Genomic DNA, 57,671 nt, shown 5'->3' with positions numbered 1-57,671 from the left:
TCCTATGCAGATCTTTACAACGAAGTTCCCGATCAGAAGTATGACGGAACCTGGGGCCGTCTTGAGGACTACGGCGCATATAACAACTCCGATGATGATCCATGGGCATACGGCTGGTATGCATATTCCAACCAGAGCATCGATTACAAGCTGCCTCTGGAAGCCGGCGACTACACCCTGACCTTTGGCTTCAAGGAGTGGTGGAACCAGTCAAGACCTATGGCAATCTACGCAGTTACAGATGAAGCCGAGACCCTCATTGGCAAGACCAACGCCAAGAACGGCAAGAACAACTGGAACACACCCGTATACAGCTTCAGCCTTGAAAATGCAGCTGATGTAACCTTCTCAGTAAGAAAAGACGGAGGTCCCGACCCTGTTCTTTCATTCATAAGAGTTCAGAAGAAGCTTAACCTTGATCTGCTCAAGGCAGCACTTGTAAAAGCACAAAGCATCGACACAACAGGCTACGCACAGACCAAGAAGGACAGACTTCACAGCCTCCTTGAGAAGGCGCAGAGTGTAATACTCCATGCAAGAACAACTCAGAGCGATGTAGATGAGATGGTAACCGAGCTCTCAGAGTTCGTGGATGCCGATGGCAATCTTTTTACAGAAAAAGAGATCGCGGCTAACGACTATCTCCTGTACCTGGTAGACTGCGGAAGCTCCGATCCCACAACTGTTCCCGATGACTACAAGCTGGGACTCTACCAGTCAGTTACAGAGCAGGAACTGTCCGTAGATGGCGGCACAGGCCTTAAGTGGGGCTATGATGCAAACAGCGACTACGGTGTAAGAGTAGCGGGCGGCTCAGCTAACGGCACTCTTACCGGCAATTACATCTACATGTCAGACCAGGGCTGGACCTACAAGAAGGGTGTCAGCGGACTCTATTACAGCTTCGAGCTTCCTGACAGAGCAAGCAACGAATACCTGGTAACCATCGGAGTCAAGAGCCCTTGGAGCGCAAGAGATATCAGCTACAGCCTTGAGGGATCAGAAGTTGAGTCAGGCCTTAACCTCGGACAGAGCACCCTCGTAGAGAGAACCTATAACGTAGAAGTAACAGACGGCGAGCTTAATCTGTATGCATACGCAACCAACAGAACAAGCTCCTATGTTGACCCGCTTCTTAGCTACATTATTGTAAGAGCGGTTCCCGAGTACACCACAGACATCCTTGCCAAGGCCCTTGAGGAATACGCTGAGAAGATGGAAGGTAAGACCTACTCAGAAATGACCCTTGCAGCCTACAACGAAGCAGCAACCGCAGCGCAGGAGCTCATAGACAATGCATCAACAGATTCAGCAGCGATCAAAGAGGCATATAACAATTTGAAGGCAGCATTTGAGGCTCTTGCAGAGATCATCACCTACACCTCAATTACAGGTGTGGAGGGCGCTCCTATCTATGACAACAACGGAGTGCAGGTTCAGGCCCACGGCGGTCAGATACAGCAGTTCACAATAGACGGAGTAACCAAGTACTACTGGTACGGCGAGGATAAGACCTATGATTATCAGCCTGTTGTAGGTGTTCACCTCTACACCTCCACAGACCTCTACAACTGGACAGACGAAGGAGTTCCTTTCAGAGCAATACCTATTGCTGATGAGGACTATGGTAAGTTCAAGGAGGAAGGCTACAAGGCAGACCTGTCCGTTTTTGACACCGACGAGTATTTCAGCACGCTCTATGCAGACTACAAGGGACAGGCAGCAGACGATGCCCGGTACGACAACAAGCTTGAGGAGATCTACTGGAATATCGCAGCAGACAGAACCGTTATGGAGAGGCCTAAGGTCCTCTATAACGACAAGACCGGCAAATACGTAATGTGGTGGCACTGCGACGGAGTTACCAAGTCCAATCCCACAGGCTCCAATTACGGCAAAGCCAAGGCAGGAGTTGCTATATCCGATACTCCTTACGGACCTTTCAAATTCCTTGGTGCCTACAAGCTTAACTACGACGAAAACGCAGACCACAGCTGGGATGAGGCCGAAGATGCCTGGGGCTCCGTTCGTGATATGAACGTATTCAAGGATGATGACGGAACTGCTTACGTCATCTATTCTTCAGACGGAAACACCAACATGTATGTGGCCAAGCTCAATGATGAGTACACATACCTTGCACAAGATCAGAAACACGCAGTACTAGGCAAAGACTTTACACTCAATTTTGCAGGTGCATCAAGAGAAGCGCCCGCAATGTTCAAGTACAACGGAACCTACTACATGGTAACTTCCGGCTGTACAGGATGGGATCCCAACCCTGCAAGCTATGCTTACGCAGACAGCCCGATGGGACCCTGGACAACAGTTAACAATCCTTGTACAGACGATGGCAAAAACACCTCCTACAGAACCCAGCCTACCTGCGTATTCCCCGTGGATGCGGCAGCAGGTAAGTTCATCTACATGGGCGACAGATGGAATTCCGGAGACCTCTCCGAATCCCGCTACGTATGGCTCCCTGTAGAGTTTCTTGCAGGAAATAAGATAGCTCTTAGAAGCTACAGCAACTGGACACTGGAGGAGCTTGAGAACAAGGGCGTATTTAGCGTTTCCACAGAGCTTCCCGCCTATGCTTATTCACCAGAAGATCTTGAGGAGAAGCTCCCTAAGACCCTGGAACTTGTCCTTTCAGACGGACAGCACGCAGTAAAGGGCGTAACCTGGAGCCTTACAAATGTTCCGGCAGTTGGAGAATATGAAGTAACAGGAACCATCGCAGACTATAACAGAACCATCACCCACACAGTAAGCATGATCCCTGACAAAATGATCTACTTCTACGACTGCGGATCCGCTGAAGTTCTGGGAGATGAGCAGGCAAGCTACCTCGTAACCGCAAGAAGCGTTCTGAAGAAGCAGATAAGAAATGCCGCAGCCGACGAAGACTATGCGGTATCAGGCGTGGCAGGCTTTACCGGAGTCAAGAACACCGTGCTTTCTTCAGGCTACGATGTTGGAATCAAGAATTCCGGCAGCGACATCTACGGACACGGCTACTGGGCAGGCGCAAATAAGACCATTGACTACGCATTTACTCTGGAAGCCGGTGAGTACACAGTTTCCACAGGCTATCAGGAGTGGTGGAACACTTCAAGACCTACGCAGATCACAGTGACAGACGAAGAGGGAGCAGTACTCGGCACAAGGAACTTCACCCTTTCCTCCTCAGACAGTGCAAGACTTGAGAGCGTATCTTTCACACTTGAAAAAGACAGCGTTGTAACCGTAAGTGTTAAGAAGACCGGAAATCCCGACCCTGTAATGAGCTTCATCGCAGTGGTTAAGGACTCTATGGACAAGGAAAAAGAGAACCTTGGCTACACAGACGGCCGCTGGTACACCAAGTGGGGCGGATCCTACTATGAGACCAAGGACGGTGTTAATCTCACCGGAGTGCAGAAGATTGACGGCAGTTACTATCTCTTCAACCAAAAAGGCACACTTCAGAGGAGCCTGTTCTATGAAGAGGCAGGAAACACCTATTACTTCGGCTCTGACGGTAAGCTTATAACAGGTTGGTTCACCAAGTGGATGTCAGTATACTATGCCAATGAGGACGGCGTGATTCAGAAAGGTTTCGTAACCTTCGATGAGGGAATCTGCTACTTTAACGAAAAAGGTCACCAGGTTAAGAACGGCTGGGTAACAGTAGACGGCAAGAAGTACTTCATCAAGGGTAACGGCTATAGAGCACAGTCAGAGACCATCACAAAGTGGGGTAAGAAGTATTCCTTCGATGAGAACGGAGTGCTGATACCTTAATATATTCCTACTTACAAGCGGAGCACCTGCCATATGCAGGTGCTTCGTTTAATTAATTAGCCCGCTTTCCTGTCTGAAAACACGTTAAATAGTCTGACACTATGGAAAGTTTTCTAATAAAATGATAAAATATTTATTGCCTACCGTTATCGTCATTTCAATTTCGAACAGGGTATCAAATATGCCAAGGAAGCAGAGCCTAAGCGCAACCTACGTACCTAAAAATCTCCAGAAAGTATTGAAACAGATTCCCGAGAGCGCATTGACAACCGTCGTTGCGCCTATGGGCTATGGAAAAACCACGATCATCAATCATTTTCTTGCAGAAAAATCCAAAAAACAGGACACAGTCATCATCAGAATCAGCATATATTCCGATAACCTTGCCGTATTCTGGAAAAGTGTTCAGGATGCCTTCAGATATGAAGGATATACATTCCTTGACAAATATCCCTGCCCGACAGATCTTATCAGCGGCAATATGGTGGTTGATGCCGCCTGCCGCCATCTGACCGGCGAAAAGGAGATCTATATTTTCGCGGATGATTTTCATCTTCTGACCTCGGTAAGACTTCCGGGGTTCATGTCCAGGGTCGCAGGCCGCATTCCTTCCAACGTACATGTAATATTTGCAAGCCGTCGGGCTGTCATAAGTGACACTGAGGCTGTGCAATTGGGGCGCAAAGTCTGCATAATTACAGCCGATGACCTAAGACTTGAGAGAGAGGATATCGCGGCTTATGTGCATCGCTGCGGCTTCGATATGCGGCAGGAGCAGATAGATGAGCTGTATTATGCCACAGAGGGGTGGTTCTCCGCCGTTTATCTGGCACTTCGAACCTATATGTCCTCAGAGACTATCCCAAGCCGTGGCTCAGATATATACGCAGTGTTTATTAAGGCTATGATTGACTCTGTTCCCAAGGATATCAGGCTCTTCCTTATAGTTATGGGCCTTGCGGATGAGTTTAATGCCGAAATGGCAAGGTTCATCACAGGATACATGAACAGTGCGGAGATCCTAAAGAGACTGTCCAAACAAAATGCCTTTGTGAAAAAACTTCCCGACAGCGAGAACTTCAGATTCCATCATATGATGAAGGAGTGCGCAGAAAAGCTTTTTGAAGAGCTTGATAAACAGGCAAGGGATTATTACAGAAACAGGTACGGCGAATGGTATGAACAGCACGATCAGTTCATACATGCCATTACTTCATATACTTACAGCGGCAACTACGATGCTATTTTGCAGGTGGTTCAGGCAGATGCGGGAATCCTTCTGTCCTGCTGGGGACCGGCGCAGATCCTGCAGCTTCTTGATAATTGTCCTGTGGAGACGCTGACCAGGTATCCTTTTACGATACTGGTCCTTATGCGATGCATGTTTAACTTCAGGCAGATACCCAAGATGCTGGAACTAAGGGATCTGCTGTCCAATATCATAGAGAACGATCCCTCGTTGTCTTCACAGGAGCGAGGCAACCTCCAGGGAGAGAGCGATCTTATCATGAGTTTTCTCATGTTCAATGACGTTAGTGCCATGTCAAGGCTCCATAGAAGCGCCAGTGAGCAGATGACAAGACCTGCCATCAGTATTACCAACAAGGGCGGCTGGACCTTTGGCTCCCCATCGGTTCTTATGATGTTCTACAGACAGCCCGGGGAATTGGCCAAAGAGCTGGCTGAAATGGACGAGTGTATGCCCCACTACTACAGTGTTACCAACTACCACGGCTACGGCGCTGAGAAAATAATGAGAGCTGAAGCGCAGTACATGCAGGGGAACTTCGTGGACGCCGCCATAACCCTGGGAAAAGCCTATATTCAGCCCGCCAAATGCGACCAGGACAATATGAAGCTCTGCTGCGACTTCCTGGACATGAGACTGTCTCTTTTTGCCGACCATGAACTTACCCAGAAGCCTGAGGAGAGGAAAAAGAGTATTGAGAAGAACCACAATGCAGGACTTATCAATATCTGGAATGCCTCCTGCGCATATTATTATGCGATTATGGGAGATCCGGAGAAGATACCGAGAGTCTTCAGAGAACACCTCCTTGAGAGAGTCAATATTCTTGAGCCCGGAAGACCCATGACGGAAATGATAGAGAATCAGGTGTACATTGTTCAGGAGGAGTACACCAGGATCCTGGGACAGATAGACCGGCAGATAGCTGTGTGCGACAAGATGAACTACTGCCTGGTTAAGATATATCTCCTTATTCAGAAAGCTGTATGCCTGAATGCGGTTCATAAGATCCCGGCAGCGGATAAGGTCCTGCTACAGGCATTGGAACTGGCTGAGCCTGACAATCTCCTGATGCCCTTCGCCGAGAACTACGCAGGGCTTGAGTCGTTATTTGATGAGCAGTCCTGCCAAGGCAGACACGGAGCCTTCATAGGCAGGATAAAAGAGCTAGCGGGCAATTGCGCCAAAGAGCTCAACAAAAATGCGGGAGTCCTGGAGGTTACGGTATTCTCCAAACTCACTGCAAGAGAAGGGGAGGTGGCAGCCCTTATGGCCAAGCGCCTTACCAATCACGAGATCGCGGAAAAGCTGTTTTTATCAGAGGGAAGTGTAAAACAGTACAGCAATCAGATCTATTACAAACTTCATATCGAGGGAGACACCAGAACCAAGAGAAAACGCCTGTTAGAGCTCCTTGGAGGGGGTACCGACTAAATACTAACTAATGGTTAAGTGTTAAATTTATTACGGCCACTGTAAAATTTTTTTGCAGTGGCTTTTAGTATGTCTGAAACTGTTTTTCTATGAGAAAGGTGGGAAACTATGAGTAAAAAGTTATTGGCAAGATTATTGGCACTAACTATGTGCGCAGGGCTTGTACTTCAGCCCATGACGGCATACGCAGAGGAACCTTTGGCGGATGCAGTCATAGATGAAGCCACAGAAGAAGTACCGGAATTGGAAGAAATACCTGAATTAGAGGAAGCGCCCGAATTAGAAATGTTACCGGAGGCTGAATTACTGGATGATGGAGAGGAACCCCCTTTTGCAAAGGTAAGGTGGATCAGAGAAGACTCCATCAGTATCAGGATGGCAGACTACTATAAAGTTGGCGATATCTGTCCGAACCTGAGTATTGAGACTAGTAGTCCTATTCTTGATTACTATTTCGCGGGCTGGCAGGAGGATGGAAAGGCCGGATGGGCAGATTATCCTGACGAGCATTTCTTTGCCGGAAGATATAGAGCTATTGTAGTGGTATCTGTCAAAGAGGAGTGCAAGTCTTTATGGAGATTAGATAATGATTTCCAGCTGACTGTTAATGATGAGCAGTGGAATGTGTACACAGCTCATTATGACGAAAATTTTGAGCTCAAGGCTTTGGAATTTGCCTCGCCTGCTGTTACGGTAGTAGAAACGCCGACCCCAGGTAAGCAGATTAATATCGAAAAAGTCATAGCTACAAGCAATATTGAGGAGCTTACCATTGAAAAAGCACCTATCGGGGAGCCGACTTTTAACATAACAGAAGGAGATGTGGTTGTTTTTTCCGGCACATGGATGCATAAGGTCGATGAGGGCGAATGGGAGGTAGCACAAGGAAGATTTACTCCCGGTATATACCAGTATGATGTGGAAGTAGACGTTGCCGATGAATACAAGGTTACCCATGTGCTTGATAATAATTTGAAGCTGGAAGTTAACGGCATACAATGGAAGCGCATTTTTAGCATTGGCGGTTCTTCAGGCTATGAATTTGTATCACCGGAATATATGGTAGAGGGGACACTTATTGAAGAGCTTCCGGAGATTACAGGGGTGTATATATCTGATAACCAGCTGTATTGGGATAAGCTCGGAGACTGGGGCTTCTATCGTATTGAAATTGGTGATACAAGAGAAGTTGTTAAGTACTTTATGCCCTTCGATCTTGTGGAGTTCTGCGAGTTCTACGATGTGCCCTATGGTTCATATACGGTTAAGATTACGGCGGTAGACTTCATGGATATTGGGGGCTTTGAGCATTCCAAGACAGCAGAAGTACCATGGGTATATGGAAAGCCGGCTCCTGCCCAGAAGACTAAAATTACAAGTATAACAGCCACCAGTAATATGGCTGATATCATCAAATTTGGTGCACCTTTGACAACTCCTACTTTCACAATTGAGGGAGACCAAGGCGTTGTAGTTACAGGCGGCAGATGGCTCAAGTATGCAAATGGCGGGCAAAAAGTAGAAGCCACTGAGGACGCCTTTAGTGGCGGCGGCTGGTACTATGAGGTGACTCTGGATATTGACGATGAACATAAGGACCTCTATGAGTTTGACCAATATATGAAGCTGGTCGTAGACGGATTACGATGGAATGCAACAGATGATGGAGTTTTCGTTTCCAGGGGAGATACTGTAATCGATGAGGAAAACAGAGTTGTTATTGAGAAAATCAATGCAACCGGCAATATCTCCGAGATTTTTGTAAAAGGTGCTACTTACAGGGCTCCAACAATTACCGATAATGACGGATTAGTATATTTTTCTACAATGGATGCGCTGAAGAAGGATGGAGACACCTGGACTAACCTGTATGCCTTTGGCGATACCCTAGGCGAAGGAGAATATTGTTTCAGATTCGTAGTGAGCTTGCAGAATGATTACGTATATTCTCATCGAATCACAGAAGAAACAAAAGTTATTATCGACGGACTGGAATGTACAATGGTCTCCCCCGGAACCACGGTGGGGGAAGGATTGATCCAGGCAATATACCAAACAGGAGTAATCGAGATAAAGGCTGACAAGCCTGAAGATCCCGAGGAGATTCAGGGCACCTGGACCACCAAGTGGGGTGCAACCTATTTTGCAAAAGAAAATGGTGAGAAGGCTACCGGTATTCAGAAGATAGACGGAGCTTACTATCTCTTTAGCAAAAATGGCACACTTCAGAAGAATACTTTCTATGAAGAGGATGGCAAGAAGTATTACTTCGGAGCTGACGGAACCAGAGTTACAGGGTTGCTTACCAAGTGGACATGCACCTACTATTTTGATGAGGACGGAGTGATGAAGACAGGTTTTGTTGATATTGACGGGGCAACCTACTACTTCAATGAGAAGGGACATGAGCAAAGGAACTCATGGATCACTGTAGGTGCAGACAAATACTATGTTAAAGCTGATGGAACTTTGGCAAAGTCAGAGACCATCAAGAAGTGGGGCAAGAAGTACAGCTTTGATGCAGACGGAGTATTGATTCCATGATTGGAGCACTTCACAGGTGATTTACACCGGAAAGGCGAATGTTATGAGCAATAAATTACTGATGAGAGTAATGGCTATAGCAGTTAGTGCAGGTATGATATTGCAGCCTGTAGCTTCTTTTGCTGCAGAAGACTTTTTTGATGATGAAGAAGTGGTCCTTCTTGAGGAGGAAGATGCAGGACTGTTCGAAGAATTTACTGCTGCAGAGCTTTCTTTCGATGAAGAAGCGGAGCTTGAAGATGCTTATGATGATCTGCCGCCTATTGAGAATGGGCATCTTGATGGAAACATCGTAAGCTGGGATGCTTTTGACGGTGCTGCCTGCTATATTGTATGGCTTGGAGGCAACACCACTATGACTGATGAGACTTCGGCAGATCTTCAGGAATTGGGAAAGGGCTTTGGCCTTGAAGATGGAGTTAATTATCTGGTTCACATTGTTGCGATGAATGCTGATGGAGAGATTATATCATCACCTTATGCGTTTGATTATGTATACTATGAACCGGAACCTCAGCCTGAATTTTTCACGACTGTTGAAGTGACATCGGATATGGATGAGGTCCTTGTATTAGGCGAAAGTAGGCAGAACCTTACATTTGACGGACCAAAGCAGCTTCAGATCGTTGGTTATATGTGGGAGTCTCTTAACTGGGGGACATTCAATACGTTTTCCAAGGAATCTTTTATTCCGGGGTTGTATAAGTATGACGTTGCGATCAATGTCTATACAGAGTACGAGGACACATACAAAATGGATGAAGACTTCAAGCTCATCGTAGACGGAGCAGAATGGGAGCGCACACAGATACATCATAAGAAAAATGGCGATGTTCTGGGCATGGTCTTCAGATCTCCTGAAAGATGGATAGGTGAGCTTCCTTCACTTACCAATGTGAAGAAAGACGGCGATATTCTGACCTGGGATGCGCCTGAAGAAGCAAGGGGCTATGCAATAACGGTTGGAGGCAAAAGAGGGCTTGTCAGGACTAATATGCTGAATTTTGCCGATGCTGTAAAGGGATTTGGACTTGAGCCGGGCGAATATGAGGTCGAGGTCGCTGCATGTGACTATTACGGAGATTTGATTACCGAATTCTATAAAACCAAAATGCCCGGTAATGCTGAAGAACCGGAAGAGCCTGAGGAGCCTGAAGAACCTGAGGATCCTGAGAATATCGAAGGTGGCACCTGGGTAACAAAGTGGGGCTCAACCTGCTATTATACAAAGGACGGCGAGAAGGTCACCGGTATGCACAAGGTTGAGGGGGAATACCGACTCTTTAGTAAGAATGGTACACTTCAGAAGAGTACTTTCTACGAGGAAGATGGCAAGAAGTATTACTTCGGAGCAGACAGCATCAGAGTGACAGGATGGCTCAGCAAGTGGACCTGCACCTACTATTTTGACGAGAATGGAGTAATGCAGACAGGTTTTGTTGATATTGACGGGGCAACCTACTACTTCAATGAGAAGGGACATCAGGTTAAGAATGACTGGGTAACAGTGGACGGAAACAAATACTATGTAAAAGGTGACGGAACATTGGCAAGATCCGAGACTATCACGAAGTGGGGCAAGAAGCATAGCTTCGATGCTGACGGAGTGCTGATTCCATAAAATAATCGTTCTTGAGTGATTCAATAGGGACGGTTCAAATGAGTCAATGGGGACGGTTCTTTGTGACTCACGAAGCGAGTCACAAAGAACCGCCCCCTTTGACTCATAGCTCAGCTTTTCCCATATACTTGCTCAATATATTCATCTATATCTCTGAAATCAATCTTAAGCTTGCCATCATAAATACCTACCGGCACTTGCTTGTCAAAACCATATATTGCGATGTCGTCATCATTCCCCTTAGCATCAAAGATATAGACCAGTACATTCTTTTTCCAGGGGTCTACGAGCCAGTATTCACGGACTCCTGCGTCCTTATATTTCCTGGTCTTAATGTAGCGATCCTTTCTGGAGGTGGAGGGTGACAAGACCTCAATGATAAAGTCGGGATTGCCAAACAGGTTCTTCTCAGTTAGTTTGTCAGGATTACACAATATAAATATATCAGGCTGTACAATGGTTTTGTTATCGCAATCAAGCTGTACGTCGGTGGGAGCCATAAAGGGGATGCATTTGCCCTTATTGTCTCTGATATAATTGCTGATAGCTCTGAACAGTTCGCCGACAAAGAGTTGATGCCTGGTCATTGACGCAGTCATGTAATAGAAATAGCCATCTATAAGTTCAACTCTTACATCATTGGGAAGAGCATAGTAATCCTCTATGGTATACTCTCCCTGAACTTTGCCGCCAAAGTGCTCAAGGTCGATAGTACGTCCATTGCCATTATAAACAGCGGGCTCTTCCATGACACCACCGGGTGAAAGGAGCTCTGCATCAATGTACTTAAGATAGCTGGCGGGTTTGGGCATAAGAATCCTGGATAGCTTCTCAATTGTCTCATAGCGAGGGGCCTTGGTTTCACCATTAAATATTTTTTGCACTGTGCCAAGAGGAACTCCTGACAGCTCCGAAAGCATTTTGAAGCTGAAACCAAGCTCTTTTTTTCTCTGTTTCATCTCATCGATTGTCATATTATATCTCCGATTTCAAACCTTTTTTTGATGAAAAACGCTACTTTATAAGTATAATGTACTACAAATTCAACCGTATTTCAACCGTTTAAAAGGCCGGTTCCCGTCAACAAATTGTGAACTCGTAAGATTACCGTTAGAAGTTGTAGAATCGTCCCCTATAGTGCTAATATAGAGAAAGATGGCGAAAATACGGAAAATTCGCGATATTTGGGAGGTGTTGTATGGAAAACAGACCTGTTGGAAGAAAAAAGAATGTGACAGAGGGAGGCTCCGGCGTAAATAAGCGCGGAGACGGGCTCGGAACAGGACCGGTAGGCAGCAGCACCGGTTATTCAAGCAGTAACGGCCCTTCGGGCGGTAGCAGCGGTCCCCAGAGATCAGGCGGACGCAGCCCTCTGTTTATGATAATAGTTATTGCTATCCTACTTCTTGGAGGTGGAGGCGGAATCGGCTCACTTCTTGGAGGAGGCGGCAGCAGCTATTCTGATACAGAGACAGCGCAGCAGTATACCGGCACTCAGACTCAGCAGACAACTACCACAACTACATCAGGTTCATCTGCAGGATCACAGCTTGGTTCAGCAGGAGGATCACTTCTGGGAAGCCTTCTCGGGGGATACAGCCCCTACGGAAGTGAGGGTCTTAGCTCTGCAAGCTGGAGCAGCGAGAGCAATACAGGTAAGCTTGATACTACCGTTGCCGAGGGTGCAAGAGCCAAGCGCACCGTTATCAAGGGAAACGGCGAAGATACAGTAACCATCATGGTATATATGTGCGGCGCAGACCTTGAGTCCAGAAGCGGAATGGCAACCAAGGATATTCAGGAGATGCTTCGCGCGGACCTTGGAGATAAGATCAACCTTATTATCTACACCGGCGGTGCCAAGAGCTGGCAGAACAATGTGGTATCCAGCTCCACCAATCAGATATATCAGGTTAAGAACGGACAGCTCGTTCTTTTGAAGGACAATCTGGGAAGCGTTCCAATGACCAAGCCCGATACTCTTTCAGGCTTTATCAAGTGGACAGCCCAGAACTTCCCCGCAGACAGAACAGACCTTATTTTCTGGGATCACGGCGGCGGATCAGCAGGAGGTTACGGCTACGATGAGAAGTTCGCAACAGCCGGCGCAATGTCTCTTGCAGGCATCAACACAGCTCTTAAGGACGGCGGAGTTACCTTTGATTTTGTGGGCTTTGACACCTGCCTTATGGCAACAGTTGAGAATGCCCTTCTTGTTTCCAATTACGCGGATTATCTCGTGGCATCGGAAGAGACAGAACCCGGTGTTGGCTGGTATTACACAGACTGGCTCACAGCCCTTGGCCGCAACACCTCCATGGAGACATTGGAGATCGGCAAGAACATCATCGACTCTTTTACCAACGCATGCGCACAGAGCTGCGCCGGACAGAAGACCACTCTTTCATTGATAGATCTGGCTGAGCTGTCACAGACAGTACCTTCGGAGCTGGCGGATTTCTCCAAGGATACTTCGGAAAAGATTCAGAACAACCAGTATGCGGCTGTTTCAACAGCCCGCAGCTCAACAAGAGAATTTGCGGCATCTTCAAGAATCGACCAGGTGGACCTTGTGGACTTTGCCATCAGAATGGATACAACAGAGTCCAAGGAACTGGCAGATGCTCTTAAGAGCGCCATCAAATACAACAGAACAAGCTCCAATATGACCAACGCATATGGTCTTTCAATCTACTTCCCCAGCAAGAAGCTTGGCAAGGTAGACAGCATGGTTGACACCTATGAGGCCATCGGAATGGATGATGACTACGCTAAATGTATTCAGCAGTTCGCATCCATGAACGTTGCGGGCCAGGTGGCATCAGGAGGCAGCCAGACCGCATCTCCTATGGGATCTCTTTTCGGAGACTACACAGGAAGCGAGGGTTCTGCAGGTGGCTCCTCCGCAGAGCTTATCGGACAGCTCCTTAACACCTTCCTTTCCAGCGACTTTAGCAGTATTTCAGGCCTTAACGCTTCCAATACTTCTTTCCTTGGTAAAGGCCTTGATGTGGACACAGCTGCTAAATATATAGCTGACAATCAGTTTGACGCCTCAGCTCTTATGTGGGCTAAGAACGAGGACGGGCAATATGCCATAACTCTTACCGAAGAGCAGTGGAAGCAGGTAAGTAACCTTACACTCAACATGTTCTATGATGACGGCGAAGGCTACGTGGACCTGGGACTTGATAATACCTTTGAGTATGATGAGGCCGGTAACCTTCTTGCTCCTACAGACAGAACCTGGCTTGCCATCGACGGTCAGGTGGTTGCTTATTATGTTATCGATGTTCAGGCTGAGGATGACAGCTATGCCATCACCGGCAGAGTTCCCTGCTTCATCAACGGAAACAGAGCTAATCTCATCCTTGTTTTTGACTCAGAGAACGAGGACGGATATGTGGCAGGCGCCAATTATGATTACAAAGACGGCGAGACAGAGACTGTTGCCAAGAATGTGACAGAGCTTGAGATCGGCGATAAGATCGACTTTATCTGCGACTACTATGATTACAACAGAAATTACAAGGACTCCTATTACCTGGGAGATCCCATGACTCTGGACAAAGAGATGAAGCTTCTTACGATCAGCAATGTATCTGTGGGAGACGGCCCTGTCCTTACGGCTTACTGCTTCACAGATACCTATGACCAGAGCTATTGGACACCGTTCTTGAAGAACTGATAGGAGCTGATTATGAGACGAACAGGACTTACCACCCTCATTTACCTTGAGAGGGACGACAAATACCTGATGATGCACAGGATAAGCAAAAAGAATGACATAAACAAGGACAAGTGGATCGGCGTAGGCGGTCATTTTGAGGATGACGAGAGCCCCGAGGAATGTGCAAAGCGAGAGATCTTCGAGGAGACCGGCTTTGACATTCCCCTGGAAGACCTGGAGTACAGGTCGGTCATCACCTTTATCTCCGACAAGGGAGACTATGAGCTGATGTCTCTTTTTACCGCCAAATGCCCCGAGGGAGAGCCCAAGGAATGCGACGAGGGGAGATTGGAATGGGTCAAAAAAAGTGATGTCTACGACCTTAACATCTGGGAAGGAGATAAGATATTCTTCCTTCTTCTTGAGGAGAGCAAGAACTTCTTTTCCCTGAAGATGGCCTATGATGTCGATGATAACCTGAGAGAAGCGGTCCTTAACGGAAAAGAGCTGGATTATAAGGCAGTTCTGTCCAAGCTGTAAATGAACATATATAAGAGCAATTAAGGAATTACAATGGAAGAAAAAACTAGAGATTTTCTTGGTGGCCGGGTCAAAGACCTGGCCACAAGAGCGTATATGAATAATTTTGTGACCCATACGGACTTTTTGTCCGTATCGGAGCTGGCCACCTTTTATCAGATCCTTGCCAGCGAAGGCATATCTTCAAATGTGCATGAATACTGCGGCGCAAGATATGTGGTCTACGGCGGTTTCGAAGATGCCGAGAGGGCAATGGTGTGTTTCCTGCCGGAGTATCTGGATGAAGAGGGGTTCCTGATGGCAGAAAATGCGGAGGGAACGGTGCTTAAGTGCATCCATGTTCTTCCGGTCAATGCCAAGTTCTCAGATGACCTGACCCACAGAGACTATCTGGGAGCACTGATGAATCTAGGAATTGAGAGGGATCAGATAGGAGATATTCTGACAGGGGAGAAGGAAGCCTATTTCTTTGTCACAGAGGAGATGTCTGAGATGATCTGCAAGGAGCTGATCAGGATCAGGCACACCTCAGTTAAATGTGAGATCGTTAACCCTGCGGAATGTACTATCCGCCCTGCCTTTGAGGAAAAGAGCGGAAGCGTTGCCTCCGAGAGAATTGATGCCATTTTGGCTTTCGTCTACAATCTCTCGAGGTCCGAAGCCCAGAGACTTATCGAGTCCGAGTCGGTGTTCATCGACGGCCGCACAGCCTACAGCGGCGGGTATGACCTCAAGGAAGGCGCCCGGGTGTCGGTCCGAGGGCATGGGAAGTTTATTTACCTTGGCCAGTCGGGAACGACAAGGAAGGGCAGGTGCTTTGTGAAAGTTAAGTTGTTCGTGTGAGACATGGGACGGGAGAAGACAAGGGGACGGTTCAAATGAGTCAATGGGGACGGTTCTTTGTGACTCGCTTCGTGAGTCAGAAAGAACCGTCCCCATTGACTCATTTGAACCGTCCCCTTGTCTTCTCCTGTCCCCACCCATTGCCTCAAATCACAAAATGCTAGTATAATATAAATACTAAATCGTTTAAGAGTTTGTTTAGAACTGATAATACCAACTTTCGACCAACGAGGTAAACAGCATGAACGAGCATCTTTTATCAGAACTTGAAGTCTTTAAGAACGAACTTATCAAAGAAGGAGCCACAGCCGAGCTGTCCATGGACAGAGACGGGCTGCCGGCTCTTCTTGTGTTTTTTGAAGGAATAGGAAGAGTTGTCCTTAGCCTTATGGAAGGGGATGACAAGGACTTTCTATGCCTTACTGCAGAGACCACCAAAGGGGACAAGGCAGCGCCTGAGGATATTCAGGCTGTGAGCTTACTGACGCCTCTTCCGGATAAGCAGGGGCGGGCAGGTACAATAAAGCGCTATGCTAAGCTTCTTTTATCCGGTAAGACCCTGGAGGTCTATCCCCTTCCGGAGATGGTACAGGACCTTGATGAAGATGAGAATGCACCGGAAGCAGCAGTAAGGCTCCTTCCCAAGACAAATATGCTGGCAGATATTCTGACCAGGGCCGGCGCGGAGGATCTGGCTGTGGATATCGCGAATATTCCCTATATTCTAGTGGTTGATGGGGATATGACCTTTGTCGCAGCCTATGAGAATCTCTACGGAGATGAGTATCTTCTTCACTTCAGGGCAGATATTCCCTATGAAAAGGCTGACAAAAAGAAGGCCCTGGAACTTTCGGAAGAATTTAACCGGGATCATTCCTATACCAGGAGTTTTATCGGAATGGATGACCTTGGAATAATCGACGATGGGGACAGCCCTGTGATAACCTTCCACGCCTGCACCATTGACAGCGGAGATAACATTGACGGCAGGGTATTTGGTGATATGGCAGCAGCTTTCGAAAGAGAAGTCATGGAATTTTTGGAAGAATTCTTTGGCGCAGAGTAAAGAGGTGTAAACATGCAGGGAACCCTGGTAAATGATAGCAACTTAAGCTTTTTTATGCCCATTTTGGATATCAGACCAACAGAGGATGATCTTGTTATCGGCGTTATCGAAAAGGGCAGCGGAACGGCCTGCGGAGTGTTAAGGGCCGAGGCTGAGCCGGATAACAGGCTCATATTGACTTATATTTATGTAGCGAGTGACTTCAGAAACAAAGGAGCCGGCAGCGAGCTTATGCGTTTTTTTCTGGAAACCGCCTATGACCTGGGAGCAAAGAGCATAGGGTGCTGTTTCATCGGCAATCCTGAAAACGCTTATCTGCGAAAAATACTGGATAAAGCCGGATTTGTGGATGAATCCGACGAACTTAACGTACAGATAGCAAATATAGAGAAATTTGATCTTTCATCACTGGGACCGGAGATAAAAAGTGTCAGATCGATTCCCCTCAGAAGCCTTCCGGCGAGCGAGAGATTTTTTTTGCCGGTGAAAGAAAAGGAGTATTACAACGAGAATGTAAGTATCATAGCCGTTGATAATGCATCGGGAAGGGGAATGATCCTGTTGCACCCGGTTGACGGGAAGCTTTCGCTGGAGACCTTAGAGGCCAGCGGAGCCCAAAAGATCCAGATATTGTATGCGCTTATCAGAAAAGCGGTTATTAATGCAAAAGAGTCAGGAACCTATGATGAGTGGATTATTGCCGATTTTTCTTCTTCCAATGCAAAGGCAATTATGGCAAAGCTTACCGCCTATTCTTCAGTAAAATTCACCGAGTGTTATTATTTCAATCTGCATTTTTGAATTGCTGCTATGGCAGTAAAGCGAGGACAAATATATGATGGGACATGGCAAGATCAACAAGGAAAAGCACAAGGACCCCCAGGTGATAAATGCATCGCCCGTTGAACAGGTAGACCATTATCAGGAATCGAAGGTAAAGGACATAAGGATTAAAAACCTTCAGCCCGGTGAAAACGCATGGCTAAAAAAAGCACTGCAGGCCACAGGGCGTACTAAAAGTGCGTCACGAAAGCTTGTACATATGCCAACTCTGGCTGCTTACACCACCGAATACGGCAAGCGCTTCAACGAGAAGCTGAATATCCAGAAAAGACTCGAAAAGATGGAGAACCACAAGTCTGCCCTTTTCCAGAAGAAAAAGAATGCAATCATGATAAAAGAGGCTGTAAACAGAAATTCCAGACAATGCCTCGACAGAATGGAAAAGATGATGACCGGAAGGAATGTCCCTTGCGAGGATGGAGAAGTATACAGAGATCTTGCCATGTTTATGGGCGCAAACGAGCAGGAGTTTTCCGCACAGGACAAGAAGAGTCTTCTTGACAGCGCTCTGGGAACCTCTGTAAATGGTGAGGGTGCTCCTGAAGGTCAGGATATGAAGGTGGCTCTTGGACTTATGACAAAAGCTCTTTTTGCCATAGATATCCCTTCAATAAGGCTTGACAGTGATGTGCTCATGGCCGGAAATGCCGAAAAACTGGAGGCCATAACAGGACAGGTTTATGCCTATGAGAACATGCTTGAAAGATATGGAAAAAACTATTTTGAAGAGATTAATGAAAACACCGCCAAAGTCATACAGGAACACCTGGAAAAGCTAAGGCTCATCTCCGCCTATTATGTGAGCCGCAAGGAAGTTGTCACTGACATGGAATATTCCACTCACTACGACGAGGAGCTTACTCTGGAAGTGGATGAAACAACTCCGGATTCCACAAAGCAGCTGGCAGAAAAGATCATGAACAGCACAGTTTTGGCAGCCAAACTGATGGAGGTGTCGGGAGTAAAGCAGAAGGACAGAAACGGCGTGGCAAAAGCGATCACTAAGGTTAAGTCCAATGCTTCCAAACAGCTTTTTAACAAATCCAAGACCGTTCTTACCAAAGAAGAACAGAGAAAGCTTCTTGATAAATCAGTAAAGAAGATGAGCTATTTCGGAGTAAACGGCTTTGGAGTATACAGCCTGAACGCCAAAAACTGCGGAGCTTCCTTCGGCAGTCTTTTCAAGAACTTTAATGATCTGGAGGAGCACGGGAACTTCTTTGGAACCAACAGTATAGAGATGAAGCTTGTCAAAAGACATATAGACGAGTTTAGAAAGATCACCTCCGGCTCAGCTTTTAAGCTTGGCTATCATGAATTCAAATATCAGATGGCGGAGTCACTGGGGAGCCTTGTTGAAGCCTGCAGAAGGTACAGAAAGTCCCACGATGACAAACATGAGTATGGCGATAGATATGAGTCTGTTGGAAATATCCTGGCATCAGCAGAAAACTGCTATGAATTTGTGGGATCACTGGATCAGAAGAAGTATGAAAAGCTTGTAAATGACAATAAGAAGCAGGCTCTTAGCATGGTTTTGCGTAATTCCGATATGATGTTGGAGAAGGATGACGGTGAGATCGCAAAGACAGATCAGATGCTTCTTCGAAAGCAGAGCAAAGGTCTGGAAGAGGAGTTCTATAACATTATTTCCGAATCCTCCGGCTTCTATAGCAGTAAAAAATGCCGTGATAATCTTAAGAAACAGTTAAATACAAAGGTTGGCAACAATGAACAGAACTTTAATGCCGATAAGGCTTATCTGATCAAGGTATATGGCCGAATGCAGGAATGGTGCAAGTTTTACCTTAAGGATAACGATCCTTCTTTTGAAAGCGGAGTCAGGAAAGTAGATCTCTGCTGCAGGATAAATGATAACGCAGCCCGTATGATAACCTATCTGGGCAGCATAAGCTTCGCGGATCGTCTCAAGATGAGTGGTGGAAGCGGCACCTGGGCAGACATGCTTTTTGGCAATGATATCAGCAAAATGAGGGAAGTGAAAACGGGGGAAGGTAAAAGGATTGAGTCCGAAGACGGAGAAAAAGACGTTACCTTCCTGGAGAGTAAGGAGGATCTTAGAGAGAACAGTTATAAGAACATAATAGAGCTGGCCGGCGGCGATGTCTCTATGCTTCGGGATTACAGGCAGGCACAGCTCAGAAAGATAAACGGCGAGGTCAAAACCGGTCTTGCCTATAAAAGCAGGATCGATGAGAGGGTGGAAGGTCATGGTAATGGGCCCCTTGAGTACAAGAGTGCCAAAGAGATCCTGGATGCTGCCAATGAAAACAATATGAATATCGTATATTCTGACGTTGCCCTCAGACAGCTGACAACCATCCGCATCATGGATACTCTTTTTGGGAAGAAAAAAAGAAGACTTGATACCATAAAATACAACGCCAGAACCCAGGCACTCACCGGTGAGCCGGTAATATTCATAAAATCCGTATGCAACATCAGTAACGACGGCTATTTTGGCAAACAGGAAAAGCAGCTGCAAGGCGGTGAGGACGAGGGAATAGAATCTTCAGTTCTGGATGAAAAGGGTGATCTTAATATCGAGGTCTATGACAGAACGGTGGCTGATAAGATAATGGCTCTTACGCCGGAAGTTTTTTTTGAGAGCTTTACGGAGAACGAGATACAACTTACTCAGCAGGATAAAGATGCCTTTACCCAGAGGCTTACTGCGCTTCAGAATGCTTTCCGAAGGGACATGACGGATGAGAATGGCTGGAGGAAGAGGAGAGACAAAAAGGATGAAGACAAGCGGCTGGATGCCATAAAGAATGAGGAGAATAATCTTAAGAAGTATAAACGCTGGGGCAAGGAAGATACCCATTATCTGGTAGTGGGCTCAAAAGAAAAACTGGCAGATCTTCAGGTGAAGAAGGTCAGGGACGGCGAAGGAACCTACACCAGAGCCCTGAAGAGGCAGATCATTGCCGGTAAGAGTCTGGGACTGGTAGAGCCGGAGTTTCTCAGTTCAATAAAGACCCTGGAAGAGCAGGACCAGAACCAGGAACAGGTCAGGGAGCAGGAACAGATCAAGGAGGAGAAAAAAGACCTGATCGTAAGCCCCGCACAGCAGCAAAGGGTTCAGAAGGCCAAGGACAAGATCAAGGCAATAAAGGAAAGCCGCAGTAACTTCAAATGCGCCTCTGATAGAGTCAAGATGAAGATAAAGGGCGATATCAGTAGTATCACGGCAAAGACGCTTAAGAGGATTAATGAAGGCAAGTTTGAGGTGTCCCAGGACTTCAAGGATGCCATCAAGGCTTTTGATGATTACGCCGGAATGGATGTAAGAGTAAATAAAAGCCTTACCATTGCAAGCACCGAAGCGGGATTTGATAACGCGAAGTTTCTTGAAGAGGGAGAGCTTATGCTTAAGGGTCTTAAGCTGGCAGAGAAGGAACTGGCCAAAATCCCCGAGAAAACCAAAGATGCGCATCTTAAAAAGCAGAGAAGTATCCTTGAACCTCTTATTAAAAAATGTCTTACCTTAAAAGATGGAAATCTGCAAGTCCCTGATGGCATAGTGCCTTATGTTGTTTCAGATGAGGCCTTCAAGAAATGTAAAACTGACACTGTGGAGCTTAAGATCACTGAAAAGAAGGATCTTGAGTGGAAAGATATGAGCAAGTACCCGCTCTTTGCCCATGAACCTTCTGTCAACGATATGGCTCAGGGTCAGGTAGGTGACTGCTATGCTCTTTCCACTATCGCGGCCATTGTAGATATGAGGCCCAGTGTCATCAAAAACATGATGAAGGATAATGGAGATACCGTAACCGTCAAATTCTGTACTGATAATGGTGATAAGTATGTGACGGTTAAAAAGACCGTTCCCGTGTACAAACGTGCGGGAGAAGATATTGAAAAGGATTATTATGTAAGGGGCGCATTGTGGATCCAGATGCTGGAAAAGGCCATTGTTGCATCAGGGATCATTAAGGACCTTTATAAGCAGGAAGGCAAGGAAATCAAGGATAGTATCAAAGATAAGAGCGATCTTATAGCTATGTTGGAAAAGGATGGTCAGGTAAGCTATGAACTGATATCGGGAGGTGACCCGGCATCCTTTGCAAGATTCATCACAGGAAAAAGAGGCACTAAGAGAATTTTTAACGAAGAAGTAAATGATGAATATGAAGGTCAGCTGAAAAAGGGAAAAATGGAGTACACCAAAGCTCAGGAGGCATTCATCAGTGAAGCTGATGAGCTCAACAAGGGCTTTAAAAATTATGTACTCACAGCGTCAACAAAAGACGGTTTCGATACCATTGAGGGAAGCGGCCTTAAGTCGGAAGATAACGAGAAGGGTGTATATATAAGACACGCTTATGCGGTCGTAGGAACCAGAATGATCAATGGCGAAAAGACAATTGTGCTGAGAAATCCATGGGGAATCGGAACCAATGAGGCTGTCTACGATGAAAAGACCGGAGCAGTTACTCAGCAGATAACCTTTGACGGTAAGAATGAAGGTTATGTGTTCATGCCTGTTGATACGTTCTTTAGAATGTTCAACAGCTATGCGAAGAATGAGCTGTAGAAGAATAAAGATATTCCGCAATCATTCAAAAAAGCCGCTGTCCGGCAGATGAGACCGGATAGCGGCTTATATATTCAAAAGGTTAGAAAAATTACAAATATATTTATCAGATGAGCTTCTCAACGCAAGCAGCTACGTTCTCCATCTTCTCCGTGGGCTCGAAGCGGGCTACTACATTGCCTTCTCTGTCGATCACGAACTTGGTGAAGTTCCACTTGATCTCGGAATTATTCTTATAGTCCTTGTCGATCTTCTTAAGCATCACATTCATTGCCAGGGCAGCAGGCCCTTTACCAAAGCCCTCAAAGCCCTTCTGGCTCTTAAGATATTTGTAAAGAGGAATTGCAGTCTCACCGTTCACATCAGACTTCTTCATCTGAGGGAACATTGTGTTGTAGTGAAGCTGGCAGAACTCATGGATCTCCTCGTCGGTTCCGGGAGTCTGTCCCGCAAACTGATTGCAGGGAATATCAAGAACCTCGAAGCCCTGCTCATGGAACTTCTCAAATATTGCCTCGATATCCTTGTAGTGAGGTGTGAAGCCGCAGTTAGTAGCTGTATTTACAACAAGAACAACCTTGCCCTTGTAGTTCTCCATAGAAACTTCATTGCCCTGTGCATCTGTTACAGAATAATCATAAAATCCCATCTTGGTTTCCTCCTGATATAATGGTTGTATTAAATGGATATAGGTTTGCATGTCTAAATGTCATTGTTATTTCGTTTCTTGACAATGCAATTATATTGCGTGCAATTGAATATGTCAATACACAAATTAAAAAATCTTTGTAATTTTGATATGAAACAGTTAAAATCAAGAGTACGAGCGCATTTAAGGCGCCTGAATAAATGCATATTAATAATGCAATCGGGGGAAAATAGTTATGTATTATAAAGAATTTGCACTTAATGAAGAAGGCTCTCTTGAGGGAGCAAGACTCACTGTTTTTATCCAGGAGCCTTCAACGGAACTATATATAAGTAAGAGACCATTGGTACTATTGTGCCCGGGTGGCGGCTATGAATGGACTTCTGACAGAGAGGCTGAGCCACTGGCTTTTGCATTTATGGCCAAGGGTTTTAACACAGCAATCCTTAGATACTCCTGCAAGCCTGCCAAATATCCCACAGCTCTGTTGGAACTTGGAAGGGCAATGCTCATCGTAAGAGAGCATGCCGCAGAATGGGAGGTTGACCCGGAGGCGATAATTGTTCAGGGCGCATCCGCAGGCGGACACCTGGCAGCAAGCTATTCCTGCTTCTGGAGAGAGGACTTCTTATCCGAGAAGCTCCTTGGAGAAGTAACAGATGCTGCCAAAGAAAAGCTTCGTCCCAACGGACTCTTGTTATGCTATCCTGTTATAACCTCCGGAGAATATGCTCACAGAGGCTCCTTTGATGCTCTTGTGGGAAAAGAAGATAAGAAGCTTCTTGAGAAGGTATCCCTTGAGAAACAGGTAAGCGACGCAGTTCCCCGCACTTTCATCTGGCATACCTTCACAGACGGTTCAGTGCCGGTTGAAAATTCCCTATTGTTTGCATCCGCATTGAAAGCGCATAATATTAATACAGAGCTTCATATTTTCTGTGAGGGAGGTCACGGACTGTCCCTTGCAAATGAGATAACGGAAAGCCCCAGCCGCAAGGAGATCGTTCCCTCCTGCCAGCCCTGGATAGACCTGGCTGCAACCTGGCTTGGAAGTTATTTTAAGAAGTAATACCAACCCGATGGAAAGAATTGATTTATGGGCGATTTTATAGTATTTGACCTTGAGTGGAATCAGGGTGAAGCGCCGGTGACAAGGGGGGATAAGACCCTTACCTTTGAGATTGTTGAGATCGGCGCAGTCAAACTAAATGAAAAAAGAGAAAAGATCGGCGAGTTCAGTCGGCTGATCAAGCCTCAGATCCATCAGCATATGCACAGGATCACGGGTAAGCTCATCCACCTTACAATGGAGGACCTTGAGAATGGCGAGGATTTTCAGACCGTTGCAAGACAGTTCCTTGAGTGGTGCGGCGAGGACCCCAAGTTCTGCAGCTGGGGACCTTTGGATCTTACGGAGTTTCAGAGAAATCTGGACTTCTATGACATGCCTCTTTTGTCCGACAGGCCGCTTCCTTTCTACGATGCGCAGAAACTCTACAGCCTTGCCTATGACGATGGAAGGTCCCGTAAGAGCCTTGCCACTGCAGTTGATGAGCTGGGACTTATCCAGGATATACCTTTTCACAGGGCTCTGGCGGATGCCGAGTACACGGCCAAGATATTTAAGAGATTCAGTGACAGGGTGCTTCAGAGAATATCCTTCGACACCTATGTGACTCCCAAGACCAAGAAGCAGGAGATCCGCATTGTTTTTGACAATTATGCCAAGTACATCTCCAGGGAGTTCGATACCAAGGAGGATGTACTTGAGAACATGGAGATCATGAGCACCAAGTGCTATATCTGCCATTGTAATATCAAAAGAAGGGTAAAATGGTTCTCTCCCAACGGCAAGCACTATTACAGCGCCGCCTACTGCGACAAGCATGGCTTCATGAAGGCCAAGGTTCGCATCAAGAAGGCAGAGAACGGAAGACTCTTTGTTATCAAGACCTGCAAATTCGTCTCCCCCGAGGAGGTGGAGGCCATGAAGGCCAAGCAGCGCAAGGTCAGGAAGAGACAGAACCCGGAGAAAGACCAGTGATGGCGGTAATCAGAACTTTTTGCCCTTGAAGGTAAGACCGTTGGTCTCTTTTTTTCTTCGGTTGAAACGTATACGATCGTTTCTTCTGGCGTGGGTGTGGTTATAGATAATCTGCGAAATGATGAGCTGGATTATTGTAGCCAGAATGATCAGCGCAAAGGCAGCGATTATCACCAGTTTAATATTGATGTATATTGTACGTGTAGCAACGGCCGCTTCAGTGGAAGCGGCTTTTGTTTTGCCAAAATAGCAGATAAGAGCTTCTCCCACAGGAGCATTGTTGAAGCTGTAGCTTACTTTGGCAAGGGCATAGGGGGCCTCTGCCTTCTGGGCGTCAGTCAGGTCATAGGATATTTCATAGGTGGTATCCTTGATGTCTGAGGTCTTGGGGAGGATGATCTTATCATTTTTCCTGATATTAAGTATTGTTCCGGAGCTTCCGAATACGTCGTGCTCTGATTCAAAGAAAAGGGAATCATCCGGCATGTAGCGGTCATCATTGTCTGCGACATTCACAGGTCTGAAGTTGTTAAAACCGTAGTCAAACAGCGTAACAGTGTCGCTAAACTGGGCAGGAGATTCGTCCTTAAGAACGACGCAGATGAGTCTCATGCCGTTTTTCTCAGCGCAGGTAACAAGGGTCTCACGGGCCTGGCCTGTGTAGCCGGTCTTGCCGCCAAGGATGCCCTCGTAGGACACTTCGCCGGTGATCAGCTTGTGCTTGTTGTTGAGATAGAAGTCATCGGGCTGAGTACTTGTAGGTGTGAAGTGATATCTTGGTGTATTTCCCACCTTACATAAGAACTCATTGGCAAAAAAAGCTCTTGCTATCATTGCAAGGTCGTAGGCGGAAGTATAGTGATTGTCGTCCTGAAGACCGTTGGTGTTGTTAAAATGAGTGTTGGTGCAGCCAAGCTCAGCTGCTCTGTCGTTCATAAGGTCAACAAAGGCATCGATGCTGCCGCTGACATGCTCGCCCACTGCATTGGCCACTTCGTTGGCACTTCCTACCATTATTCCGTAGAGGGCCTGCTCAAGGGTGATGGACTCGCCCACATCCATTCCGATGGAGGAGCCGTCGTGGGGAACACTGAATACTGCGTCATTTGAGAAGGTTATCTTATCATCAAGGCTTGCATTCTCCACCGCAAGAAGGCAGGTCATGATCTTGGTGGTGCTGGCGGGGTAGAGCTCCTCGTGGATGTTTTTGGCATAGAGGATGGTTCCTGTATTTGCCTCCAGAAGGATCGCTGCCTGCGCGGGAATCTCAGGTCCCTCGGGCCAGCCGGGGGTGTCGTTACTCTGTATCGGAAGGAGTTTCCTCTCTGCTGCCTCTGCTGCGTAGTCCGGCGTGTCAGCCTTAGCTGTTACCGGAACTGAGCAGATGCCGATGGCGATTGCGATCAGCGCTGCGGAAACTCTATATATGAAGTTTTTCTTATTAATAGAGTTTTTTTCAAGTGTCATAGTAAGAAAATAATACAATATTGATTCATCACAGTAAAGAGCAACCCCCGGCTCTTTGCAAATGGCGCATAAATGTAGTAAAATCAATGATATAAGAGCCTTCGGGCCTGTATTTTTGATTTGATTTTTAAGGAGTAACATGCGTTTAAGAAATATTGCAGGATCAAGAGAAGTAATTGCGGACAGCAAGTTCACCGTCAAGGATCCTGAGAAGAAAAAAGGACTTTGGAAAAAAGAGGTTTTCGGCAACGACAAACCCATACATATCGAGATCGGAATGGGCAAGGGACGTTTTCTCATGGACATGGCAGCCCTTCACCCTGATATTAACTACATCGGAATAGAGAAATACTCAAGCGTTTTACTTAGAGCAATACAGAAGCAGGAGGAGCTGCAGCTCCCCAACGTGATCTTCATCAGAATGGATGCGGAGGTTATCACAGAGGTATTCGCACCTTCTGAAGTAGATAAAATTTACCTCAACTTCTCGGATCCATGGCCCAAGGAGAGACACGCCAAGAGGCGTCTTCCCTCAAGGGAGTTTCTTGGAAGATACGACCGGATCTTAAGAGCAGATGGAGTCGTAGAGTTCAAGACTGACAACGAGGATCTGTTCCGGTTTGCACTGGATGAGGTGGAACCGGCGGGATGGACACTGGATGCAGTGACCTATGACCTTCATCACGATGAGGCCATGAACGAGGGCAATGTGATGACCGAGTATGAAGAGAAGTTCTCATCATTAGGCAATCCAATTTACAAGTACATTGTGAGCAGAAAGGGGACAAAGTAATGGACTACACATTAAACAGTCAGAATTTCGAAGAAGAAGTTTTAAAGAGTAACTTGCCTGTTCTTGTTGATTTTTCAGCAGATTGGTGCGGACCCTGCAAGATGATGGCCCCCATGATCGATGAGTTTGCTGATGAGTACGAAGGAGAGCTTAAGGTTGGCAAGATCAATGTTGATCAGTCACCTGACATTGCTCAGAAATACAACGTAATGTCAATTCCGATGTTTGCTTTCTTTAAGGACGGACAGGTTATAGAGACAGCAGTCGGAGCACTTAACAAGGCTAAATTACAAGGAATAATTGATAAGGTGCTGGCTTAATAGCCAGCACTTCTTGCAACAGGGAGTTTTACTGACGTGGCAGATAAGATTACTAACTTTGAGGATTACATTAAACGCAGCGACAGCGTAAATACTGAGAAAGAACCAAGGGACAGTGCAGGAACCCCAACAGGAACCGGCACTGTAAAAAATGGAGACACCGGTTTTATCGAATCAATAGAGATCGTGGATCCCTACAACTTTTTTACCGAAGAGGAAAGGGAAGAGTATTTCAGGGAGAGACAGAAGGCTGAGCAGCAGGCAGAGCAAGAGGTGAGCATCCCGGAGGCAGAAGAAGCTAAGGCACCGGGCAGTGGGAAAACTGCCGCGGACAAGCCCGTCGACATGCCAAGAGATAAGGGAACTATAGCCGAAAGAGAGCCTGTGGACGAGAATACCGGGCTTATCAGGAAACATCATATTCCTCGTGCACAAAGAGGATGGGACGCCCGGGATGATTACGAGCCTGCTCCCCGCAAGGAAGAGGCCGTTTCAGATAAGGCAGCAGGCAGGGATGCCCATAGTGATAAGGCTGCCGGCGCTGCCCCGGTACAGGAGCAGCCTCAGAAACCGTGCAAAGGCGACTACAACGAAGAATACGACGAGCCGTACGATGAAGAATATGATGAAGAGTACGACGAAGAATATGACGGTGTAGATGAGGACTACGACGAGGACGGAGAACCCTATGAGGAGGAAGATGAGGAATCTGAGGGGAAAGATCTGATGCTGGTTGTGGTAAGATTCGCATCGATCCTCACAGGAATAGTAATTCTTGCAGCCATAGCTTTTGGAGCTTACAAGTTCCTGGCACCGAAGTTCAGACCCGATCCTGACGAAGAGCCTGCAGAGGAAGTCCAGGTGGCTCTTCCGGAAGGTTATGAAGAGACCGGAGACATGGTGACGGTAACCGCCGCAAGCCTGAATCTTCGCACTGTGCCAAGTTCAGACAGCGACGCAACAATAGTGACTTCAGTTACTAAGGGAACAACAATAAAAAGAATTGCCCAGAGCAGTGAGACCACCTGGGCAATAGTAGAATACGAGGGACAGCAATTGTATGCTTCCTCCAAATATCTGGAAGCTGTATCACAATAAGCTCTAGCGGCTTCTTGAGTGGAGCCAGGAATAGAACTTATCAACGGCGGCTGAGAGATTTTCACCGGTTCTGACAAATGTATCCGCGTGTGCAAGGACCTCTTCCTTGGAGGTATCTACGGCATAGGCGGATATTTTCTGACAGCAGTCGGATTCAAGAGCCCGGTAATCCATGTTTACCAAAAGAGTGTTATGGAGAGAGGAGACCGAGGTATAGAGGTCGGGATATCTCTTCCTTACAATGTTGAATTCATCCAGGATCTGCTCTCTGCTCTGGAGACAGAACAGGAGATACACTGCGTCAACAACCTCCCTGGGTTCAAGGGCATCCGTGGAGGAGCCGTCCTCGGGATCTTCGTTGGTTACGTAGTATTCGCAGATCTCCTGCACCAGGGCGCCGACCTTGGAGTTATCATATAGTTTTTGAAGTTCATCGATTTTTTTGTTTTCCATGATTAATATTTTAGGATAAAAAGAAGGAAATTACCATGAAAATTGGAATATTCGATTCAGGAATAGGCGGTTTGTCCGTACTTCATGAGGCATATCACCGTCTTCCGGATCAGGAATATATATTTTATGCAGATACAGAGCACGTTCCCTACGGCCTTAAAACTCCGGAGCAGATCAAAGGCTATGCGCAGGAGATTACAAGGTTTTTGTTGGACAAGGGAGCGGAGGCTATAGTGGTTGCCTGCAATACAGCAACCAGCGTAGCCATCAAGGACCTGCGCGCCTCATTCGATGTGCCGATACTGGGAATGGAGCCGGCGGTTAAACCTGCCGTAGAAGGCACCGACGACAAGAGGATCATGGTGATCGCAACCCCGGTAACCATCAGGGAAGACAAGCTCAGAGACCTGCTCCACAGGGTGGATGAGGAGCACAGAGTTGACCTCCTGGCCATGCCAAGGTTCGTGGAGTTCGCAGAAAAAGAGCTCTTCGAGGGGCCTGAGGTGGAGGAATACATACAGCAGCAGTTCGGAGCCTATGACAAAAATTTATATTGCGCGTTAGTACTGGGCTGCACCCATTTTAATTACTTTAAACCGTCATTAAAGAAATATTTTGGCGATAACACCTTGCTAGTGGATGGTAATTTTGGTACAATACATCACCTAGCCCATGTGCTTGGTCTGAAGTTATCAGATACACCTGATGATGAGGTTATTTTTGACGACTACCACAAGATGTTGTGCCAGATCAAAACGGACTATTTTTTTTCAGGGCGACCCGTCAGCGACGAAAAAACCCTGGAACACCTGAAAAGACTGCATAACAGGCTTGAAACGGTGCGTAGGAATTAATTAATTTTTGTAGATTTTTTCACTTGAATTAAACAATATACTGTATTATCATTAATGTGTAACCACAAGATATAGTTGTCCTTGTGGTTACATTTATGCTGAGAGAGAACTTTTTTATAAGGGGGTTTTTATGAAGATCATTAAGAGAAGCGGCAAGGAAGTGGCTTTTGACGGTGGCAAGATCATCGCCGCTATTGAGAAGGCCAACGATGAGGTGACCGACGAGAAGAAACTCACCGCAGGACAGATCAGCGATGTTGAGAGAGCTGTAGAGAAACAGTGTGCATCCCTCACCAGAGCTGCCAGTGTGGAAGAGATCCAGGATATGGTAGAGGATGGCCTGATGAAGTCAGGCAAATTCGAGGTTGCCAGAAAATATATTACCTACCGCTACAAGCATGCTCTTGTCAGGAAGTCCAACACAACCGACGAGCAGATCATGTCTCTTATTGAGTGCAGCAACGAAGAGGTTAAGCAGGAGAATTCCAACAAGAACCCCACTGTTAACAGCGTTCAGAGAGATTACATGGCAGGAGAGGTCAGCAAGGACATCACCAGAAGATTCCTTCTTCCCGAGGATGTAGTCAAGGCCCACGAGGCAGGACTTATCCACTTCCATGATTCAGATTATTTTGCACAGCATATGCACAACTGCTGTCTTGTTAACCTTGAGGATATGCTCCAGAACGGTACAGTTATTTCCGAGACTATGATCGAGCGTCCCAAGAGCTTTTCAACAGCCTGCAATATCGCAACCCAGGCTATTGCTCAGATCGCCAGCTCACAGTACGGCGGACAGAGTATTACACTTTCACACCTTGTACCTTTTGTTGATGTCAGCAGACAGAAATTCCGCAAGGAAGTTGCTCTTGAGTTCGAGACTGCCGGCATGAAGATCAACAAGAAGCAGGTAAACGAGATCGCAGAGATGCGAGTTAGAAAAGAGATCGAGAGAGGCTGCCAGGTTATCCAGTATCAGGTAATCACACTTATGACCACCAACGGTCAGGCACCTTTCATCACAGTATATATGTATCTCGATGAGGTTCCCGAGGGACAGCAGAGAGAAGACCTTGCAGTAGTTATCGAGGAGATGCTCAAGCAGCGTATCCTTGGTGTTAAGAACGAGAAGGGACAGCTCATCACACCTGCTTTCCCCAAGCTCATCTATGTTCTTGACGAGGACAACATTCATGAGGATTCCAAGTACTGGTACCTCACAGAGCTGGCAGCTAAGTGCACTGCAAAGAGACTTGTTCCCGACTACATTTCAGCCAAGAAGATGAAGGAACTCAAGAAGGGTGATGTTTATCCTTGCATGGGATGCAGATCCTTCCTTACTCCCGACAGCGAGGAGAACGCAGAGGGTCTTTGCAACAAGGGCAACAAGGCACATGCTCAGAACTATAACGAAGGAGACCACAAGTACTACGGACGTTTCAACCAGGGCGTTGTAACCCTTAACCTGGTGGACGTTGCCTGCTCCTCCTACAAGGATGAAGCCAAGTTCTGGGAGCTTATGGAAGAGAGAACCGAGCTCTGCAAGCGGGCTCTTATGTGCAGACACAACAGACTTCTCGGAACACCTTCCGATGTTGCACCTATCCTTTGGCAGAACGGAGCCCTTGCAAGACTTCAGAAGGGTGAAGTTATCGATCCCCTCCTTTTTGGCAACTACTCAACAATTTCCCTCGGTTATGCGGGACTGTGCGAGTGTACCAAGTATATGAAGGGCGTATCACATACAGATCCAAGAGGCAAAGACTTTGCACTTAAGGTAATGCAGTTCCTTAACGACAAGTGTGCTAAGTGGAGAGCTGAGACCAATATCGCTTTCAGTCTGTACGGAACACCTCTTGAGTCCACAACCTACAAGTTTGCTAAGTGCCTCCAGAAGAGATTCGGTATTATTCCGGAGGTTACAGACAAGAACTATATCACCAACAGCTATCACGTTCATGTTACCGAGCAGATCGATGCCTTCACCAAACTCAAATTTGAGTCTGAGTTCCAGGCGCTTTCACCGGGAGGAGCCATCAGCTACGTTGAGGTTCCTGATATGAACAGCAATATAGAGGCAGTTATCTCAGTTATGAAGTACATCTATGACAACATCATGTATGCTGAGCTTAACACCAAATCAGACTACTGCCAGTGCTGCGGCTACGACGGAGAAATCAAGATTGTTACCGACACAGACGGCAAGCTCATCTGGGAATGCCCTAACTGCGGCAACCGCGATCAGAACAAGATGAATGTTGCAAGAAGAACCTGCGGCTACATCGGAACACAGTTCTGGAACCAGGGACGTACACAGGAGATCAAGGAGAGAGTTCTCCATATGTCCAATCCTGTGAGATAATACAGTGGTTTTAGTTCAAAGAGGCTATAACTGGACGCCATACGAGGAATACAGCGGATATCTGACAATATTATGGCTGTGGTAGTTCAGAGGGAGAAATATTATGGATCTATATGGCAGGCCGGGGATCATTTTCCCCGGCTTGTTACTTTTTGGGCGATTTTAGACATGATTGGTTTATACATTTTTTGCATAAATATTTAACGTTTAAGTTTGGCATAAATGCTGGACTCTTCTATACAATCGATGCTGCCGGCGAGATCGTTAAGAGCTCAATCAAGGACTGAAATAATGTATAAAAATGAATATCGATGCATAAAATAAATATGGTAAAATAAGGAAATGATATTGGCTTATAGAGCCTTAGTACTATAAGGAGGCTTAGGGGGATAGAATGAATTTCGGACAGATATATTTAAATGATGTGGCAAACGGAGTGGGCTGCAGAACAGCGCTTTTTGTCAGCGGCTGCACCCATCACTGTAAGGGCTGTTTTAACGAGATGACCTGGGATTTTAACTACGGGGAGCCCTATACTCAGAAGACTGAGGATGAGATCATTGAATCCCTTAAGCCGGATTATATCGCCGGCCTGACAATCCTCGGCGGCGAACCCATGGAAATATCCAATCAGGAGGCGCTATATCCCCTGATCAAGAGAATAAAAGAAGAGCTTCCCAAGAAGACAATCTGGATCTACAGCGGCTACCTCTGGGAGGAACTGACAGATCCCGATAACAAGCGCTGCCACGGCCAGTACACTGATGAGATCCTGCATTCCATTGATGTTCTTGTGGATGGGGAATTTGTTCTTGAGAAAAAAGATCTGATGCTGAGGTTCAGGGGGTCATCAAATCAGAGGATCATTGATGTTCCGGAGACATTTGAGAGTGGAAGTATTGTGCTGTCGAAATATAATGACAGAGATACTTCAAGGATGTGAGGAATGACAAGGGGAGATGGCATCCCTCACATCCTTTTGTCAGAAAATTGACCAGCGTTCATGTAAAGTGATTGAAAACAACTAAACCTATAGGAGTTTACTGCCTTATATGATAAAATATCTCCACATAACCCCGTGGGGGGGTTACTTGAAACCACGAAATATTTATGGGTAAGGAGATTTTTATGGGTAAGAGTATGGCAGAGTGGAAGCTCGGAGACCCAATGATCAACGAGAATGATTATTGGCAGGATCCGAACTACGTGGCAGCAGATCCTGAAAAGGAAAAACTGGTATTGAAGCTGGCAACTTTGATAACAGACCGCTACGTAAAGAAGTTAACGGGGAAGATCAACAACAGGGATCCTGAATATTGGATGCTTGATATGATTCTTAACAAGGAACAGGTTAAGTTCCTTATCAATTTCAAAAAGACAAGAGTTCCCTATTCAATTGAAGAACTTGCCAAGATGAACAACATGAGCGTGGAAGATACTCAGAAGATGGTCGACCGCCTTGTTTGGATTGGCATTATTGAGATGAACAGAGCAAAGACAGCGGATAAGCACAAGCAGTATGAGCTTCCTATCTTTGTTCCCGGTTCTGCTGAATTTATGATGATGCAGGACAAGCTGACAGATGAATTTCCTCAGCTTGCAACCTTTTTCAACCTTATGACACAGCTTCCTCTTGCCGGGATCACACAGATGGTTCCGCCCGGAGGAGCAGGTGTGGGAATGCACGTAATTCCTGTTGAGAAGGCAATCAAACTGGAAAACCAGTCAGTACCTGTAGAGCATCTGTCAAGATGGATCGACATGTATGACAAATATGGCATCTCAGAGTGCTCCTGCAGAAAGCAGCAGGCCATGAGAGGTGAAGGCTCCGGAGAAATCCGTGGTGATTACTGTATCGGTATGGGCGACATGGCTGAGTACATGGACAGCCGCGGAATCGGTCATTATGTAACCAAAGAGGAAGTGTATGAGATCCTGGAGAGAGCAGAGAGACACGGCTATGTTCACCAGATCACCAACATCGACGGCGAAGGCAAGATCGTTGCTATCTGTAACTGTGCGCCCGGTGTATGTAATGCCCTCAGAACCTCACAGCTTTTTAACACACCAAATATGTCAGCATCAGCCTACAGAGCACATGTTGAGAAGGAAAAGTGCGTAGCCTGCGGTAAGTGCGTAGAGGTATGCCCTGCCGGTGCTGCTAAGCTGGGACAGAAGCTCTGCAAAAAGGACGGAACAGAGGTTAAATATCCCAAGGCTCTCCTTCCTGATGCAACCAAGTGGGGCCCTGATAAGTGGAATTACAACTTCCGCGATGACAACAAGGTCAACTGCTACGAAACCGGAACAGCACCATGTAAGACAGCTTGCCCTGTACACCTTTCTGTTCAGGGATATATCAAGATGGCTGCAGAAGGCCGCTATGAGGATGCCCTTAAGCTTATCAAGCAGGACAATCCGCTTCCTATGATCTGCGGTGCAATCTGCAACAGAAGATGCGAGGACGCCTGCACAAGAGGAACCATCGATCAGCCTCTTGCCATCGATGAGATCAAGAAGTTCATCGCTTCTCTTGATCTTAAGAAAGAGGACAGATACATTCCTCTTTGCGAGAAGCACGACGGCGGAATGTGGAGTGATGATTACAAGCTTGCTATCATCGGCGCAGGTCCTGCAGGCCTTGCTGCTGCATATTTTGCAAGAAGAGACGGCTATCCTGTCACAGTATTTGAGAAGGAAAAGAGAGCCGGCGGCATGCTGATGAACGGCATCCCCAGCTACAGACTTGAAAAGGACATCATCGAAGCTGAGATCGACGTTATCAGCAAGATGGGCGTCGAATTCAAATATGGAGTAGAAGTCGGAAAAGACGTTACTATAGAAGAACTCAGAAAACAGGGCTACAAGGCATTTTTCATTGCTATAGGTTGTCAGGGAGGAAGACTTGTAGGAGTTCCCGGTGAGGATGCCAAGGGCGTTCAGACCGGTGTTGATTTCCTCAGAAAAGTTAACCTTGACCACAATGAAAAGTTAAACGGCGAGACCGTTGTAGTCGGTGGTGGTAACGTTGCAATCGACGTTGCAAGAACCGCTGTAAGAGCAGGTGCTTCCAAAGTTACTCTGCTGTGTCTTGAGGGAGCAGACGAGATGCCTGCGGCTAAGGACGAAGTTCATGAAGCCAAGGAAGAAGGCATCGAAGTTAAGAATGGTTGGGGCCCCAAGGAGATCCTTACAGAAAATGGTAAGGTAACAGGCATCGTATTTAAGCGCTGCACCTCTGTTAAGGATGCTGACGGAAGATTTAACCCTAAGTATGATGAAAATGAGACCATCACTATCAAGTGTGAGAATGTACTTCTTTCAGTAGGTCAGTCAATCGTATGGGGCGACCTTCTCAAGGGAACAAATGTAGAGACAAGACCCAATGGCGGCGCCATTGCAGATCCTCTTACACTCCAGACCGCTGAACCTGACATCTTTGTCGGCGGCGATGTGTTCACCGGCCCCAGATTTGCCATTGATGCAATCGCAGGCGGTAGAGAAGCAGCAGTTTCCATGAACAGATTCGTTCATCCCGGAAACAGACTGGATCTTGCAAGAGACAGAAGAGAGTTCATTGAGCTTGATAAGGATGATATCAAGATTGAGAGCTTCGACAACGCTCCTCGTCAGGTTCCGGGAACTAAGGCAGGAGTAGCAAAAGAGACCTTCGATGACCTGAGGATGACTCTTACAGAGGAGCAGGTCAAGAAGGAAGCAAGCAGATGCCTTGGCTGCGGCGCCACAACCGTAGATGTTAACAAGTGCATCGGCTGCGGACTCTGCACAACTAAGTGCGAGTTTGATGCTATTCACCTTACAAGGGATATTCCTGAAGCGAGCACAATGGTTCGCGCAGAGGATAAGCTTGGAAAAGTAGGACCTTACGCAGTTAAGCGCGCAGGTAAGATTGTGATCAAGAAGATTACCGGAAAAGAATAAATCAAAGAGGACGGTTGCGAGTCAATGGGGACGGTTCTTTGTGACTCGCTTCGTGAGTCACAAAGAACCGTCCCCATTGACTCACAACCGTCCTCTTTTTAGATTACAGTACCTTTGACAAGAAATCCTGCAATCTCTTACTCTGAGGATTATCGAAGAATTCCTTAGGAGAATTCTCCTCCAGTATTTTTCCTTCATCTACGAAGAGCACCTTGGTGGCAACTTCTCTTGCAAAGCCCATCTCATGGGTTACAACCACCATGGTCATGCCTTCGTCTGCAAGGCTCTTCATAACGTCCAGAACTTCGCCGACCATTTCGGGGTCAAGGGCGGAGGTGGGCTCATCGAAGAGCATCACTTCGGGATTCATGCACAGTGAGCGCACAATTGCGATTCTCTGCTTCTGACCGCCGGATAAGGAGGCGGGATATACATCTGCCTTATCTAACAGATTAACTCTTTTAAGCAGCTCTGTTGCCTTTTCTTTGGCGGCTTCAGGGCTCATAACCTTGAGTTTAACGGGAGCAAGGGTGATATTTTCCATGACCGTAAGGTTGTTGAACAGGTTGAAGTTCTGGAAAACCATGCCCATGCGCTCTCTTATTTTATTGATGTTTACCTTAGGGGCGGTAATGTCTTCATCGTCGAAGATGATCTGGCCGGAAGTTGGGCGCTCAAGGAGGTTCAGGCAGCGAAGGAAAGTACTTTTTCCTGAACCTGAGGGTCCTACGATGACTATTTTCTCCCCTTTGTTGATCTCATAATCGATTCCGGCTAAAACCTTATTGATTGAACCATCGGGGTTCTTGAATTCTTTGCACAGATTTTTAACGGTTATCACTCTTACGCATCCTCCTTTCCAGCTTGCCAAGGAGTATTGTCAGTATCTTGATGATCACAAAATAGATAACTGCAGCGCCGATAAGAGGCATGAACGCGTCGTAGGTTCTGGATGCGATCTGGTTGGCCACACGGGTAAGATCTGCAAGACTTACGTAGCCTACGATGGCGGTTTCCTTGATCAGTGTTATGAATTCGTTCCCCAGAGGCGGGATTACGTTTTTGAAGGCCTGGGGAAGTACGATGTAACGCATTGTTGCGGCTTTTGAAAGGCCAAGGCTTCTGCCGGCTTCCATCTGCCCTTTGTCAACGGCCAGGATTCCGCCGCGGACGATCTCAGCAACGTAGGCACCTGAGTTGATACCAAAGGAAAGGGATGCAACCAGGATTCCGTTGTTGGAGGAGGCCATGATGATGAACCACATGATGAGAAGCTGAAGTACGCTGGGCGTTCCTCTTATAACATCGATGTAGACCGAAGCTATGTAGTTGAAGACGGTTGGCTTACCGTCCTCCTTGTAGGACAGCTTCATAAGTGCCAGGACATTTCCTATAAGAAGACCAAGAAGTGCGGAAAAGACCGCAACCTCAAGGGTTATGCCAAGGCCCCCAAGATAAAGCTTCCATCTGTCTGATGTAACAAAAGCTGCAATAAAACGTTCATTTAATGTCATTGGTAAAATTACTCCTCAATGTACTGTTTTACAAGTGCGTCATAGGTTCCGTCAGCCTTAAGCTCGTTAAGTGCGTTGTTGATCTTGGCTGCAAGATCCTCATTTCCTTTAGGAAGAGCGATTGCATAATACTCAGGCTCGAAGTCGAAGGCTGAGCCGTCAATAACGTCAACCTTGTCAGAAAACTGTGCGCCGAATACTTCTGCAGGGTTCTTGTCTACGATTACGCAGTCAACACGTCCGTTGTTAAGATCGTTAACGGCATCTACAGCTTTATTATAAGCTGAAACTGAAGCTCCTTCAATTTCGTCTGCAATGAATTCGCCTGTGGTTCCCAGCTGAACGCCGATCTTGAGATTCTTAAGGTCCTCAGCGGTTGCGATTGTTGATCCCTTGGGAACGATAACTGACTGAACAGCTTCATAATAAGAATCGGAGAAATCAACAGTAGCCTTTCTCTCCTCGGTAACTGTCATTCCTGCGATGGCAACATCGATCTTGCCGCCGATGGAAGATACAAGTGAATCAAATTCCATATCCTGAATAACAACCTTCATGCCCATCTTCTCGCCGATTGCCTTGATAAGAGCAACATCGAAGCCGTCAGGGTTGCCGTCGTCACCGATATATTCAAAAGGTGGGAATGCAGCATTGGTTCCGACTGTAAGGGTTCCGCCCTGGCTTCCGCAGCCTGCAAGGCAGGAAACAACAAGGATCATAGCAAGTACAAGTGTAAATATCTTCTTTTTCATAATAGCCTCCTTTTTATGCATCAAAATGAATAAATATACAGATTTATGTATAATATAACAGCGATATTAAAATATATCAAGCCCCAAAATATTAATTTTGCGCAAGGGACATTTTTAAGCTATACTACTTCTGAGTTTTGGCTCATTTCTCCGGGGGGAGAATTTTTAGTTGGAGGCATTTGAAGGTAGTATGAAAAAAGTAACAAGGGATGTTAAGCGCACGTTCTGCGCACTTCTGTCGGTGCTGACAATCGCAGCATCTATTCCGCAAACTGTTTTGGCAAGTGAAACCGGTACAGATTATTATGAGGAAACTCTCGACGAAGAAGTACTCGATGAGGCAGTTCTCAATGAAGAAGAACCTTACGAGGAAGAGTCTTCTTATGAGGAAGTAACTGATGAAGAAACTTCTTATGATGATGAAACCAATGAGGAAGAAGTCAGCCCGGAAGAGGCTTATGAGGCAGAACCTTACGAGGTAGACCCATCTGAGGCAGAGTCTTCTGAGGCGGAGCTGGCTGAAACCACCATAGAGAGCAGCTATGAGGTGACTTTTCCCACAGATAAGATGACAGTTGATATAGCGGAATCAACAGGAATTATCAGTGTTAACGGAAAAGTATATCTCGACCCGGTCAAAGTCAAGGACTATGCCTGCGTTATATGCCGTTTTAATGTGAACAAAGCATACAGGGTTGATCCGGATAATACCGCCGTGGATTTCATTTATCAGGGCCAAAAGGAGACTATTTTACCGGAATCTGAATCAGTATTGTCAGTAAGCTATGACGAAAACAATAATATGCTTGATGTCTACTTTAATTTCACCTTTGACGAAGCGGGCAATCTGATGACCGGAAGTCTTGATATCAAACCTTGTTTTGAATCAGTTCTTTCAAATAATACCTTCGTATGGACCGGCAAAATGGACCTTGAAACAAGCGGCGACAGTGCCACATCAGGAATTGGCAGTACAGATGGTAAGAATTACTATCTGATCAATAATGCCACGGCCATCAATGCATTTTTTTATGTGAACAGAGGTATGGAGATAAGATATAGCGCCGACGGTAAGCTGGATGTCTCTGTAACCTTTAACGGCAAAGAGCTTAGCGAAGATGATGATGAGTATTACTGCAATTATAATTATGACCTGTCCACGCTGGAAGTTTATATTACAATTCCGGCCGATGAGCAGGGCAATCCACTTAAGGGAAATGTCGTAATTACTGCAGGTACTGTATCGGCGCAGTCCAAGTACTCTTTTAAATACAGCGGAAAGATGACGCTTATTGACGATAAGGGTACTATGAGGACCGGAATCGGCAGTTCCAACGGTAAGGACTACTATATTCTGAATAATACCGACAAAGTAGAAGCAACTTTCCTTGTTGACGCATCAGCCATGTTAGAAAAAGATGCAGAGGGTAATTACAAGGTTACCGCAACATATAATAACAAAGCTGTTTCAATGGACAGCGGACAGTTTTTCTACTCATATAACAGCACGGACAGGCTTCTGTATATTTGTTTTTATTTCCCGCTTGATAAAAGCGGACTGCCGGCGCCGGGCAATCTTTCCATTTCAGCAACAACCATAGCCAAGTATACTTTTACCTTCTCCGGTAAGTGCGGAAACACTACGGTTATGAGCCCGGATACATCAGATGACAAGAATTTCTACGGATTAACCACAGATAACGGCAAGTACTATTTTGACAATGAAACCGATGCAATATCCGCTACCTTCAAGATTGCACCGGGATACATTGTTGACACCGACGCAAATAATGTACCCAAGGTAAAGCTGACTGTTGGCGGCAAAGAGATAACAGAGAGCGGCTATGAAACGAGCTACAGCGTAAATATATACGAAAATACTGTATCCTTTTATTCTCCGATAGCTTTTCAGATCAAGGATTCAGAGAAGTCTGTGATGGGAAATATTGCGCTGAGTATCACCTTTGTGACCCTGAAAAGCGCTTATACACTTACTTATGACAGTAAGCTCGTCCCGGACACTTCCGATGTTGACAGTATAAAGGGTCTTATCTATGACGGAGGCAAATACTATATCTCCAGGGAAGCGGATGAAGTAGCCATGAACTTCAAGGTCAAGGAGGGCTATTTCATACAGGAATACGACCCGGATGACTACGACCATAGTGGTTACAAGATCAAGGTGACCGTTGGCGGCAAGGTGTCAGAGGAGGCCTGTGTCAGCTATAGCGAATCGGACCAGACAGTATGCTTTAGTTTCAACATACCCTATGACGACAATGGCAAAAGACAGCTTGGCAATATTGTCATAACACCAACCTTCGGAGCATACAAGAAGGCTACCTTTGTGTGTGATTTCAGCCAGATTGAGTATATTAACTGCTCGGGAGCAGAAGACATAACCGCTGATAACAAAGTGACCACCTTTAAACCCGGTGACCCCTTCTGGTTTTTGGTTGAGACTGTGCCGGGATATGAGGTCAAAAAGGTAACGAACGGAAAGACTGTATTAAAATCAGATTCAAAGTACTCTTATAATTATGAGATAGCAAATGCTAAGGATAATCTTACTATCACGATTACTACCGGCAAATGGACCGGCAAGGAGCTGAATCCCATACCGGTAAACCTGTCGGTAAACGGCGATGTGCCCTCCAAGAGTACCGCTACTGTGACATTCACTGGTGGTGTCACCTATGATAAGAGTAAGAAACAGTACTATACGGAAAAAACTGTTTATGGAAGGGCCAAGAATATCACCTTTACCGTCGAGCCGGCAGCAGGTCTGGAGATTGATGGTGATACAAGTATAATATCCTGCGACGGAGATATTTTATGGGCGTCAGTTTCCGTCGACAATTCCGAAATATCTATTTATAGCGATGATGTTGCGGCCGCAATGGAGAAAAAGAAGCCCATCAATATCAGCCTCAATCTTAGGAAACGAAGCTACAATGTGAGATTCCTCACATACGACTGCGATGAGGGTGTAATTTTCTCAGAATATGAGGTGGGCAAAGGACCCAAGGATGATCTTATAGACTATTATGACCGATTCAGGGTCAGCGAAGGAGAGAGCTTTACCTTTATAGCGGGATTGTGGCAGGATTATGGAGTGTACTATGAGATAGACAGTGTTACCTGCAACGGTAAGGAACTGAAGCCCAAATCAGATAACGGCACAACCTATTACAGCATAGATAACATCTCTGAGGACTGTGAGATAAGAGCCACTAAGAGAGAGATTGTAAGGAAATGTCAGGTTACGGTAAATACCGATACAGGAATTAAGGATGTTAAGGCAGTAGTTGATGGCACCACTTATTCCAAGAAGGGAAATAACAGCTCTTTCTCATTTGAAGTAGAGCAGGGCAAGACCGTATCACTTGAAATAGCTGCAAAAAACAATTATGAGATAGGAAAAGTACTTAAGGACGGCTACATCGATCTGGATGTGGCAAACGGAAAAACCTCCTTTGAGGTGGACGATGATACCAATATTAGCATTACAAGTACCGGAATCCCCGTCATGTCTCTTAAGAACCTTACAAATAATAACAGCATCACATATCCGAAAAATGGCGATCTTATCAGCGTCGACTATCTGGACAAATATGAGCTCCGTGTAAAATGCGGAGATGAGGAGCTTGCAATAAACAGCCTCCGGGTATTTGGCGGAGATAAGAAGGAAGAGTTCGCTACCCTGTCAGAGGATGGGAAGACAGTGCAGATAAGCTGTGACAAGGCTGAAGGAATAACCGATGTGATCTCGGTTAATCTTAGCTGCGATTCTGTTCTCGAAGATATGAACCTTCGGTTTACAGTGGATCAGCCCATTAAGAGCGTAGCACTTAAAGGGGCTAAGAAAAATATTCTGTCCCAGCCTGCAGGTACCGCAAGGACTTACGCTGTGACCCTGAACAAAGGTGCAGATTACGACGCAGTCAAAGTCGCTGCAGCATCGGAATCTGACAAGAATGCCACTGTGACATATGATCCTGAGAATAAAACTGTTACAGTAGAGAGCTATAAAGGCAATCTTTTGCCTAAGTCTGATGTGATCCTTGTATTCAAGGATAAGAAAAACAGACAGGTTGGAGAGCCCTTCACAGTAAAAGTGACAAGTCCCAAGATCGCAGCGCCTACAGTTAAGACAGTTATAACTTCTGACATTGATATCACACTTAAGGTAACCGCTCCAAAGGCAGCAGATTACAGGAACGTGTATGTGAAGATAAGCGCAGAGGCTGTTACAAGCAAGAAGAAACCGCTGGCTGAGAATATGTCCGCAAGTCTTACAAGGATCATTAAGACAGATGACCTTGTAGCAGCTCAGGGAATTGTTAAGCTGAATCTTGCCGGCAAGGGTGTTAAAGCCGGAAGCGGAGCGGCTCAGAAATATGCTATAAGAGTGTCAATGATACAGCTTGATAACACAGCAGCCTACAATGCGTCGGGAGTAGCAGAGGATAAGATCCTGACAACAGGTAAGATCAAGAAGGTGTCTGCCGCAACCAAGACCCCTGCTTATGAAAAGAAACTTACTGTTAAGGCAGGTAAAAAGGCTTTCACCAGAGGAGAGAAGGATATAAACGTTGCCACTTATACTTTCTCCAAGGCAACCACCTTCAGAACCATAGACAAGGTTACATTGACGGGAAGTCTCAAGAACGACACATATACATTAACGGACAAGAAGAACGTGGTTAAGCTCCTTGATGACGGCAAGACCATTGCCATAGCTGATTCTTCCAAGCTATACCCAGGAACCTACGTCCTCACCGCATATCCTCTTGGTGAAGGCAAACCCGGAACCCTGAAGTTTACCGTTAAGGCTCCTGTGACCCAGATCGTGCTTGATGCGCCTGCAGATAAGATTGTAAAGGCACCTAAAAAGGCCGCTTCAATCAAGCTGACTACCACCTGCAAGTCCGTGATCGCAGGCGAAGAATACAAGCCCGCCAATACCAAGGTGAGCGTGACAATAACCTCGGAGAATCCTGAGTTGCAAAAATGCCTCACCTACAAGAGCGGCAAGATTACCGTCTCCAAGAAATATGTTCCTGACGAGAACCCTGCGAACAACACCTTTACGGTGACAGTTACTGCCAAAGACCTTGCCGGCAAAGGAACACCGGCAACCGCCAGCAAGACCTTTACAATAACCAACTAGAAATTGTGATTCCAAATAGAGTTTATTCCGAAAGGGTTACAGGAAAATAAAGGATTTTATGAGGCTTTTTACGATAGTAATTCGTGAAAAGCCTCTTTTTTACTGTGGTTTGAAGTGGTATCATGGTAGAAATATTGGTATGATGCGAGTTGGGAGGTAAAAATGGAAATAAAGCGAGTTACCAGGAACAGCAGGGCTTGCTCAAGACATATGAAAGTAATCAAATAGAGGTTCTTAATATGCCTTTAGATGAGTATAATCCCTAATATCTATATCATTTTGCATTCTTGTGCATATGAAAGCTTCATTATCAGTCTCTTTCGTATGCTTTTTCATCTTTCTCAAGACTCTTAACAACCACTTCATGCATACTAAACGTCTTACATTTGACACTCTTCATATGCACTTATGCAACCTAACAGCCATAATCTGTTCGGCTTAGACTGTGAAATGCATATTAGAAGCAAGTTCCATGAGTAGTTCGTATGCTGTAGTCAGGCTTTTGCGAAATGTTCAAAAGAATGAAGTTTCCCCAAGTATTAATTTATTCTATAGACAGGGAGAATTGAAAAGGGAGGAGGAAATGGCTTACGGTGGCAAAATTTTTACCGCCGGAAGTCATTTCCTCCTCCCGTTCAATTTTTCCGTCAGGGATGAATTAATAAGCTCTGCCCCAGTAGACCATCTTGGTGGCGGGCTTGCCACATACTACGCAGGTGTCGGAAATCTGCTCCTGCTCGAAAGGTATGCAACGGCTGGTTACGTTGTATTCTTCTTTGATCTTGTCTTCGCATTCGCGGCATCCGCACCACATAGCCTTTACGAAACCATTGGTCTCCTTGAAGGCCTCTGCGAACTCCTCTTTGTTCTTAGCTGCGAAGGTGTGTGCCTCAAGGTGTGCCTTTGCTCTTGCAAACATATCCTTCTGGATTGTATCAAGAAGCTCTCCAACCTTAGCAGGAACCTCTGAAATAGCACATTCGATCTTTTCTCTTGTGTCACGACGAACAAGTACGCACTTGCCTGCCTCAAGATCCTTAGGTCCGATCTCAACACGAACAGGAATGCCTCTCATCTCGTGCTCGGCGAACTTGAAGCCGGGAGTCCTGTCTGAATCGTCTGTCTTTACTCTGAAGGCTGAAAGGCTCTTAGCGATATCATATGCTGCATCAAGAACACCTTCCTTCTTCTGCTGGATAGGAATAACAACAACCTGAACAGGTGCAATCTTAGGAGGTACAACGAGACCTGAATTGTCGCCATGAACCATGATCATAGCACCGATTGAACGGGTTGTAAGGCCCCAGGAGGTCTGATTTACATAGTGAAGCTGGTTGTCCTTGCCGGCATACTGGATACCGAAGGCCTTGGCAAAGCCATCGCCGAAGTTGTGGCTGGTTGCGCTCTGAAGAGCTCTTCCATCGTGCATAAGGGCCTCTACTGTGTAAGTAGCCTCAGCACCTGCGAACTTCTCTTTATCTGTCTTCTGGCCTCTGATAACAGGAATAGCCATGTCGTTCTCGAAGAAATCAGCATATACTTCAAGCATCTGCTGTGTGCGCTCCTCAGCCTCTTCGAAGGTTGCGTGAGCTGTGTGACCTTCCTGCCACAGGAATTCGCGGCTTCTAAGGAAAGGTCTTGTCTCTTTTTCCCAACGAACTACTGAGCACCACTGGTTCAGAACCTGAGGAAGATCCTTGTAGGAGTGGATCTCTCCCTTATAATAATCGCAGAAAAGAGTCTCTGAAGTAGGACGTACGCAGTATCTCTCGGAAAGCTCCTCGAGACCGCCGTGGGTAACCCAGGCAACCTCAGGTGCAAAGCCCTCTACGTGGTCCTTCTCCTTCTGAAGAAGTGACTCGGGAATGAACATAGGAAGGTAAGCGTTCTGTACGCCTGACTCCTTGAATCTTGCATCCAGGTGCTTCTGGATGAGCTCCCAGATAGCGTAGCCTGCAGGCTTGATAACCATGCAGCCCTTGATGTTTGAATAGCTTACGAGATCAGCCTTGATACATACGTCTGTGTACCATTGGGTGAAATCCTCATCCATGGAGGTGATCTCAGATACGAGTTTCTTGTTGTCTGCCATTTTCTTTTTCTCCTTTTTGATTTGTTTTAAAGGAATCAAAAAAGCCGATGCTCTTTGATCCCAAATCAGGGACCGAAGTTCATCGGCGGTACCACCCTTTTTAAATCCGCTTAAAAAAGCATAAGCGAATCTCTCTCAACTGCCCCTTAACGCGGGAAACGCTGTATTTATGCCATTTCCAAATAAATATGACCTTCATACAGGACTCCAAGGCAGGTTCACTGTTTCATCCTAAGAGCCTTCCACCAAGCGGCCCTCTCTCTGTGAAGCTTACGCAGCTACTATTCCTCTTCAACGTCTTTATTTATATTTAAAAAAGATTCTATTCGGATTTATGATTATTGTCAAGGTATTAGATGACAGGGGGATGACAAGGGGACGGTTGCGAGTCAATGGGGACGGTTCTTGCTGACTCACGAAGCGAGTCAGCAAGAACCGTCCCCATTGACTCACAACCGTCCCTCGGATTAATTTCCTGAGATCGTCACTCCCCCGGCCAGGATATATGGCATAACCATACTTCCGTTACAAAGAAGTTCCTTGGAAATAGCCTTGATATTAAACAGCATGTCAAAAAGGTTAGTGCTGATCATGGTCTCCATGACAGCGCCCTTGATCTTGCCATCCTCAACATAGAAGGCATTCTTGGCCACACCGGAGAGTTCGCCGGTGGCGCCGGGCATTCCGCAGGAAATGGAGCCTACGATAAGGCCTTTTTTGATGCCCTTAACCATGTCTTCGTAAGGAGTATCTCCGGGATCAACCACTGCGTCCATACCGGTATTGAGAGCACGTTCCACACCACACTTATTGGAGGCATAGAGACTTGCTGCAAAGCTCTTTAACACACCTTTTTCGATGACATCGTAGTTCTCTGACCTGAAGCCGTCCAGGGTGTGAACCTCGTGGCAGATGATCCTCTCATCCCAGGGATTCGCCCTGATCGTAAGAAGAGGAGAAGCCACCTGCTCACCGATCTTATCAAGCCATTTGCTAGTCTTGTTAACCAGGGCATTGTCCATAACGGTATTGCCCATCACATAGGATAGAACCTGATATGCACAGGCCGGTGTAAAGAGCACATCGCCCTCAAACTTGTCGCTGATATTTATTGGATCAAGGGAGTTCTCGGCATCTGTCAGATCTTTTTCAATGCTGCCAAGCTCGATCAGCTTCTTATCAAGGTTGTCGAAGTTAACCCAGGACACATTGATACCGGTGGAGTTCTGGCCGTCGTTGCCGGCAAATTCCATAACGATCTGGTAAAAACCGTATTCCGAATCATCGCGGGTTCCGTTGGTATTGATAAAAAGTGAGTGGCCCCGGGTGTACTTGGCAAACATCTCCATGACCTTGATCTTCTTGTGATCCCTGGCGATGTCCTCTGACAGCTCAAGACAGCGCTCCATCAGTTTATCAATGTCCGGAACAAGGGCCTTGTTGCTGAAGTTCTCCGGTTCAAGACCGGGAGCGATGTCGAAGCACTCATCGGGATCACTGGCCTCTGCGGAGGAAAGGGCCTCATCTATTGCGGCCTCAACAGCCTCTTTTTCAAAGGTGTTGATGTATTTGGTACCTCTTTTGTGGTCCTTGATGACCATGATACTGAGGTCGTTGTCAAAAAGGGTTCTGAAAAGAGTGAACTTCCCGTCCTTCATGCTGATCTCGCGCTGGGTAGATTCAGTGATGGTAAAATCTGCCTTCAGATCGCCCTTAGTCTTAATATGTTCTGTAATGATCTCTGAGATCTTCTGTAAGTCAGCCATTTATCTACCTCCTATGGAAATCTTGCATCTGATGGCGGGACCGCCCATGGAAACTGGCATCATCTGCTTCTTGCCGCAGTATCCAAGAGGGCACCAGGTTACGGTATCCGAAACCATATCAACAGTCTTAAGAAGGTCGAAAGCTACGCCTGAAACGGTGGTATCAAGGATTGCCCTGCCAAGCTTGCCGTTCTTGATCTCATAGCCGCTGGTGATTCCGAACATGAATTCGCCGGTGAGATCTGCCTGGCCGTTGTTGGTGCTGATAAGATAATAGCCGTCGTCTACGGAAGCTATCATGTCTTCCAGGGTATCTTTTCCCGGAAGTACAGTGGTGTTTCTCATTCTGATAAGAGGCTCGTCTGAGAAAATATAGCCTCTTGAGTTGCCGCAGGGCTCAGCGCCAAAGCGGTCTGCGCTCTCCCTGTCGTGCATGTAGCCCTTAAGGATTCCGTTTTCTATAAGCACGGCGTCCTTGGCAACAACACCTTCGTCGTCAAGATATACGGGAAGCGGAGCCTGTCCGTCCCGGAAGGTATGGGCGTAGTCAACGATGCTGACAAGGTCTGATGCAACCTGCTCCCCAATGCGGCCGTTTGCAACGGAGCCCCCAAGAACAAGGTCAGCTTCAACGGTGTGGCCGATGGCTTCGTGGGCGATCATGCCTGCCACGTCGGGATGAAGAATAACGGTCTTAACTCCCGCCTCAGCGTATACCCCTTCAGCCTTGTCGCAGAGCTGCTTGTGGAGCTTCTCGATCTTTTCATACAAGGGAGAAAGATCCGCAAAGTGTTCTTCCATATGACCGAAGCCACCAATGGCATCGGAGAGCTCGATGGGCTGGCCGTCTGCAGATTTTTTGCTCATCTTTACATACAGACCGCATCTTGGATAAGCCACATGTCCGTCCGCTGCATCAGAGGTCACAATTATCTTTTCCATTGTCATTTCGTTATAGGAAACGCTCCTTGAGAGAAGATCGGGATAGGTCTTCTCGATGTGGGCGTCGATTTCCTTGCAGAGCTCTACGATTCTTTTCTGCTCAAAGTCGATTATCATTCTGGGTGAAGTTACATAGGAACTTCCCAGTGAAGGATAGGGTTCCTTTTTCTGAGTGTTGTATTTGCCAAGATATCTGGCATTTTCTGTGGCAGCCTTGATGGTCCTTGCAGCAGCTTCCTCAGAGTACTCTGCAGTTGAAGCAAAGCCGTAGGCTCCGCCAAGATACACTCTTGAGCAGATGCCACGTTCCTCGGATCTGGAGTTACCGATCAGGTTGCCGTTTTGGATAGAAACCGATCTGTACCTGTTTTCCTGACCGCGAAGAACGGTCTGCAGGCCGGTTTCAAAGAGACTTTTTTGTTTCAGTAAGATGTCTTCCAGCATTATTTCTCCTCCAATACTTAGTTTCCCCTCAGAAATCATTGTATAGGTCGGGCAAACATACTTCAATAGCGGATTACATGAGGAACTATAACGACTTCATTATTTTCAACATTCTGTTTTATGTAAGCACTTACATTGGAATTTCTTTTTCATTATGATTGTCTTACAAATTTTGCTTAAAGAGCGGATATTGATGGTTGGTTACGTAAGAGGAGGGCTCATGGGAGACGGCAGATTTGATCTATTAACATTTGGAGAGATAATGCTGCGTCTCTCACCCCCGAACTACGAGCGCATGACAAGAGGCGATGTGTTCGACAAGAGGGCAGGAGGGTCAGAGCTGAACGTGGCTTCAGGCGTTGCTCTTCTTGGACTTCGTACCGGAGTTATCTCAAGACTTCCCCAGAATGCACTGGGAACTTTTATCAAAAACAGGATCCGTTTCGAGGGAGTATCCGACGATTACCTTATCTACGATGAGTCGCCGGAGGCAAGACTTGGTATTTACTATTACGAGAACGGCGCAGCTCCCCGTAAGCCATCCATTGTTTATGACAGGATGAATTCCTCCATCACCAGAATTTCACTGGATGAGATACCGGAGGATGTGTACACCTCCACAAGGATGTTCCACACCAGCGGCATTTCACTGGCCCTTAATAAGAACACCTGCGAGGTTGTTACAGAGATGATAAGGCGCTTCAAAAAAGGCGGCGCAATGGTATCCTTTGACTGCAACTACAGAGCCAATCTCTGGAGCGAAGAGGAGGCAAGGGCAGCCATTAATAACATTCTTCCCTATGTGGATATTCTTTTTGTATCAGAGGAGACTTCAAGACGAATGATGCAGAAAGAGGGCGAGCTATCCGAGATCATGAAGAGCTACACCAGAGATTATCCGGTGAAAATAGTATGCACCACCCAGAGAGAAGTAATAAGCCCCAGGAAGCATAACTTCACCTCTACTATCTACGATGCAACAGCGGATGAATTTGTAACGGAAAAGCCATATACAGATATTGATGTTATAGACAGAATAGGTTCCGGAGATGCCTATGTATCCGGCGTTCTCTACGGAATCCTTAAGTACAATGATGTGAAAAAGGCGCTTTCCTACGGAAATGCCACCTCCAGCGTCAAGAACACTATACCGGGAGACCTTCCCGCCAGTGACCTTCGTGAGATTGACGGCATCATTGCAAACCACAAGTCAGTGGGACCGGTAAGCGAGCTCAATCGCTAAGGGCCGGCAGCTGACATTTACAATGCCGATTTACGTTCGCCATAACGTATTTCCTTTATAAAAACCTCTAATGAAAAGACCGGTTCCTCCCGGTCTTTTCTGTTATTAATCATTCTCTTGTCATCATGTGGGAATAGTACTTCCTCTTAAAATCATACATTCTTTTATCCGCCAGAATGAAGACGGTGTGGGTATCCCTTTCCTCGGCCTCGGTGCTGAAGGCGTAGCCGTAGGATACGCTGTGATTAACCTCAGGATCCTTTTCGTCCAGATCTTCAAGCTTGCTGATAAGAAGCTTGATCCGATTATCCAGACTCTTTCTGTCAATGCCCTCAAGAAGAACAAGGAACTCGTCGCCGCCTATCCTGCAGCAAAAACCAAGCTCGGAGAAAGTCTCGGACAGGGCTTCCGCAAAGGATTTAAGGAGCCTGTCTCCTGCGGGGTGGCCTGCGTTGTCGTTAACTTCCTTAAGGCCGTTGAGGTCGAGGCTTAAGATGCAGTAGTCTCTGTCTGTATTATTGAGCTCAAGGAACTTTTTGTCGCAGCTGGCTCTGTTTGGAAGGCCCGTAAGATTGTCGGCGTAGGCAATCTGTCGCAGCGACGCATACGCTCTTTTCTGGGAGAAGGCATGTGTCATGAAGATGAAGTAGTTAAGGAGCTGAACGATGGCAAAAAACATGGCTCCCAGCGGCAGTGCTACAAGGACAGGACTCTGCCTGTAATCAGTGTACAGATGAAGGGCAGTTACAACTGCGTATACCACGAACATTGCAGACAGCACGCAGACTCCTGCCATCAGCGTTCTGGTGGTGGCATTCTTGATTTTCCTTCGAAGGTCCGTGATCTCATAGCCGGCAATAATGATAATGCTTATTGCCGACAGAGTCAGGTACGGAACCTGGAAATGGTGAATATGGACGATGTTCAGGACATGGAGCACGATGAACAGTGTTGAAAATGACATCGAAGCTATGCCCAGAACGGTAACGACCCTGTTGTTGTAGCGCTTATGAAGATCCAGGATAAGCAGGTAAATAAAGGGTACCAGCAGGTACTCCGCCACATGCTCTGCGAAGGTACTGAAGGAGTTGGTGATCAGAATCTCCGTGCATTCATAGGAGCTGATTATCCACACGCCGATCAGCATATTCATCAGGGAACAGATGACCTGAGTGGATACGCCGGAGGATTTCATATAAAAGAGCAACGATATGGACAGGAAGACCTGACCGAAGATGATCAGGAAAACACCGGTAAAGAGCGGAATGTAAACGCTGCTTAGCTGATATCTGTACAGGTCGTCGAAGTTACCTATCATGGGGCTTACCATATCTGCGGAGGTGTTGTTTTCCACCACAAATAGCCTGATTGAAAGAGTCTTGTTCTGAAAATCAAGGGGGAGTGCGATCTTGTTATAGCCCTTGCCCACAAAATGGTTGTCAATCGTGGCTGACATATCCTCACTGGCAATGAGTTCGTCGTCGAGATAGACTTCATAGGCCATGTACTGTGTCTTGAACAAAAGGTATGGGAAAGGAACGTCAGGAGAGCTTATAGGAACCGCATAGGTGAGAGTCAGATTGTCGCCTCTTCCCAGGGCAGCTCCTACCTTGGAACTCATTTTTTCCAGATTAGTATTTATGTACTGCTCGTTGTGGTAGGTTACGGTCCAGCCCTTTTTGAGTGTCATGATCGGGTATTGGGGTGTGAACTTAAAAAGCATCTGAAGGAGCAGGATTATAACCGAGATTATGACCAGAGATATGGTAACGAAGGATATAGTCTTACGCATGTGCAGTCACCTCCGTTTTACTCTGGTGTTCCCGCTTCATCTCATACATGCGGTTGTCCGCCAGCATATAAACCTCCTGGGCAGAGCCGTGAGGAACTTCGTAGCTGTAGGCATAGCCGTAGGAAGCGCTGTAGCTGAATTTGGTTTCTTTGTGATTCCACTCGTTGATGAGGAAGTAGAGCTCATGGATACGCTTGGTCAGGTTGAGGGCTCTGTCCTCTATCATCACTACAATGAACTCGTCGCCGCCCATTCTGCCTATCAGGTTGGCATCCCAGAAGCAGTCCGAGAGAATGGTGGCAAAGCCGGTGATAAGGCGGTCGCCCTCGTGATGCCCCAGTGTGTCGTTGACCTGCTTGAGCTTATTAAGGTCAAGGCTGATTATGGCATAGGCGCCCTTTTCCTCCGAGAGCATGCTCATCATCTGCTCGCAGCGGGCTCTGTTGGCCAGTCCCGTTAAGGGGTCCGTGTAGGCCAGATTGGCGATCCTGCTCTGAAGAGAATCGTAGTTGGTACTAAATACGTTGAAAAAGAGATAACTTACCAGCAGGCAGGATACCAGAATCAGGGACCCCACAGTGGTTCCGTTAAGTTCTGCGTAGGCTTCGCCGCTGCTACTAAAGAACACCAGATAGTTGTATTTTACAATGTCATAAAAAGCGCACAGGGCAAAAAGAATGATGCCCACAAGGAAAATATTGTCGGAGCTCATGTTCTTTTGCTTCGCTTCCTGTCTGGTCGTCACGTAGAAATAGATTATGAGTACCACTACCAGAACGCACTCGGACAGGGAAATGCTGTGCAGAAAAACGGTGTAGGACGTGAATCTTCTGATATGAAGAAAGTGGAGCGCAACGGAAAACAGGAACAGGCATACATCAGTGATGAAAAGGCCGGTGAAGATCTTTTTGGCTTTACCCGTGTATACGGACATAAGATACCCCATGAAGGCCGTGGGAATGTTGTAGAGGGAGCCGTACTCCAAGATGGTGTTAAGTACAGGGTTACCCACAAGGCCGTCAATGATAAGGTAGTAGCACAGCATATAGGTGCCCAGGGTCAGCGAGATAAGCCCTGAGAACAGAAGCCTTATGTCATGATTGTGATAGATAAAAAGATAAGGCGACAGTATCAGCAGTATAAGTCCAAGAGTAAACAGGAATATTCCGGTAAAAAAGCTGGCTCTGAAATGAAGGGATCTGTGCGTCATCAGGTCTGCTCTTGTACCCACTTGAAGGGGAGAAAGTCCGGAAAAGCTTCCGCGCATGGTGCCGGTCAGCTCTATTCTAAGTTCTTTGCCAGCGTAGTCCTCTCCAAGGGGAACTACATTGATCTTGTTGGGAACGGTGGTGTTGGTGTCGTAGTAGTTCTGGCCGAAGGTGTAGATCAGCTTGTCATCTAAGTAAATATTAACGATTGCTCTGATGGAATGATAGGAGATACAGGGATGCTCGAAGCCGAATTCCTCCAGGGTGCGGGAAAGAGACACGGTCTCGCCCTCGTCGATGATGCCTACGCCGGAAGAGGTGAGGGGAGCGGTGGTGGTGGAGTGGTCTGCTTTGGTGATGGTGAAGCCTTCGGTGAGCTGGAGAAAGTTGGGGGTGGATTTGGTGATGCGGTCGTTGTAGCCAAGAAAAAAGAACCCCGTAAACAATAGTGCGAGGAAGAAGAAAGCTATGCCTGTTTTTTGGATGCTCCTAAATTTCATTACAAAATCCTCTTTATTTCATATATTTTACCATAGAAAACCCTCGAAAAAAAGTGCGGGAGATTGCCGTCATTCATGGGATGTCCGCGGTGGGAGGGATTTTGACGGCTTCCGGGGCTTGGGACTTCCGGGGGAAATCATCACGAAAACAAGTATTTTTACGGCGCTTTTCCTCGTAATTCCTCCTCCCCGCCTGCCCCTTTCCGCTCGGACTCTATACCAACGCTACAGTTGCGTCGGTGATGGGTGTAGGATATTATTAAGATATGAAGATTAATATGCCGAAAAATGCGAAAAAAATTCTTGACACCATCCACGAGGCAGGTTTCGAGGCCTACATCGTGGGAGGCTGTGTTAGAGATGCACTGCTGGGAAGAGAGCCGGGAGACTGGGACATCACCACCAATGCACTGCCGGAGGATATCAAGAAGCTTTTCAGAAGAACAATAGATACAGGAATTGAGCACGGAACCGTCACTGTAATGATGGACAAGGAAGGATATGAGGTAACCACCTACAGGATCGACGGTAAATATGAGGACAGCAGGCACCCCAGCGAGGTCACTTTTACCAAGAACCTCACTGAGGACATGAAGAGACGAGATTTTACCATCAACGCCATGGCCTACAACGAGGAAGAGGGACTGATCGACAGGTTTGGCGGAATTGAGGATCTAAACAGCAGGGTTATCAGATGCGTCGGTGACCCCATGGAACGTTTTTCCGAGGATGCCCTTCGTATCATGAGGGCGGTGAGATTCTCTGCGCAGCTGGATTATTCGATTGAGGATAAGACAAGGCAGGCCATCAGGGAGCTGGCGCCGACACTTGAGAAGATCAGTGCTGAGAGAATACAGGTTGAGCTGGTTAAGCTCCTTACTTCTCCCCATCCGGACAGGATCAGAGATGCCTACGAGATGGGTGTTACAGCGGTGATACTTCCTGAGTTTGACAGGTGTATGGCCACGGAGCAGAACAATCCGCACCACATGTATAACGTGGGAGAGCACATAATCCAGAGTCTTCTGTATGTACCTGAGGATAAGGTGCTGAGGCTCACAATGCTGCTTCACGATCTGGGCAAACCGGAGACAGCGACTGTAGATGACAAGGAAATCAGCCATTTTTATCATCACGCCGAATATGGCGCCAAGATGGCAAGAGATATTTTCAAAAGACTTAAATTCGACAGGGATACCATGGAGCTTGTCTGCAAGCTGGTGCTTCACCACGACGACAGGTTTCCTGCCGAGGAAAAATATGTAAGACGAGCCATGAACCGCATCGGAGTAGAGGAGGTAGAGCTACTTCTCAAGGTAAGATATGCGGACACCATGGCCCAGAGCGAATATGCCCGGGAGGACAATCTGGCTCTCATTGAGAAGACCGGAGAAGTCTACAGGGATGTTTTGCAGAAGGATCAGTGTGTGAACCTAAAGAGTCTTGCGGTTAACGGAGGCGATCTTATCCGGGCGGGGGTAGCACCGGGTAAAAAGATGGGAAGCATCCTTGAAGCCATGCTTTCGGACGTCATCGATGAGCCCGCCCACAATACAAAAGAGTATCTGATGGGTGAACTGGAACGCTTTGCCAAGGCCGCAGAAGAGGCGGGCAGCGACGCATAAGCTGCACTATGAGGGGTAATTATGAGAAAGAGCGGTAAGATCGAAAGGACGATAACGGCTTTGATTCTGATGGCTGCCTTTGTTTTGTCAGGAATAGGCAGCGAGGCTGTCAGCGCTCAGAGTAGTGAGAAAGTGAACATTTCGCTGGTGGGTAAGTACGACTCCGCAGACACAGCGGCCATCAGGGATATTGACCTGGAGGGGCGGACCATCAGGTTCAGGAACCATTCCACGGGAAGAACCTATACTTTGAACTATGACAACACCAGCATGATGTACGATAAATACGGCGGGCCGTTGTCTCCGGCGCTTCTTAATATCGGGGAAGTGGTGGATGTGACTTTCCTTAAGAGCACCAAGAAGATCACGACGCTGAACATGTCTGACAAGGTTTGGACCATTGAGAACACCAGAGATCATGAGCTGTCCAGGGGTGATGGCACAGCCAAGATCAAGAAGGATGTGTACAAGCTTGATGTGAGGACTCTGGTCATGGCAGACGGAGATCTGGCGCTGCCTGAGGATGTTCTTTCAACGGATACGATCACTGCAAGGGGCATCGGCAAAGATGTCTACAGCGTCATCGTCACCGGCGGTCACGGCTATGTGAGCCTTTCCTCTGATACGGTGGAGGACAGGAGTCTGGTGGGAGCCTGGATCGAGCTGGACAACGAGGTTATTCACAAGATCTCGCCCAACATGCTGCTGAGTGCGCCGGAGGGTGATTACAAGCTGCAGATCCTGGGTAACGGGGCCAATTATCAGCAGAATGTCAGTATTTCCAGGAATCAGGAGACTGTGGTTGATACGGGCAATGTTGTTATATCGAGGCCCAAGGAAGGCCTTGTGACCTTCGAGATCAAGCCTGAGGAGGCAGAGGTCTTCGTTGATGGCAAAAAGGTTCTGACGGGCACCCCTGTGACCATTCAGTACGGATATCATAATCTTAAGGTAATGGCTGACGGATACGAGACTCAGACCAAGTATCTCAAGGTGGGAACACCTAAGTCGGTCATTCAGATAGAACTGGAAAAAGATGCTGCGGCTTCGGATGCAAGTTCCGACGAGGATGATTCCGAAGATGCTTCCAAGTACAAATCCAAGACGGACAAGTCTTCGGAGAAAAAGAGTAAAGACAACGGAAGTTCAGCCAAGAAGGCTTCCAGCGCCGCCAGCAGCGCATCCTCTAAGGATGTCAGCGCCAATGACTCCGACAGGAAGAAAAAGAAAAAGGACGGAGATCTTATCGAGGGCTACAAGGTATATGTGGATGAGCCCTACGGCGCAGAGCTGTATCTGGACGGCAATTATATCGGGATAATCCCCACCAGCTTTAACAAGGTGTGCGGAAATCACGAGATCATTCTTAAAAAAGAGGGTTATCAGACCAAGAGCTACAGGGTTAACATAGATGCCGAGGAAGAGAACGACACCTACAGATTCCCTGAGCTTGTGAAGATCAAAACGGATGATCCGTCCGAGGGAAAGAGCTCGGAGGGCTCCTCCGAGGGTTCCTCTGAGGGCAGCAGCGCTGCCAGCTCCGCTTCCTCAGAGGATGCGGGAGGCGCAGCCTCCGGCGATAGCGGAACCGGAAGAAGCGGCTATGGCGAAGCTGCATCGGGCGAGAGCACCGGCACGGGCGCCGGCTCCGATGGCTCCGGGGGTGACTCCGGGGGCGAAGCTTCGAACGGAGGCACCAAGGATACCGGCGGCTCGGAGGGTGCCGGCTCCGGAGGCACAGGCGCAGGAGACAGCGATGGCGCCGACGATGCAGCAAGCACCGCTTCCGGCGGCGAATAGCCTTATTAATGTGCCCCGGCACAAATATTTACAGACAGAATGGAGAATTACAGCAACATGAGATTAGACAAATATTTAAAGGTAACAAGACTTATCAAGAGACGCACCGTGGCCAACGAAGCCTGCGATGCAGGACGTGTCACCATCAACGGCCGCCCCGCCAAGGCTTCTGCCGAGGTTAAGGTGGGAGATAAGATCACCATCGGCTTTGGCAACAAGGATGTTAGCGTGGAAGTCCTGGATGTTCAGGAGACAATACACAAAGAGGACGTGACTAATCTTTATAAGTATATTTGACGTGGTCAATATAGCGTATTACAATGTATTTAGAGGTTTTATGAGAAAATCTATATATTGTGGGGTACAAAATGGCACGCAGAGCACGTTATAAGAGGCGTGGCTTTCAGAATAAGGCAGGCATCATCCTGACCACAACAGTAGTTCTTTTCCTGGTAGTTGCAGTATCCATCAAGGGATACGGTCTTAAGCAGAAGGCCAATGAACTTCAGGAGAAGGAAGCACTTCTTCAGCAGCAGATCGAGGAAGAGCAGGCCAGGAGCGAGGATATCGCCGAGTTCGAGAGATACACGCACACACGTAAATACATAGAGGACACAGCTAAGGAAAAACTTGGATTAGTCTATCCCGGTGAGATTATCTTCAAGAACACCGGCAACT

The 57,671-nt window shown here is 46.8% G+C and carries 37 protein-coding genes and 1 other annotated feature (2 of these 38 cut by a window edge); of the genes, 25 read left to right on the top strand and 12 right to left on the bottom strand.

Annotation, left to right across the window (positions count from 1 at the left end; all coding sequences use genetic code 11):
- The 4 genes from NXH67_RS04455 to NXH67_RS04440 all read left to right on the top strand — a co-directional run.
- On the top strand, positions 1 to 3,786 hold the 3' portion of the coding sequence (locus NXH67_RS04455; protein WP_272796552.1) for an Ig-like domain-containing protein. 2,811 nt of this gene lie to the left of the window's left edge; the window shows 3,786 of its 6,597 coding nt (coding positions 2,812-6,597); its start codon lies beyond the left edge, outside the window; its stop codon occupies positions 3,784 to 3,786.
- A gap of 181 nt (positions 3,787 to 3,967) precedes the next feature.
- The gene (locus NXH67_RS04450; RefSeq protein ID WP_272796551.1) at positions 3,968 to 6,469 is read left to right on the top strand and encodes a helix-turn-helix transcriptional regulator; all 2,502 of its coding nucleotides are present in this window, start codon (positions 3,968 to 3,970) and stop codon (positions 6,467 to 6,469) included.
- A 108-nt stretch (positions 6,470 to 6,577) separates the two neighbouring features.
- Positions 6,578 to 9,013: an N-acetylmuramoyl-L-alanine amidase family protein gene (locus tag NXH67_RS04445; RefSeq protein WP_272796550.1), complete on the top strand. Its 2,436-nt coding sequence runs from the start codon at positions 6,578 to 6,580 to the stop codon at positions 9,011 to 9,013.
- Between the two features lie 43 nt (positions 9,014 to 9,056).
- Entirely contained in the window at positions 9,057 to 10,634 is a 1,578-nt protein-coding gene (locus NXH67_RS04440) for an N-acetylmuramoyl-L-alanine amidase family protein (RefSeq protein WP_272796549.1), read from the top strand.
- Between the two features lie 110 nt (positions 10,635 to 10,744).
- Here NXH67_RS04440 and NXH67_RS04435 read toward each other — a convergent pair whose 3' ends face one another.
- On the bottom strand, positions 10,745 to 11,608 hold the full coding sequence (locus NXH67_RS04435) for a Uma2 family endonuclease (RefSeq protein WP_272796548.1): 864 nt from the start codon (positions 11,606 to 11,608) through the stop codon (positions 10,745 to 10,747).
- Between the two features lie 224 nt (positions 11,609 to 11,832).
- Here NXH67_RS04435 and NXH67_RS04430 point away from each other — a divergent pair, with 224 nt between their 5' ends.
- The 6 genes from NXH67_RS04430 (at position 11,833) to NXH67_RS04405 (ending at position 22,160) form a co-directional block, all read left to right on the top strand.
- Positions 11,833 to 14,322, top strand: a complete 2,490-nt coding sequence (locus NXH67_RS04430) for a clostripain-related cysteine peptidase (protein WP_272796547.1) — start codon at positions 11,833 to 11,835, stop codon at positions 14,320 to 14,322.
- Positions 14,323 to 14,334: 12 nt separating this feature from the next.
- The gene (locus NXH67_RS04425; protein ID WP_022777437.1) at positions 14,335 to 14,844 is read left to right on the top strand and encodes an NUDIX hydrolase; all 510 of its coding nucleotides are present in this window, start codon (positions 14,335 to 14,337) and stop codon (positions 14,842 to 14,844) included.
- 33 nt (positions 14,845 to 14,877) lie between these two features.
- On the top strand, positions 14,878 to 15,687 hold the full coding sequence (locus NXH67_RS04420) for a YlmH/Sll1252 family protein (protein WP_022777438.1): 810 nt from the start codon (positions 14,878 to 14,880) through the stop codon (positions 15,685 to 15,687).
- Positions 15,688 to 15,928: 241 nt separating this feature from the next.
- Positions 15,929 to 16,753: a hypothetical protein gene (locus tag NXH67_RS04415; RefSeq protein WP_272796546.1), complete on the top strand. Its 825-nt coding sequence runs from the start codon at positions 15,929 to 15,931 to the stop codon at positions 16,751 to 16,753.
- A 12-nt stretch (positions 16,754 to 16,765) separates the two neighbouring features.
- A complete protein-coding gene (locus tag NXH67_RS04410; RefSeq protein ID WP_272796544.1) occupies positions 16,766 to 17,554 on the top strand; it encodes a GNAT family N-acetyltransferase in 789 nt (262 codons plus the stop codon).
- A 34-nt stretch (positions 17,555 to 17,588) separates the two neighbouring features.
- A complete protein-coding gene (locus tag NXH67_RS04405) occupies positions 17,589 to 22,160 on the top strand; it encodes a C2 family cysteine protease (protein WP_272796543.1) in 4,572 nt (1,523 codons plus the stop codon).
- Positions 22,161 to 22,266: 106 nt separating this feature from the next.
- On the opposite strand, the gene NXH67_RS04400 is transcribed toward NXH67_RS04405, so the two are convergent.
- Positions 22,267 to 22,809 carry a glutathione peroxidase gene (locus NXH67_RS04400; RefSeq protein WP_022777442.1) on the bottom strand — a complete coding sequence of 181 codons (543 nt, stop codon included), beginning with the start codon at positions 22,807 to 22,809 and terminating at the stop codon, positions 22,267 to 22,269.
- Between the two features lie 235 nt (positions 22,810 to 23,044).
- Here NXH67_RS04400 and NXH67_RS04395 point away from each other — a divergent pair, with 235 nt between their 5' ends.
- A complete protein-coding gene (locus NXH67_RS04395; RefSeq protein WP_272796542.1) occupies positions 23,045 to 23,878 on the top strand; it encodes an alpha/beta hydrolase in 834 nt (277 codons plus the stop codon).
- Positions 23,879 to 23,905: 27 nt separating this feature from the next.
- Positions 23,906 to 24,853: a 3'-5' exonuclease gene (locus tag NXH67_RS04390; protein WP_272796541.1), complete on the top strand. Its 948-nt coding sequence runs from the start codon at positions 23,906 to 23,908 to the stop codon at positions 24,851 to 24,853.
- A 9-nt stretch (positions 24,854 to 24,862) separates the two neighbouring features.
- On the opposite strand, the gene NXH67_RS04385 is transcribed toward NXH67_RS04390, so the two are convergent.
- Entirely contained in the window at positions 24,863 to 26,320 is a 1,458-nt protein-coding gene (locus NXH67_RS04385) for a D-alanyl-D-alanine carboxypeptidase family protein (RefSeq protein WP_272796540.1), read from the bottom strand.
- Between the two features lie 139 nt (positions 26,321 to 26,459).
- On the opposite strand from NXH67_RS04385, the gene trmB reads away from it, so the two are divergent.
- From trmB to NXH67_RS04370, 3 genes are read left to right on the top strand one after another with little or no spacing between them, the layout of a single operon-like run.
- On the top strand, positions 26,460 to 27,113 hold the full coding sequence (trmB, locus tag NXH67_RS04380; RefSeq protein ID WP_022777446.1) for a tRNA (guanosine(46)-N7)-methyltransferase TrmB: 654 nt from the start codon (positions 26,460 to 26,462) through the stop codon (positions 27,111 to 27,113).
- Positions 27,113 to 27,433, top strand: coding sequence for a thioredoxin (trxA, locus tag NXH67_RS04375; RefSeq protein WP_022777447.1), 321 nt, complete (start codon positions 27,113 to 27,115; stop codon positions 27,431 to 27,433). Before trmB ends, trxA begins: the two co-directional genes overlap by 1 nt.
- 36 nt (positions 27,434 to 27,469) lie before the next feature.
- A complete protein-coding gene (locus NXH67_RS04370; RefSeq protein ID WP_272796539.1) occupies positions 27,470 to 28,531 on the top strand; it encodes an SH3 domain-containing protein in 1,062 nt (353 codons plus the stop codon).
- A gap of 3 nt (positions 28,532 to 28,534) precedes the next feature.
- Here the strand turns inward: NXH67_RS04370 and NXH67_RS04365 are convergent, their stop codons facing one another.
- Complete coding sequence (locus NXH67_RS04365; RefSeq protein WP_272796538.1) at positions 28,535 to 28,984, bottom strand: hypothetical protein; 450 nt, start codon at positions 28,982 to 28,984, stop codon at positions 28,535 to 28,537.
- 35 nt (positions 28,985 to 29,019) lie between these two features.
- Here NXH67_RS04365 and murI point away from each other — a divergent pair, with 35 nt between their 5' ends.
- The 4 genes from murI (at position 29,020) to NXH67_RS04345 (ending at position 36,142) form a co-directional block, all read left to right on the top strand.
- Entirely contained in the window at positions 29,020 to 29,838 is an 819-nt protein-coding gene (gene murI / locus NXH67_RS04360; RefSeq protein WP_022777450.1) for a glutamate racemase, read from the top strand.
- A 130-nt stretch (positions 29,839 to 29,968) separates the two neighbouring features.
- On the top strand, positions 29,969 to 32,200 hold the full coding sequence (gene nrdD / locus NXH67_RS04355; protein WP_272796537.1) for an anaerobic ribonucleoside-triphosphate reductase: 2,232 nt from the start codon (positions 29,969 to 29,971) through the stop codon (positions 32,198 to 32,200).
- Positions 32,201 to 32,594: 394 nt separating this feature from the next.
- Entirely contained in the window at positions 32,595 to 33,143 is a 549-nt protein-coding gene (nrdG, locus tag NXH67_RS04350) for an anaerobic ribonucleoside-triphosphate reductase activating protein (protein ID WP_022777452.1), read from the top strand.
- A gap of 224 nt (positions 33,144 to 33,367) precedes the next feature.
- The gene (locus tag NXH67_RS04345; protein WP_272796569.1) at positions 33,368 to 36,142 is read left to right on the top strand and encodes an FAD-dependent oxidoreductase; all 2,775 of its coding nucleotides are present in this window, start codon (positions 33,368 to 33,370) and stop codon (positions 36,140 to 36,142) included.
- A gap of 103 nt (positions 36,143 to 36,245) precedes the next feature.
- Here the strand turns inward: NXH67_RS04345 and NXH67_RS04340 are convergent, their stop codons facing one another.
- From NXH67_RS04340 to NXH67_RS04330, 3 genes are read right to left on the bottom strand one after another with little or no spacing between them, the layout of a single operon-like run.
- On the bottom strand, positions 36,246 to 36,983 hold the full coding sequence (locus tag NXH67_RS04340) for an amino acid ABC transporter ATP-binding protein (RefSeq protein WP_022777454.1): 738 nt from the start codon (positions 36,981 to 36,983) through the stop codon (positions 36,246 to 36,248).
- Positions 36,970 to 37,656: an amino acid ABC transporter permease gene (locus NXH67_RS04335; RefSeq protein ID WP_022777455.1), complete on the bottom strand. Its 687-nt coding sequence runs from the start codon at positions 37,654 to 37,656 to the stop codon at positions 36,970 to 36,972. Before NXH67_RS04335 ends, NXH67_RS04340 begins: the two co-directional genes overlap by 14 nt.
- 8 nt (positions 37,657 to 37,664) lie before the next feature.
- Positions 37,665 to 38,408, bottom strand: a complete 744-nt coding sequence (locus NXH67_RS04330; RefSeq protein ID WP_022777456.1) for a basic amino acid ABC transporter substrate-binding protein — start codon at positions 38,406 to 38,408, stop codon at positions 37,665 to 37,667.
- 190 nt (positions 38,409 to 38,598) lie between these two features.
- Between NXH67_RS04330 and NXH67_RS04325 the strand changes: the two genes are divergently transcribed.
- Entirely contained in the window at positions 38,599 to 43,581 is a 4,983-nt protein-coding gene (locus tag NXH67_RS04325) for a hypothetical protein (protein WP_272796535.1), read from the top strand.
- 658 nt (positions 43,582 to 44,239) lie between these two features.
- On the opposite strand, the gene proS is transcribed toward NXH67_RS04325, so the two are convergent.
- From proS to NXH67_RS04310, 3 genes are all read right to left on the bottom strand, one after another.
- Entirely contained in the window at positions 44,240 to 45,673 is a 1,434-nt protein-coding gene (gene proS / locus NXH67_RS04320) for a proline--tRNA ligase (RefSeq protein ID WP_022779291.1), read from the bottom strand.
- Positions 45,674 to 45,737: 64 nt separating this feature from the next.
- Positions 45,738 to 45,977 (bottom strand) — a binding site (T-box leader).
- Positions 45,978 to 46,140: 163 nt separating this feature from the next.
- Positions 46,141 to 47,439 (bottom strand): TldD/PmbA family protein, encoded by a 1,299-nt coding sequence (locus tag NXH67_RS04315; protein ID WP_272796534.1) that lies wholly within the window; start codon positions 47,437 to 47,439, stop codon positions 46,141 to 46,143.
- Complete coding sequence (locus NXH67_RS04310) at positions 47,440 to 48,825, bottom strand: TldD/PmbA family protein (RefSeq protein ID WP_272796533.1); 1,386 nt, start codon at positions 48,823 to 48,825, stop codon at positions 47,440 to 47,442.
- A 220-nt stretch (positions 48,826 to 49,045) separates the two neighbouring features.
- Between NXH67_RS04310 and NXH67_RS04305 the strand changes: the two genes are divergently transcribed.
- A complete protein-coding gene (locus NXH67_RS04305; RefSeq protein WP_022779288.1) occupies positions 49,046 to 50,068 on the top strand; it encodes a sugar kinase in 1,023 nt (340 codons plus the stop codon).
- Positions 50,069 to 50,177: 109 nt separating this feature from the next.
- Here NXH67_RS04305 and NXH67_RS04300 read toward each other — a convergent pair whose 3' ends face one another.
- Both NXH67_RS04300 and NXH67_RS04295 read right to left on the bottom strand, forming a co-directional pair.
- Entirely contained in the window at positions 50,178 to 51,860 is a 1,683-nt protein-coding gene (locus tag NXH67_RS04300) for a GGDEF domain-containing protein (RefSeq protein WP_272796532.1), read from the bottom strand.
- On the bottom strand, positions 51,853 to 53,568 hold the full coding sequence (locus NXH67_RS04295; RefSeq protein ID WP_272796531.1) for a GGDEF domain-containing protein: 1,716 nt from the start codon (positions 53,566 to 53,568) through the stop codon (positions 51,853 to 51,855). The genes NXH67_RS04300 and NXH67_RS04295 overlap by 8 nt, the downstream gene beginning before the upstream one ends.
- 266 nt (positions 53,569 to 53,834) lie before the next feature.
- Here NXH67_RS04295 and NXH67_RS04290 point away from each other — a divergent pair, with 266 nt between their 5' ends.
- The 4 genes from NXH67_RS04290 to NXH67_RS04275 all read left to right on the top strand — a co-directional run.
- Positions 53,835 to 55,193 carry a CCA tRNA nucleotidyltransferase gene (locus tag NXH67_RS04290; RefSeq protein ID WP_022779285.1) on the top strand — a complete coding sequence of 453 codons (1,359 nt, stop codon included), beginning with the start codon at positions 53,835 to 53,837 and terminating at the stop codon, positions 55,191 to 55,193.
- A gap of 21 nt (positions 55,194 to 55,214) precedes the next feature.
- Positions 55,215 to 56,993: a PEGA domain-containing protein gene (locus NXH67_RS04285; protein WP_272796530.1), complete on the top strand. Its 1,779-nt coding sequence runs from the start codon at positions 55,215 to 55,217 to the stop codon at positions 56,991 to 56,993.
- A gap of 57 nt (positions 56,994 to 57,050) precedes the next feature.
- Positions 57,051 to 57,290 (top strand): RNA-binding S4 domain-containing protein, encoded by a 240-nt coding sequence (locus NXH67_RS04280; RefSeq protein WP_022779283.1) that lies wholly within the window; start codon positions 57,051 to 57,053, stop codon positions 57,288 to 57,290.
- A gap of 71 nt (positions 57,291 to 57,361) precedes the next feature.
- Positions 57,362 to 57,671, top strand: the 5' portion of a protein-coding gene (locus tag NXH67_RS04275) for an FtsB family cell division protein (protein WP_022779282.1). Its footprint extends 2 nt past the window's final position; 310 of the gene's 312 nt are visible here — the first part of the coding sequence; it begins with the start codon at positions 57,362 to 57,364; its stop codon straddles the right edge of the window (only 1 of its three bases is visible, at position 57,671).

The sequence above is a fragment of the Butyrivibrio sp. DSM 10294 genome, from assembly GCF_028539135.1.
Lineage (GTDB): Bacteria > Bacillota > Clostridia > Lachnospirales > Lachnospiraceae > Butyrivibrio.
Note: the sequence above shows the minus strand (reverse complement) of the source record. Positions and strands in the feature narration are given on the sequence as shown.

What these genes read in the sequence shown, in the direction of transcription:
- NXH67_RS04335 (WP_022777455.1), bottom strand. Translation starts at nt 37,656, where the DNA reads ATGACATTAAATGAACGTTTTATTGCAGCTTTTGTTACATCAGACAGA.
- NXH67_RS04415 (WP_272796546.1), top strand. Translation starts at nt 15,929, where the DNA reads ATGAACGAGCATCTTTTATCAGAACTTGAAGTCTTTAAGAACGAACTT.
- NXH67_RS04285 (WP_272796530.1), top strand. Translation starts at nt 55,215, where the DNA reads ATGAGAAAGAGCGGTAAGATCGAAAGGACGATAACGGCTTTGATTCTG.
- NXH67_RS04440 (WP_272796549.1), top strand. Translation starts at nt 9,057, where the DNA reads ATGAGCAATAAATTACTGATGAGAGTAATGGCTATAGCAGTTAGTGCA.
- NXH67_RS04435 (WP_272796548.1), bottom strand. Translation starts at nt 11,608, where the DNA reads ATGACAATCGATGAGATGAAACAGAGAAAAAAAGAGCTTGGTTTCAGC.
- NXH67_RS04390 (WP_272796541.1), top strand. Translation starts at nt 23,906, where the DNA reads ATGGGCGATTTTATAGTATTTGACCTTGAGTGGAATCAGGGTGAAGCG.
- NXH67_RS04445 (WP_272796550.1), top strand. Translation starts at nt 6,578, where the DNA reads ATGAGTAAAAAGTTATTGGCAAGATTATTGGCACTAACTATGTGCGCA.
- NXH67_RS04295 (WP_272796531.1), bottom strand. Translation starts at nt 53,568, where the DNA reads ATGAAATTTAGGAGCATCCAAAAAACAGGCATAGCTTTCTTCTTCCTC.
- NXH67_RS04310 (WP_272796533.1), bottom strand. Translation starts at nt 48,825, where the DNA reads ATGCTGGAAGACATCTTACTGAAACAAAAAAGTCTCTTTGAAACCGGC.
- nrdD (WP_272796537.1), top strand. Translation starts at nt 29,969, where the DNA reads ATGAAGATCATTAAGAGAAGCGGCAAGGAAGTGGCTTTTGACGGTGGC.
- NXH67_RS04405 (WP_272796543.1), top strand. Translation starts at nt 17,589, where the DNA reads ATGATGGGACATGGCAAGATCAACAAGGAAAAGCACAAGGACCCCCAG.
- trxA (WP_022777447.1), top strand. Translation starts at nt 27,113, where the DNA reads ATGGACTACACATTAAACAGTCAGAATTTCGAAGAAGAAGTTTTAAAG.
- NXH67_RS04430 (WP_272796547.1), top strand. Translation starts at nt 11,833, where the DNA reads ATGGAAAACAGACCTGTTGGAAGAAAAAAGAATGTGACAGAGGGAGGC.
- NXH67_RS04385 (WP_272796540.1), bottom strand. Translation starts at nt 26,320, where the DNA reads ATGACACTTGAAAAAAACTCTATTAATAAGAAAAACTTCATATATAGA.
- NXH67_RS04345 (WP_272796569.1), top strand. Translation starts at nt 33,368, where the DNA reads ATGATCAACGAGAATGATTATTGGCAGGATCCGAACTACGTGGCAGCA.
- NXH67_RS04425 (WP_022777437.1), top strand. Translation starts at nt 14,335, where the DNA reads ATGAGACGAACAGGACTTACCACCCTCATTTACCTTGAGAGGGACGAC.
- NXH67_RS04410 (WP_272796544.1), top strand. Translation starts at nt 16,766, where the DNA reads ATGCAGGGAACCCTGGTAAATGATAGCAACTTAAGCTTTTTTATGCCC.
- trmB (WP_022777446.1), top strand. Translation starts at nt 26,460, where the DNA reads ATGCGTTTAAGAAATATTGCAGGATCAAGAGAAGTAATTGCGGACAGC.
- proS (WP_022779291.1), bottom strand. Translation starts at nt 45,673, where the DNA reads ATGGCAGACAACAAGAAACTCGTATCTGAGATCACCTCCATGGATGAG.
- NXH67_RS04280 (WP_022779283.1), top strand. Translation starts at nt 57,051, where the DNA reads ATGAGATTAGACAAATATTTAAAGGTAACAAGACTTATCAAGAGACGC.
- NXH67_RS04300 (WP_272796532.1), bottom strand. Translation starts at nt 51,860, where the DNA reads ATGCGTAAGACTATATCCTTCGTTACCATATCTCTGGTCATAATCTCG.
- nrdG (WP_022777452.1), top strand. Translation starts at nt 32,595, where the DNA reads ATGAATTTCGGACAGATATATTTAAATGATGTGGCAAACGGAGTGGGC.
- NXH67_RS04365 (WP_272796538.1), bottom strand. Translation starts at nt 28,984, where the DNA reads ATGGAAAACAAAAAAATCGATGAACTTCAAAAACTATATGATAACTCC.
- NXH67_RS04395 (WP_272796542.1), top strand. Translation starts at nt 23,045, where the DNA reads ATGTATTATAAAGAATTTGCACTTAATGAAGAAGGCTCTCTTGAGGGA.
- murI (WP_022777450.1), top strand. Translation starts at nt 29,020, where the DNA reads ATGAAAATTGGAATATTCGATTCAGGAATAGGCGGTTTGTCCGTACTT.
- NXH67_RS04315 (WP_272796534.1), bottom strand. Translation starts at nt 47,439, where the DNA reads ATGGCTGACTTACAGAAGATCTCAGAGATCATTACAGAACATATTAAG.
- NXH67_RS04450 (WP_272796551.1), top strand. Translation starts at nt 3,968, where the DNA reads ATGCCAAGGAAGCAGAGCCTAAGCGCAACCTACGTACCTAAAAATCTC.
- NXH67_RS04400 (WP_022777442.1), bottom strand. Translation starts at nt 22,809, where the DNA reads ATGGGATTTTATGATTATTCTGTAACAGATGCACAGGGCAATGAAGTT.
- NXH67_RS04330 (WP_022777456.1), bottom strand. Translation starts at nt 38,408, where the DNA reads ATGAAAAAGAAGATATTTACACTTGTACTTGCTATGATCCTTGTTGTT.
- NXH67_RS04305 (WP_022779288.1), top strand. Translation starts at nt 49,046, where the DNA reads ATGGGAGACGGCAGATTTGATCTATTAACATTTGGAGAGATAATGCTG.
- NXH67_RS04325 (WP_272796535.1), top strand. Translation starts at nt 38,599, where the DNA reads ATGAAAAAAGTAACAAGGGATGTTAAGCGCACGTTCTGCGCACTTCTG.
- NXH67_RS04290 (WP_022779285.1), top strand. Translation starts at nt 53,835, where the DNA reads ATGAAGATTAATATGCCGAAAAATGCGAAAAAAATTCTTGACACCATC.
- NXH67_RS04420 (WP_022777438.1), top strand. Translation starts at nt 14,878, where the DNA reads ATGGAAGAAAAAACTAGAGATTTTCTTGGTGGCCGGGTCAAAGACCTG.